General features: G+C 72.1%; 55 protein-coding genes (2 of these 55 running past the window's edge). 23 read left to right on the top strand and 32 right to left on the bottom strand.

Features of this window, described 5'->3' with window-relative positions; genetic code table 11:
* From ABZS69_RS14830 to ABZS69_RS14785, 10 genes are all read right to left on the bottom strand, one after another.
* Positions 1 to 100: the 5' end (the start) of a CMD domain protein gene (locus ABZS69_RS14830; protein WP_355371426.1), read on the bottom strand. 491 nt of this gene lie to the left of the window's left edge; the window shows 100 of its 591 coding nt (coding positions 1-100); the start codon lies at positions 98 to 100; its stop codon lies off the left edge, out of view.
* Entirely contained in the window at positions 97 to 1,089 is a 993-nt protein-coding gene (locus ABZS69_RS14825) for a putative FMN-dependent luciferase-like monooxygenase (protein ID WP_355371423.1), read from the bottom strand. The genes ABZS69_RS14830 and ABZS69_RS14825 overlap by 4 nt, the downstream gene beginning before the upstream one ends.
* Positions 1,086 to 2,624: an ABC transporter ATP-binding protein gene (locus ABZS69_RS14820; protein WP_355371420.1), complete on the bottom strand. Its 1,539-nt coding sequence runs from the start codon at positions 2,622 to 2,624 to the stop codon at positions 1,086 to 1,088. The genes ABZS69_RS14825 and ABZS69_RS14820 overlap by 4 nt, the downstream gene beginning before the upstream one ends.
* Positions 2,625 to 2,649: 25 nt before the next feature.
* Positions 2,650 to 3,441 (bottom strand): ABC transporter permease, encoded by a 792-nt coding sequence (locus tag ABZS69_RS14815; RefSeq protein ID WP_355371417.1) that lies wholly within the window; start codon positions 3,439 to 3,441, stop codon positions 2,650 to 2,652.
* Positions 3,438 to 4,370: an ABC transporter permease gene (locus ABZS69_RS14810; protein ID WP_355371414.1), complete on the bottom strand. Its 933-nt coding sequence runs from the start codon at positions 4,368 to 4,370 to the stop codon at positions 3,438 to 3,440. Before ABZS69_RS14810 ends, ABZS69_RS14815 begins: the two co-directional genes overlap by 4 nt.
* Positions 4,367 to 5,998 carry a TIGR04028 family ABC transporter substrate-binding protein gene (locus tag ABZS69_RS14805; RefSeq protein WP_355371411.1) on the bottom strand — a complete coding sequence of 544 codons (1,632 nt, stop codon included), beginning with the start codon at positions 5,996 to 5,998 and terminating at the stop codon, positions 4,367 to 4,369. The genes ABZS69_RS14810 and ABZS69_RS14805 overlap by 4 nt, the downstream gene beginning before the upstream one ends.
* Positions 5,999 to 6,108: 110 nt before the next feature.
* The gene (locus ABZS69_RS14800) at positions 6,109 to 6,495 is read right to left on the bottom strand and encodes an Rrf2 family transcriptional regulator (protein ID WP_355371408.1); all 387 of its coding nucleotides are present in this window, start codon (positions 6,493 to 6,495) and stop codon (positions 6,109 to 6,111) included.
* Between the two features lie 58 nt (positions 6,496 to 6,553).
* Complete coding sequence (locus tag ABZS69_RS14795; protein ID WP_355371405.1) at positions 6,554 to 7,495, bottom strand: sulfite exporter TauE/SafE family protein; 942 nt, start codon at positions 7,493 to 7,495, stop codon at positions 6,554 to 6,556.
* A 56-nt stretch (positions 7,496 to 7,551) separates the two neighbouring features.
* Positions 7,552 to 8,646 (bottom strand): HEAT repeat domain-containing protein, encoded by a 1,095-nt coding sequence (locus ABZS69_RS14790; RefSeq protein WP_355371402.1) that lies wholly within the window; start codon positions 8,644 to 8,646, stop codon positions 7,552 to 7,554.
* A 75-nt stretch (positions 8,647 to 8,721) separates the two neighbouring features.
* Entirely contained in the window at positions 8,722 to 9,282 is a 561-nt protein-coding gene (locus tag ABZS69_RS14785) for an NAD(P)H-dependent oxidoreductase (protein ID WP_355371399.1), read from the bottom strand.
* A 124-nt stretch (positions 9,283 to 9,406) separates the two neighbouring features.
* Here ABZS69_RS14785 and ABZS69_RS14780 point away from each other — a divergent pair, with 124 nt between their 5' ends.
* The 3 genes from ABZS69_RS14780 (at position 9,407) to ABZS69_RS14770 (ending at position 12,451) form a co-directional block, all read left to right on the top strand.
* Positions 9,407 to 10,354 (top strand): AraC family transcriptional regulator, encoded by a 948-nt coding sequence (locus ABZS69_RS14780; RefSeq protein ID WP_355371397.1) that lies wholly within the window; start codon positions 9,407 to 9,409, stop codon positions 10,352 to 10,354.
* Between the two features lie 616 nt (positions 10,355 to 10,970).
* The gene (locus ABZS69_RS14775; protein ID WP_355371394.1) at positions 10,971 to 11,684 is read left to right on the top strand and encodes a hypothetical protein; all 714 of its coding nucleotides are present in this window, start codon (positions 10,971 to 10,973) and stop codon (positions 11,682 to 11,684) included.
* A 182-nt stretch (positions 11,685 to 11,866) separates the two neighbouring features.
* On the top strand, positions 11,867 to 12,451 hold the full coding sequence (locus tag ABZS69_RS14770; protein ID WP_355371391.1) for a TetR/AcrR family transcriptional regulator: 585 nt from the start codon (positions 11,867 to 11,869) through the stop codon (positions 12,449 to 12,451).
* Positions 12,452 to 12,589: 138 nt separating this feature from the next.
* Here ABZS69_RS14770 and ABZS69_RS14765 read toward each other — a convergent pair whose 3' ends face one another.
* A complete protein-coding gene (locus tag ABZS69_RS14765) occupies positions 12,590 to 15,376 on the bottom strand; it encodes an AAA family ATPase (protein ID WP_355371388.1) in 2,787 nt (928 codons plus the stop codon).
* Positions 15,377 to 15,478: 102 nt separating this feature from the next.
* Here ABZS69_RS14765 and ABZS69_RS14760 point away from each other — a divergent pair, with 102 nt between their 5' ends.
* Positions 15,479 to 16,093, top strand: coding sequence for a LysE family translocator (locus tag ABZS69_RS14760; protein ID WP_355371385.1), 615 nt, complete (start codon positions 15,479 to 15,481; stop codon positions 16,091 to 16,093).
* Positions 16,094 to 16,097: 4 nt separating this feature from the next.
* Positions 16,098 to 16,646: a TetR/AcrR family transcriptional regulator gene (locus ABZS69_RS14755; RefSeq protein WP_355371382.1), complete on the top strand. Its 549-nt coding sequence runs from the start codon at positions 16,098 to 16,100 to the stop codon at positions 16,644 to 16,646.
* Here ABZS69_RS14755 and ABZS69_RS14750 read toward each other — a convergent pair.
* Genes ABZS69_RS14750 through ABZS69_RS14725 form a run of 6 tightly spaced genes read right to left on the bottom strand, consistent with a single transcriptional unit; the run spans position 16,632 to position 25,065 of the window.
* Positions 16,632 to 17,828 carry a hypothetical protein gene (locus ABZS69_RS14750; RefSeq protein WP_355371379.1) on the bottom strand — a complete coding sequence of 399 codons (1,197 nt, stop codon included), beginning with the start codon at positions 17,826 to 17,828 and terminating at the stop codon, positions 16,632 to 16,634. The two genes, ABZS69_RS14755 and ABZS69_RS14750, sit on opposite strands and share 15 nt — an antisense overlap.
* Positions 17,829 to 17,837: 9 nt before the next feature.
* The gene (locus ABZS69_RS14745; RefSeq protein ID WP_355371376.1) at positions 17,838 to 18,218 is read right to left on the bottom strand and encodes a Rid family detoxifying hydrolase; all 381 of its coding nucleotides are present in this window, start codon (positions 18,216 to 18,218) and stop codon (positions 17,838 to 17,840) included.
* A gap of 9 nt (positions 18,219 to 18,227) precedes the next feature.
* On the bottom strand, positions 18,228 to 19,295 hold the full coding sequence (locus ABZS69_RS14740; RefSeq protein WP_355371373.1) for an alanine racemase: 1,068 nt from the start codon (positions 19,293 to 19,295) through the stop codon (positions 18,228 to 18,230).
* A gap of 57 nt (positions 19,296 to 19,352) precedes the next feature.
* A complete protein-coding gene (locus ABZS69_RS14735) occupies positions 19,353 to 20,882 on the bottom strand; it encodes a D-aminoacylase (RefSeq protein ID WP_355371370.1) in 1,530 nt (509 codons plus the stop codon).
* Positions 20,883 to 20,890: 8 nt separating this feature from the next.
* Complete coding sequence (locus ABZS69_RS14730) at positions 20,891 to 24,409, bottom strand: DUF4153 domain-containing protein (protein WP_355371367.1); 3,519 nt, start codon at positions 24,407 to 24,409, stop codon at positions 20,891 to 20,893.
* On the bottom strand, positions 24,406 to 25,065 hold the full coding sequence (locus tag ABZS69_RS14725) for a response regulator transcription factor (RefSeq protein ID WP_355371639.1): 660 nt from the start codon (positions 25,063 to 25,065) through the stop codon (positions 24,406 to 24,408). The genes ABZS69_RS14730 and ABZS69_RS14725 overlap by 4 nt, the downstream gene beginning before the upstream one ends.
* A gap of 96 nt (positions 25,066 to 25,161) precedes the next feature.
* Between ABZS69_RS14725 and ABZS69_RS14720 the strand changes: the two genes are divergently transcribed.
* The 3 genes from ABZS69_RS14720 (at position 25,162) to ABZS69_RS14710 (ending at position 27,435) form a co-directional block, all read left to right on the top strand.
* A complete protein-coding gene (locus ABZS69_RS14720) occupies positions 25,162 to 26,016 on the top strand; it encodes an arylamine N-acetyltransferase (protein WP_355371364.1) in 855 nt (284 codons plus the stop codon).
* 27 nt (positions 26,017 to 26,043) lie between these two features.
* A complete protein-coding gene (locus ABZS69_RS14715) occupies positions 26,044 to 27,114 on the top strand; it encodes a protein kinase (RefSeq protein ID WP_355371361.1) in 1,071 nt (356 codons plus the stop codon).
* 126 nt (positions 27,115 to 27,240) lie between these two features.
* Positions 27,241 to 27,435, top strand: a complete 195-nt coding sequence (locus tag ABZS69_RS14710) for a hypothetical protein (RefSeq protein ID WP_355371359.1) — start codon at positions 27,241 to 27,243, stop codon at positions 27,433 to 27,435.
* A 42-nt stretch (positions 27,436 to 27,477) separates the two neighbouring features.
* Here ABZS69_RS14710 and ABZS69_RS14705 read toward each other — a convergent pair whose 3' ends face one another.
* Positions 27,478 to 27,792 (bottom strand): DUF3817 domain-containing protein, encoded by a 315-nt coding sequence (locus tag ABZS69_RS14705; RefSeq protein ID WP_355371357.1) that lies wholly within the window; start codon positions 27,790 to 27,792, stop codon positions 27,478 to 27,480.
* Between the two features lie 2 nt (positions 27,793 to 27,794).
* Positions 27,795 to 28,577, bottom strand: a complete 783-nt coding sequence (locus ABZS69_RS14700; RefSeq protein ID WP_355371355.1) for an SURF1 family protein — start codon at positions 28,575 to 28,577, stop codon at positions 27,795 to 27,797.
* Between the two features lie 104 nt (positions 28,578 to 28,681).
* Here ABZS69_RS14700 and ABZS69_RS14695 point away from each other — a divergent pair, with 104 nt between their 5' ends.
* Entirely contained in the window at positions 28,682 to 28,861 is a 180-nt protein-coding gene (locus tag ABZS69_RS14695) for a hypothetical protein (protein WP_355371352.1), read from the top strand.
* A gap of 375 nt (positions 28,862 to 29,236) precedes the next feature.
* Positions 29,237 to 30,685, top strand: coding sequence for an NAD(P)/FAD-dependent oxidoreductase (locus tag ABZS69_RS14690; RefSeq protein WP_355371349.1), 1,449 nt, complete (start codon positions 29,237 to 29,239; stop codon positions 30,683 to 30,685).
* Here ABZS69_RS14690 and ABZS69_RS14685 read toward each other — a convergent pair.
* The 4 genes from ABZS69_RS14685 to ABZS69_RS14670 form a co-directional block, all read right to left on the bottom strand.
* The gene (locus ABZS69_RS14685; RefSeq protein ID WP_355371346.1) at positions 30,679 to 31,056 is read right to left on the bottom strand and encodes a VOC family protein; all 378 of its coding nucleotides are present in this window, start codon (positions 31,054 to 31,056) and stop codon (positions 30,679 to 30,681) included. The genes ABZS69_RS14690 and ABZS69_RS14685 overlap by 7 nt on opposite strands.
* Positions 31,040 to 31,804 (bottom strand): class I SAM-dependent methyltransferase, encoded by a 765-nt coding sequence (locus ABZS69_RS14680; RefSeq protein ID WP_355371344.1) that lies wholly within the window; start codon positions 31,802 to 31,804, stop codon positions 31,040 to 31,042. The genes ABZS69_RS14685 and ABZS69_RS14680 overlap by 17 nt, the downstream gene beginning before the upstream one ends.
* Before the next feature lie 73 nt (positions 31,805 to 31,877).
* Positions 31,878 to 32,333, bottom strand: a complete 456-nt coding sequence (locus ABZS69_RS14675) for a Clp protease N-terminal domain-containing protein (RefSeq protein WP_355371341.1) — start codon at positions 32,331 to 32,333, stop codon at positions 31,878 to 31,880.
* A gap of 9 nt (positions 32,334 to 32,342) precedes the next feature.
* Entirely contained in the window at positions 32,343 to 32,546 is a 204-nt protein-coding gene (locus ABZS69_RS14670; protein WP_355371338.1) for a helix-turn-helix domain-containing protein, read from the bottom strand.
* Positions 32,547 to 32,597: 51 nt separating this feature from the next.
* Here ABZS69_RS14670 and ABZS69_RS14665 point away from each other — a divergent pair, with 51 nt between their 5' ends.
* The gene (locus tag ABZS69_RS14665) at positions 32,598 to 34,046 is read left to right on the top strand and encodes an FAD-dependent monooxygenase (protein WP_355371336.1); all 1,449 of its coding nucleotides are present in this window, start codon (positions 32,598 to 32,600) and stop codon (positions 34,044 to 34,046) included.
* Here the strand turns inward: ABZS69_RS14665 and ABZS69_RS14660 are convergent.
* Positions 34,027 to 34,674: a response regulator transcription factor gene (locus tag ABZS69_RS14660; protein WP_355371333.1), complete on the bottom strand. Its 648-nt coding sequence runs from the start codon at positions 34,672 to 34,674 to the stop codon at positions 34,027 to 34,029. The two genes, ABZS69_RS14665 and ABZS69_RS14660, sit on opposite strands and share 20 nt — an antisense overlap.
* Positions 34,671 to 35,777, bottom strand: a complete 1,107-nt coding sequence (locus ABZS69_RS14655; RefSeq protein ID WP_355371329.1) for a histidine kinase — start codon at positions 35,775 to 35,777, stop codon at positions 34,671 to 34,673. Before ABZS69_RS14655 ends, ABZS69_RS14660 begins: the two co-directional genes overlap by 4 nt.
* A gap of 94 nt (positions 35,778 to 35,871) precedes the next feature.
* Between ABZS69_RS14655 and ggt the strand changes: the two genes are divergently transcribed.
* A complete protein-coding gene (gene ggt / locus ABZS69_RS14650; protein ID WP_355371326.1) occupies positions 35,872 to 37,593 on the top strand; it encodes a gamma-glutamyltransferase in 1,722 nt (573 codons plus the stop codon).
* Here ggt and ABZS69_RS14645 read toward each other — a convergent pair.
* Complete coding sequence (locus ABZS69_RS14645; RefSeq protein ID WP_355371323.1) at positions 37,590 to 38,420, bottom strand: NAD(P)H-binding protein; 831 nt, start codon at positions 38,418 to 38,420, stop codon at positions 37,590 to 37,592. The genes ggt and ABZS69_RS14645 overlap by 4 nt on opposite strands.
* Before the next feature lie 86 nt (positions 38,421 to 38,506).
* Between ABZS69_RS14645 and ABZS69_RS14640 the strand changes: the two genes are divergently transcribed.
* The 5 genes from ABZS69_RS14640 to ABZS69_RS14620 all read left to right on the top strand — a co-directional run bounded on the left by ABZS69_RS14640 (position 38,507) and on the right by ABZS69_RS14620 (position 42,442).
* Positions 38,507 to 39,475, top strand: coding sequence for an Lrp/AsnC family transcriptional regulator (locus ABZS69_RS14640; protein WP_355371320.1), 969 nt, complete (start codon positions 38,507 to 38,509; stop codon positions 39,473 to 39,475).
* 94 nt (positions 39,476 to 39,569) lie between these two features.
* Positions 39,570 to 39,809 carry an SHOCT domain-containing protein gene (locus ABZS69_RS14635; RefSeq protein WP_355371317.1) on the top strand — a complete coding sequence of 80 codons (240 nt, stop codon included), beginning with the start codon at positions 39,570 to 39,572 and terminating at the stop codon, positions 39,807 to 39,809.
* A 91-nt stretch (positions 39,810 to 39,900) separates the two neighbouring features.
* Positions 39,901 to 40,101: a hypothetical protein gene (locus ABZS69_RS14630; protein WP_355371314.1), complete on the top strand. Its 201-nt coding sequence runs from the start codon at positions 39,901 to 39,903 to the stop codon at positions 40,099 to 40,101.
* 41 nt (positions 40,102 to 40,142) lie between these two features.
* Positions 40,143 to 41,000: a sulfite exporter TauE/SafE family protein gene (locus ABZS69_RS14625; protein WP_355371311.1), complete on the top strand. Its 858-nt coding sequence runs from the start codon at positions 40,143 to 40,145 to the stop codon at positions 40,998 to 41,000.
* A 56-nt stretch (positions 41,001 to 41,056) separates the two neighbouring features.
* The gene (locus ABZS69_RS14620) at positions 41,057 to 42,442 is read left to right on the top strand and encodes a tetratricopeptide repeat protein (protein WP_355371308.1); all 1,386 of its coding nucleotides are present in this window, start codon (positions 41,057 to 41,059) and stop codon (positions 42,440 to 42,442) included.
* Between the two features lie 29 nt (positions 42,443 to 42,471).
* Here ABZS69_RS14620 and ald read toward each other — a convergent pair whose 3' ends face one another.
* Together ald and ABZS69_RS14610 are read right to left on the bottom strand one after the other, a co-directional pair.
* Positions 42,472 to 43,581: an alanine dehydrogenase gene (ald, locus tag ABZS69_RS14615; RefSeq protein WP_355371305.1), complete on the bottom strand. Its 1,110-nt coding sequence runs from the start codon at positions 43,579 to 43,581 to the stop codon at positions 42,472 to 42,474.
* Between the two features lie 67 nt (positions 43,582 to 43,648).
* Positions 43,649 to 45,031, bottom strand: a complete 1,383-nt coding sequence (locus ABZS69_RS14610) for an aspartate aminotransferase family protein (protein WP_355371303.1) — start codon at positions 45,029 to 45,031, stop codon at positions 43,649 to 43,651.
* A 259-nt stretch (positions 45,032 to 45,290) separates the two neighbouring features.
* Between ABZS69_RS14610 and ABZS69_RS14605 the strand changes: the two genes are divergently transcribed.
* On the top strand, positions 45,291 to 46,646 hold the full coding sequence (locus tag ABZS69_RS14605; protein ID WP_355371300.1) for a dipeptidase: 1,356 nt from the start codon (positions 45,291 to 45,293) through the stop codon (positions 46,644 to 46,646).
* Between the two features lie 23 nt (positions 46,647 to 46,669).
* Here the strand turns inward: ABZS69_RS14605 and ABZS69_RS14600 are convergent, their stop codons facing one another.
* Positions 46,670 to 47,209, bottom strand: coding sequence for a helix-turn-helix domain-containing protein (locus ABZS69_RS14600; RefSeq protein ID WP_355371296.1), 540 nt, complete (start codon positions 47,207 to 47,209; stop codon positions 46,670 to 46,672).
* Between the two features lie 87 nt (positions 47,210 to 47,296).
* Between ABZS69_RS14600 and ABZS69_RS14595 the strand changes: the two genes are divergently transcribed.
* Positions 47,297 to 47,695, top strand: a complete 399-nt coding sequence (locus ABZS69_RS14595) for an ester cyclase (protein WP_355371294.1) — start codon at positions 47,297 to 47,299, stop codon at positions 47,693 to 47,695.
* On the opposite strand, the gene ABZS69_RS14590 is transcribed toward ABZS69_RS14595, so the two are convergent.
* Both ABZS69_RS14590 and ABZS69_RS14585 read right to left on the bottom strand, forming a co-directional pair.
* Complete coding sequence (locus ABZS69_RS14590; protein ID WP_355371290.1) at positions 47,689 to 47,874, bottom strand: hypothetical protein; 186 nt, start codon at positions 47,872 to 47,874, stop codon at positions 47,689 to 47,691. The genes ABZS69_RS14595 and ABZS69_RS14590 overlap by 7 nt on opposite strands.
* Before the next feature lie 14 nt (positions 47,875 to 47,888).
* On the bottom strand, positions 47,889 to 48,476 hold the full coding sequence (locus tag ABZS69_RS14585; protein WP_355371287.1) for a helix-turn-helix domain-containing protein: 588 nt from the start codon (positions 48,474 to 48,476) through the stop codon (positions 47,889 to 47,891).
* A gap of 76 nt (positions 48,477 to 48,552) precedes the next feature.
* Here ABZS69_RS14585 and ABZS69_RS14580 point away from each other — a divergent pair, with 76 nt between their 5' ends.
* The gene (locus ABZS69_RS14580; protein WP_355371284.1) at positions 48,553 to 49,203 is read left to right on the top strand and encodes an alpha/beta hydrolase; all 651 of its coding nucleotides are present in this window, start codon (positions 48,553 to 48,555) and stop codon (positions 49,201 to 49,203) included.
* On the opposite strand, the gene ABZS69_RS14575 is transcribed toward ABZS69_RS14580, so the two are convergent.
* Entirely contained in the window at positions 49,182 to 49,706 is a 525-nt protein-coding gene (locus ABZS69_RS14575) for a cysteine dioxygenase family protein (protein WP_355371281.1), read from the bottom strand. The genes ABZS69_RS14580 and ABZS69_RS14575 overlap by 22 nt on opposite strands.
* Positions 49,707 to 49,822: 116 nt before the next feature.
* On the opposite strand from ABZS69_RS14575, the gene ABZS69_RS14570 reads away from it, so the two are divergent.
* From ABZS69_RS14570 to ABZS69_RS14560, 3 genes are all read left to right on the top strand, one after another.
* A complete protein-coding gene (locus ABZS69_RS14570) occupies positions 49,823 to 50,695 on the top strand; it encodes a LysR family transcriptional regulator (RefSeq protein WP_355371279.1) in 873 nt (290 codons plus the stop codon).
* A gap of 54 nt (positions 50,696 to 50,749) precedes the next feature.
* Positions 50,750 to 51,343 carry a LysE family translocator gene (locus tag ABZS69_RS14565; protein ID WP_355371277.1) on the top strand — a complete coding sequence of 198 codons (594 nt, stop codon included), beginning with the start codon at positions 50,750 to 50,752 and terminating at the stop codon, positions 51,341 to 51,343.
* Between the two features lie 87 nt (positions 51,344 to 51,430).
* On the top strand, positions 51,431 to 55,057 hold the 5' portion of the coding sequence (locus tag ABZS69_RS14560) for a tetratricopeptide repeat protein (RefSeq protein WP_355371274.1). The gene runs 2,484 nt beyond the window's last position; 3,627 of the gene's 6,111 nt are visible here — the first part of the coding sequence; it begins with the start codon at positions 51,431 to 51,433; the stop codon falls past the right edge of the window.

Here is a 55,057-nt window from a genome sequence, read left to right as displayed (position 1 = left end):
GCTGGGCGTGCTCGCGGGCGGCGGGCCGGCGGGCGCGCAACCGGTCGAGCGGCGAGCCGGGCTGGATGCCCGCCAGGTGGTCGATGACGTCGGCGATCATGTGGAGCTCAATTCTGCGGAGGGAACCCAGCCGAGCGCGGGCGCGACCTCGGTCGCCAGCAGCTCGATCGAGCGGAGGATGAGGGGATGCGGCGGGTCCACCGAATGCACCTGGAGGACCAGGTCGGTGACCCGTTCGAGGGTCGGGTCGGCCTTGAGGCTCTCGATGACGTCCTGCGGCGTCCCCACGTGCACGTCGAACGCGGCGATGCGCCGGTCGAGGTCGCTGTCCGGCAGCTCGAACGGCAGCCGCCCGCGCCCGAGCCCGAGTTCGGCGTAGCGCAGCGCCTCGGCCCGGCTGTCGGCCACGAACGCGGTCCTGGAGGCCATGATCCGCGGGGCCGCGCCGGGCGGCAGGTGTTCGAGGTAGGCGTCCACGATGGGCCGCTGGATCTGGGCCAGCGTGGCCTGCGGGTCGTCGGCCGGGCGGGGCTGCGTGCGCGAGAGCATGAGCCCGTGGCCCGCCCGCCCGGCGCGTACGCCGCCGCCGACCGAGAACGTCGCCTGCCAGACCGCCTCCAGCAGCCTGGGCGCCGGCGGGTAGAGCCGGTTGCCGCCCCCGAGGTCACCCCCCGACCAGGCGTTGAGCAGCACGTCGAGGTTTCCCGCATAGACGGCCGAGCGCTCCGCGCTGTCGTGCCCGAACGGCGCGAACGACGAGGGCGTGCCGCCGCTGCCCACGCCGACCTCCAGCCGCCCGCCGGTGAGCAGGTCGAGCACGGCGGTGTCCTCGGCGACCCGCACCGGCTGCTCCAGCGGGAGCGTGATGATCCCGGTGCCGAGCCTGATGCGGCTGGTGCGGGCGGCCACGTGGGCGAGGAACACCAGCGGCGCGGGCAGGCCGCCCTCCGCGCCGTCGAAGTGGTGCTGGGCGACCCAGGCGGTGTCGAACCCGTACGCCTCGGCGTGCGCGATCTGCTCGGTGGCCAGCCGGTAGCGCTCGCCCGCGGGCACGTCGTCCAGCAGCCGCGTGAAGAAGCCGAGCCTCATATCGCCGGCTCCGGGATGGCGGCGAGCAGCTCGCGGGTGTATTCGTGCCGGGGGTCGGTGAAGACCCGCCGGGTCGTTCCTGATTCCACGATTCTTCCCTTGTTCATGACGGAGACGGTGTGCGAGATCTGCCGCACCACCGCCAGGTCGTGCGAGATGAAGAGGTAGGTCAGCCCCAGGTCGCGCTGGAGCTGTTCGAGCAGGTCGAGGATCTGCGCCTGCACGGTGACGTCGAGGGCGGAGACGGCCTCGTCGAGCACGACCACCTCGGGCCCGGCCGCCAGCGCGCGGGCGACGGCCACCCGCTGCCGCTGCCCGCCGGACAGCTCGCGCGGCCTGCGGGTGAGCACGTCCCGCGGCAGCGCGACCCGGTCCAGCAGGTCGAGCACGCGGGCCCGCCGCTCGGCCCGGTCCCCGAGCCGGAAGTTGCGCAACGGCTCCTCCACGATGTCGCCGACCGACTGCCGGGGGTCCAGCGAGCCGTACGGGTTCTGGTGGACGAGCTGCACGTGCCGGCGGAACCCGCGGCCCTCCCCCGCCCCGGCGATGGTGACCGTTCCCGAGGTGGGCTCGGCGAACCGCACCACCATCCGGGCCGTGGTCGTCTTGCCCGAGCCGGACTCGCCCACCAGCGCGTGCGTGGTGCCGCGGGCCACCTCGAACGAGACCCCGTCCACCGCCCGGAACCCCTTGAACTCCTTGACCAGGTCGCGCACCACGATCGCGGGCGCGCTCTCGGGAGGGGGGTCGCGGAAGGGGGACGCCGACAGCGACGGGGCGTCGTTCAGCAGGCGCTTGGTGTAGCCGGCGGCCGGGGACGCCAGCACCTCCGCCGTCCGGCCCTGCTCCTCGATCCGGCCGTCCTTCATGACGACCAGCCGGTCGGAGCGGGCGGCGGCCACGCCCAGGTCGTGGGTCACCAGCAGCAGCGCGGTGCCGGACTCCGCGCGCAGGTCGTCGATGAGGTCCAGGATGCGCCGCTGTACGGTGACGTCCAGGGCGCTGGTGGGCTCGTCGGCGATGATCAGGCGGGGTTCGAGCGCGATCGCGATGGCGATGAGCACGCGCTGGCGCATGCCGCCGGACAGCTCGTGCGGGTACTGGCGGGCCCGGGCCTCGGGGTCCGGCAGTCCCACGCGGGCCAGCAGGTCGATGACCCGGCTCCGGATCGCCCGGCGGTCGCCGCGCTTGTGGATGCGCAGCACCTCGGCGATCTGCGCGCCGACGGTCTTGACCGGGTCCAGCGAACTGGCCGGGTCCTGGGGGATCAGGCCGATCTGCGCGCCGCGTACCGACTCCATGCGCTTCGGCGACCACGACGCCAGGTCTGCGTCGCCCAGCAGGATCCGGCCCGCGTCCACGGCGCCGTTCGAGGGGAGCAGGCCGATGACGGCGTGCGCGGTGGTGGACTTGCCCGATCCCGACTCACCGACGACGGCGACGACCTCGCCGGGCTCCACGGTGAAGGAGACGCCCTCGACTGCGCGCCTGCCGTCGTAGGAGACGGCCAGGTCCCGGACCTCCAGCAGACTCATCCGTGCCTCCCTGCTGAACGCGGGCTCATCCGTGCCTCCCGATCGAGCGGCTGATGCGGCCGGCGGCGAGCACCACCACGACCACGACCGAGCCGGGCAGCGTGGTCAGCCACCACGACGTCGCCAGGTAGTTGCGCCCCTCCGAGATGAGCAGGCCCCACTCGGGCGTGGGCGGCTCGGCGCCGTACCCGAGGAAGCCGAGCGTCGAGATGGCCAGGATGGCCATCCCGAACTGCAGCGCCGCGAGCGCGATGACCGGGCCGAGCGAGTTGGGCAGCACGTGCCGCCACAGCACGGCCAGGAACCGGCCGCCGCTGCCGAACGCGGCCTCCACGTAGTCGGTGCGCCGCACCCGGACCACCTCCGAGCGCGACAGCCTGGCGAAGGACGCGACCGAGCCCACGCCCACCGCGATGGCCACGTTCACGGTGCCGGGGCCGAGCAGGATGATCACGGTCAGGGCCAGGAGCAGGCCGGGCACCGACAGCAGCACGTCCACGATCCGCATGACGGCCTCGTCCAGCACCCCGCCGATCGACCCCGCCAGCAGCCCGAGCAGCGTGCCCAGCACCAGGCCCACCGCCACGGCCACGAACGCGCCCGACAGCGAGTGCACGGACCCGTGCACCACCCGCGCGAACAGGTCGCGGCCCACCGCGTCGGTGCCGAACAGGTGGTACGAGCTCGGCCCCTGGAGCTTCTCGGCCGGGACGCCGGCGATCGGGTCGTACCCGGTGAACAGGCCGGGCACGACCGCCCAGAGCACGGCCAGGCCGATCACCGCCCACGCGAGCGCCGGCCCGCCCCGGCGCTTCACGCGGCCGCCTTGAGCCGCGGGTCGAGGACCGGGAACAGCACGTCCACCACCAGGTTGACCAGCACGAACACGGCCGCCGCGAGCACCACGACGGCCAGCATGACCGGCGTGTCCTGCGCGTTGACGGCCTGCTCGGTCAGCCGCCCGATGCCGCCGCGCCCGAAGACCGTCTCGGTCACGACCGACCCCGCGATCAGCTCGCCGAACGTCAGCCCCGCCACGGTCAGCGTCGGCAGCACGGCGTTGCGGGCCACGTGCCGCCACAGGATCCACCAGCGGGAGGCCCCCTTGGCCGCCACCACGGGCACGAACGCCTGCGTGGAGACCTGGTCCATGCTGCGCGCCAGCACCTGCGCGATCGGCGCGGAGATGGGCACGGCCAGCGTGAGCACCGGCAGCACGAGCTGCTGCACCGGCCCGCCACCGATGACGGGCACCAGCTTGAGCCGGAACGAGAACACCTGGATGAGCAGGATGCCCAGCCAGAACGCCGGGACCGACACGAACAGCGACGGCACCGACAGCAGCGCGTTCCTGAGCCAGGAGGTCCGGCTGTAACCGGCCGCGAACGCGATCAGCACGGCGATCAGCACGGCCAGCACGAACGCGGCCGAGGCCAGCTTCGCCGTCTCCGGCAGCGCCTCGCCCAGCCGCTCGACGACCGGCGTGCCGGTGTCGATGGAGTAGCCGAACGAGCCGCGCAGGAAGCCGAGCAGGGTGTTCAGGTAGTCGAGGAGCGGCGGGTCGCCGGCGCCGTAATAGGCCCGGATCTCGGCGATCTGCTGCGGCGACAGGCCCAGCTCGGGGTTCTGGAACTTGATCAGGATCGAGTCGCCGGGCAGCAGTTGCAGCAGCACGTAACTCGCCGTGAAGGCGATCCAGAGCACCAGCACCGCCTGCCCGACCCGGCCGAGCAGGTATCTGGTCACTGCTCCGACTTCCACACCGAGTAGAACCACGGCCTGGCGACCGCCTCGAAGGCCACCCCCTGGACGTACGGCGCCCCGCCGTAGACCTGCGGCTCCTCGAAGAGCGGGATCGCGTACCCCTGGTCGAGCACGTAGCGCTGGATCTCGGCGACCTTGGCGTTGCGCTTGGCGACGACGGGCTCAGCCGACTCCTCCTCCAGCAGCGTGTCCAGCTTGGTGTCGTCGGACAGGATCACGTCGCGGTTCTTGCTGTGGAAGTGGCTCTTGATCACGTCCTGGTCGGCGCGCCCGACCATGCCGTGCTGGATGGCGGTCTTCTCGGCGTCCTTGATGTCCACGGCCTGGGTGCCCGCGTCGGCGGGGCGGATCTCCAGCTTCACGCCGAGCTTGGCCCACTGCTGGCCGACGAGTTCGAGCGTCTGCTTCGACAGCGGCTGCGGGCCGGAGACGAACACGCCGAGCTGCAGGGGCACGCCGGCCTTCGCCCGGATGCCGTCGGCGCCCTTGGCCCAGCCCGCCTCGTCGAGGAGCCGGTTGGCCTTGGCGGGGTCGTAGGCGAGGTCCTTCGACAGGTCCACGTAGCCCTGCGCCAGATGGCTGAGCACCGAGGTGGCCTGCGGGTAACTGGTGGTGAAGAGGGTGTCCACGACCTCCTTGGCGTTCGTGCCGGCCTGGAGCGCCTTGCGGACCTTGACGTCCTTCAGGATGCTGTTGCGCGGCCGCAGGTAGAGGCCGTTGTTGACGCCTCGCGTGGGCTCGGCGTAGATCTGGAAGCCCGCGTCCTTGACGGTCTTCTCGTCGTACGCCTGGACGTACCTGACGAAGTCGGCCTGGCCGGAGGTGAGGGCGCCGACGCGCACGTTGTCCTCGGGCGTCACGATGATCTTGATTTCGTCCAGGTACGCGCGGCCCTGGTGCTTCGACGACGGCGGCGCCCAGTTGTAGTCCTTGCGCGCGGCCAGGTCCACTTCCTTGTCGACGACCTGGTTCTTCAGCGTGAAGGGGCCGGAGCCGACGATGTTCTTGAGCTGGCACTGCTGCTCGTACGGCAGCGAGATCGTCTTCTTGGACACCAGCCCGGCGCCGATGACCGAGGTGCCCTGGAGGAAGCCGGGCGACGGCTTGTCGAAGTGGAAGCGCACGGTCAGCGGGTCGACGACCTCGCTGCGCTCGTAGTTGTTGACGAACTCGGCGACGGGCAGCTTGAGCTTCTCGTCGCCCAGGCCGTACACGTCGAAGTTGGCCGCGACGGCGGAGGCGTCCAGCGGGCTGCCGTCGCTGAACGTCACACCGTCGCGCAGGTGGAACGTGTACTCCGTGGCGTCCTCGTTGATCTCCCACTTGGTGGCGATCCACGGCTCGATCTCGAGCGTCTTCGGGTTCTGCCAGGTGAGCTTGTCGGTGATCTGGTTGAGGATGCCGCCGTTGGGATAGAACCCGGCAGCCGGCAGGTAGAGGCAGGTCGGCGGCTGGTGCTCAAGGTAGGTGAGCGTGCCGCCGAAGACGGGCTGCCCGCCGCTCTTCGCCGTCTGGGCAGCTCCGCCACCGCCACAGGCGCCGAGAAGCCCCACGACGGCGAGCATCGCGGTGCTCGCCACGGCTGTGGTGCGCAGTCTGGAGGTTGGCATGAGGGATCTGCCCTTCGTTGTACGGGAGCCATCGGCGCAAACCACTATAACCTACCTATAAAGCAGGAAATAGTGAGATAGCGCACCAGGGCCCGCCCGCCCGGAGGGCGCTACGCGGGCCCGGAGGAGTCCACGACGTCGGCGAGGGTGATCTCCCCCAGCAGGGCGTCCTCATGGTTGCGCAGCTGGGCCCAGATCGCGGCCAGCGGCGCGGCGGCCTTCGGGAAGGGCCGGGTGGCCTGCTCCACGCCTTCGGTGACCCGGATGATGTCGGCCAGGGCGATCTCCTTGGCCGGGCGGGCGAGCCAGTAGCCCCCGTCGGGGCCGCGCTGGCTGTGGATGAGACCGGCCCTGCGGAGCTGGAGCAGGATGTTGTCGCAGAAGCGACGCGGGATCTCCTGGGTGGCGGCGATCCATTCCGCGTGCACCGGGCCGTCCGCCACGGCCAGGGCGAGCATGGCGCCGAGAGCGTACTGGGTACGGGCAGAGATTCTCATAGGCATCAATGCGTCGGGCTCGGCTCCCCCGCGGGAAGCCGAGCCGGCGCGCGTGGCCTCAGGCTGAGGCCGTCTCCTCCTCCGCCGTCGAACGGGCCTGCAGCTCGGACTCGACCGCCTCGACCGACTCGTTGGCCTTGTCGCGGCGGTACTCGCGGACCGACCAGGCGATGGCGGCCACCCAGATGAGTGCGATGACGATGTACGCGACCGTCTGGACCCCGCCGGAGGCCTTGATCCAGTCACTGCGCAGCAGGCTGCGCACGTTGGTCAGCACGATGACGCCGCCCACGGCCGAGCCGAGGATGCGCGGCGGGATGTGCCGGACCAGCCACGCGGCGATCGGCGCGGCGATGACGCCGCCGAGCAGCAGCACGGCCACCCAGGCGAAGTTGATGTTCTCGGAGCCGATGCCGACGAAGAAACCGATGCTGGCGGCGATGGCGACGAGGAACTCGCTCGCGTCGACCGAGCCGACCACCTTGCGCGGTGCCAGGCGGCCGCTGGCCAGGATGGCGGGGGTGCCGACGGGGCCCCAGCCACCACCGCCGGTGGCGTCGACGAAGCCGGCCACCAGGCCGAGCGGGGCGAGGAAGCGCCTGCGCAGCGGCTTGCCCAGGTTGCCGCGCGGCAGCCCGAAGGCGGTGAAGCGGATGAGGATGTAGACGCCGAGGGAGAGCAGGATGAGAGACATGACCGGGGCGGCGACCTCGGTCGAGAGGCTGGACAGGAACGTCGCGCCGGCGAAGGCGCCGACCGCTCCCGGGATGCCGATCTTGGCGACGACCTTCCAGTCGACGTTGCCGAAGCGCCAGTGGGAGATGCCCGAGGCGAGAGTGGTGCCGATCTCCGCGAGGTGGACGGTCGCCGAGGCGGCCGCCGCGTTGGTGCCGATGGCCAGCAGAAGCGTGGTCGACGTGACGCCGTAGGCCATGCCCAGGCTTCCGTCGACGAGCTGGGCCGCGAAACCGACCAGCCCGAGCAGGATGAGCGCTCGCACAACCGCCCCTTTCCTATCTTTCCTACTATACAAGTAGGATTAAGGATTTATTAGTTTCAAGATCGAGTCAAGTCATGGACCGCTCTTCGTGCATAAGCCCGTACGTCGGCGTCCGGATCGTCGAGGACCGCGCCCAACGCCTCCGAGACCTCGGGCGCCGTGGCCCAGGGGGTCAGCGCGAGGACGGCCGCCTTGCGCACGTCCTGGTTGGCGTCCGAGAGGGCGGTGACGAGCGGGCCGATCGCCGTCTCCGGGTCCGCGGCGGCCAGGCAGCGGGCCGCGCCCACGCGTACCTCCCAGTCGGGCTCTTCCAGGCCCTTGACGGCACGCGACTCCAGCGGGGCGCCCGCCGCGCCGGACGCCTCCAGCGCGGCGGCCCTGACCAGCGGGTCGGCGTCGTCGGCGAGCACCGCCAGCACGGCGTGCGGCCCCATGGCCCCGCCGATGAGGCCCAGGCGGTCGGGGTCGCCGATCCCCGCCGCGAACGCCTCCCGACCGCCGAGCCGCAGCGCGCGCAGCACGTCGAGCGCGGCGGCCCGGACGACGGCGTCCGCGCCGGTCAGGCACCCGGCCAGGGCCGCGCCCAGCGACGGGGTGGCGGGCAGCTCCTCGGCCAGCCGGTGCAGCTCCAGGATCCGGGGCGAACGCCCCACGGCCGCCCGTTCCCTCCGCACGAAGATGTCGTTGTGCTCGAGGTCGGCGTCGAACAGCGGCTCTCCGACGTCCCGCACCAGGTAGGTCAGGTCCAGCGAGAGCGGCAGGCCGTTGAGGCGGCGCAGCCGTTCGAGGTAGACGACCTGCTCACCGGCGGGCAGGTCGAGCCGGTGGCTGACCGCCTTGCGCGGCTCGATCAGGGTCATGGTCCTGACCTGGTTGGTGACCTCGCCGTGCTCGTGCAGGGTCTCCGCCAGGCCGAGCAGCCGGTGCAGGCCGTGCGGGTACTTCTCCCTGGCCACCGTGGTGCCGACACCTGGGCACCGGTCGACCAGTCCCTCCTCGCGCAACAGCCCGAGCGCCTCGCGCACGGTGCTGCGCGAGGCGCCGAACTCGCGTGCCAGCGCCGCCTCCAGCGGCAGCTGGCCACGCGGGAAATGGCCGTGGACGATCTGCAATCCGGTAGGGAAATAGGGATAACGGTCGGGTTGCGCCACCCGGGCGCTCCCGCAGGCGGCCCCCGATCAGCCGTTCTCCCTGGACGACGGCAAGATCTGCCACCCCTTACGAGGTCAGGCCGCCCTCAGCGGGCGCAGGGCGCCGCCCCAGGCGAGGACCTGGTCGAGCAGGGCGCCGAGCTTGTCCTCGTGCACGGCGGCGGGCTTGAAGTCGGTCATGTTCTCGAAGTCCGTGAAGAGCGAGAGCGTGACCTGCTGCTGCACGGTGGCCACGCCGACGTTGGAGAGGACGTCGCGCAGGTGCCCGACGGCCTGGACCGCGCCACCCACCCCGTAGCCGACGAAACCGGCCGCCTTGTTGGTCCACTCCGCGTACAGGAAGTCGACGGCGTTCTTCAGCGAGCCCGGGATCGAGTGGTTGTACTCGGGCGTCACGAAGACGAACGCGTCGAAGGAGGCGATCTTCGCCGCCCACTGCTTGGTGTGCTCGTGCTCGTAGTTCCCGGCGGCGGGGTGCTGCGGCTCGTCCAACTGGCGCAGGTCGTAGTCCTTCGCGTCCACCAGTTCGTACTCGGCGTCGCCGCGCTTGGCCGCCAGGTCGTGGACCCACCGCCCCACCGCTTCGCCGTTGCGGCCCGGACGGGTGCTGCCCACGATGATGCCAACCTTGATCATGTCAATCGGTCCCTTTCAGGGGGTCAGGAAAATGCCTGACCTACGGTATGGGCCCGAGCTGAGATATCCAATGCTTCAATGTCTAGCTTTTATACGCGAGCGTCTCAGTGGTTAGACTTGTCACATGGACGTGCTGAGCGATGTCGTCGCCCTCATGCGCACCGGACGCCCGACCTCCGTCCGCGTCTCCTGGCGGGGTCCCTGGGGCAAGGAGTTCCCGTCGGTGCCGGGATCGGCGGGTTTCCAGGTGGTGCTGCGCGGGTCGTGCTGGCTGATCCCGCGCGACGGTGACCCGGTCCCGCTGAGCGTGGGCGACGTGGTCTTCTTCCCGCACGGCGACGGCTACGGCCTGGCCGACGGTCCCGGCACACCGCTCGCCGCGCCGACCTGCAACCCGTACCGGGAGTTCGAGCTGTTCGCCTCGACGGTCGAGGGTGGCGACGGGGCCGAGACGGTCACCCTCTGCTGCGGCTACCAGCTCGACCCCACCAGGATCCACCCGATCCTGGGCGCGTTGCCCGACGTGATCCACCTGCCGGCGACGCTCGGCCACCACCCCGAGCTCAGGGCCGCCGTCGAGCTGCTCGCCGGCGAGATCGACAACCCCAGGCCGGGCGCGGACACCGTCGTCACGTCCCTGCTCGAAGTGCTCCAGCTCTATATCCTGCGGGCCTGGTTCGCGCAGGAGTCCGGGGCGTGCAGGGAGTCGGGATGGGCCGCCGCGCTGGCCGACCCGGCCATCGGCCGCGCGCTGGACGCCATCCACCGCGCCCCCGCCGACCGCTGGACGGTCGAGTCGCTCGGCGCCCACGCAGGGCTCTCGCGGGCCGGCTTCGCCCGCCGCTTCACGACCCTCGTCGGGCAGCCGCCGCTGGCGTACCTCACGTGGTGGCGCCTGGCCACGGCGGCCCGCATCCTGCGCGAGGCCCCCGACAACTCGGTGGCGGAGGTGGCACAGCAGGTCGGGTACGGGTCGGAGTTCGCGTTCGCGAACGCCTTCAAGCGGCAGTACGGGCTGCCGCCCGGCAAGTACCGCCGCCAGGCCTGCGAAGAGGTGCTTACGGCCTCCTGAGATTTGGGGGGTAGCTGGGGCATATGGTGACCAGCTACTACACAATGGAGCAATGGCATACCCTCCGCAGCCTCCCCCGCCCCAGCCCCAGCCGGACGGACCGTGGGGCGCGCAAGGAGCGCCGCAAGGGTACGGCCCACAGCCGAACCACGGGTCACAACCGAACCACGGCCCACAGCCGACTTACGGGTCACAACCGGGCTACGGCCCACCACCCGGGCAAGGCGGCCCCCCGCAACCCCAGCCCCCTCAGCCCGGCTACGGCCAACCCGGATACCCACCTCCTCCACCCGGGCAGGGCCCTCCGCCGCCCGGCTACGGTCCACCCCCTGCGCAGGGGCCCCCTGGGTCCGGCTACGGCGCCCCACCTGGGCAGGGAGCCCCTCCACCCGGATACGGTCCCTCTCAGGCTCCACCTGGGTACGGCCCGGCGGGCGGGCAAGGCGGCTACGGGCCCGGGCCGGGCCGGCCGCCGGGAGCGGGCGGGCCCCCGCCCGGCGCCCCGACCGGGCCGCAAGGGACGCTGCTGCTCCCGGCCCCGGGCCCCGTCCCAGGGCCGCACCCAGTCCCCGCCGCACCCCCGAAGAGCGGCAACGCCCTGGTCATCGGCCTGGTCGTGGGCCTGGTCTCGGTCCTCCTGATCGGCGGCGGGGTCATCGCGTTCCTCTACATGCGCGACTCCGCCCAGAAAACGGCCGTCGCCCTCCCGACCACGGACCCCTTCCCGACGACCACGACCGCGCCGCCGTCCGACCAGCCATCGGCCTCCCCGTCGGACCCGCCCGCCTCCGAGCCCGCCGAACCCACCCCGGCCCCCAGCGACACCAGGCCCACCACCTCGAAGCGGGTGGATCCCGACTCGCCGCTGACCGACGACGAGTTCGAGGACTGGGACTTCAAGCTGGGAGACGTGGAGCTCGAGGCCAAGAAGGTGGGCGGCTGGACGTACGACAGCTGCGACCCGGTGGACGGCCAGGGCGTGCTGGCCAAGAACGACTGCCAGCGCGCCGTGCAGCTCGCGTACTCCGCGTACGGCGGACACATCAAGGCGGTCCAGCTCCTGATGTCGTTCCCCAGTGAGGCGGCCGCCAAGACGACGGCCTCGCGCCTGGCGAAGCTCACCTCGGACGCGGTCAAGTGGCGTACGGACAAGACGCACAAGAGCTACGTCTACGGCAAGATGCGCTCGGGCGCGTCCAAGAAGTACGTGGTCGTGACGGTCCTCACCGCGGACAAGGCGGCCAAGCCCATGGCCACGTACTACCACCAGTACCTGCAGAGCGACATCGCGGGCTACTTCCTCTTCCGCGACCTCACCGTCACCAGCTGACGTGGCCCGGCCGGCGCCTCATGGTGTGCCCCTGCGCCACCATGAACACCTGGTCAAGCCTCGGCTGGTGCTGCATCCATCGCGAGTATGCACACCCCTCGGCCCGCCAGTCTGTGTCCTAGTGCACAATCCGCCCAAATGGGAGCAACGCTAGGACTCCTAGTCGTGCTAGCGTGCTGGGTATGTCGATAGCCGCCCGCCGAGCACGCGAACGCGCGCAACGCCACCAGCTGATCATCACCGCCGCCCGCGAGCTGGCCGAGTCCGAGGGCTGGGACGCCGTGACGACCCGGCGGCTGTCGGAGCGCGTCGAATACAGCCAGCCCGTGCTCTACAGCCACTTCAAGGGCAAGGACGCCATCGTGCGCGCGGTCGCGATCGAGGGGTTCGTTGAGCTGGCGAGCAAGCTCCGGGCGGCGCGCACCTCGGCGGCGGGCGGCGATCCCAAGGAGGTGCTGCGCCGGGTTTCGACGGCCTACCTCGACTTCGCCCGCACCCACCGCGCCCTGTACGAGGCCATGTTCGTCATGCCCGTGGCCATCCCCTTCGCCACCGAGGAGACGCCCGAGGAGCTGCGGGCGGCGTTCGGCGAGTTCGTGCTCGCGCTGGAGCCGGTGGCCGGCGAGCACCATCCCGGCATCTTCGCCGAGGTGGTGTGGGCCGCCCTGCACGGCCTCGCCACGCTGGCCCACGACCGGCGGATCCCGGCCGAGCACCAGGAGGTCAGGACCGACCTCCTCATCGACCACCTCACCCGCCCCGCATAACCGGACCACTCGACCGCAAAGGCCCCCCAGAGAGCGAACCGCTCGACCGCAAAGGTCCGACCCGGACCGAACGGGCCCCGCCGGCAACGACCGCGGAGGTCCCGCCCAGGTGAAGGGACCGCCGACACCAAGCCCCGGTTAAGCCAGCAACCCCCGCTGCCGTGCGGCCGCGGCCGCCTGGGTGCGGGTGGAGACCTCCAGCTTCCCCAGGATGTTGGACACGTGCACGCTGACCGTCTTCTGCGCGATGAACAGCCGCTCCGCGATCTCCCGGTTGGTCAGGCCCTCGGCGACCAGCCGCAGCACCTCCACCTCCCGCGCCGTAAGCCCACCATCACCGGACCCGCCACCCTGCCCGCCGGGCCGGATGCCGCCCTGCCCACCGGCCCGGCCGCCGCCGAACCGGGCCCGCCGCCCGAGCTCCAGCAGCGCGTTCGCCAGCGGCGTGGCCCGCAGCCGCTCCGCCGTCTCCAGCGCCAGGGCCCACTCCGCCTGCGCCCCCTCCCGATCGCCGGCCGCCAGCAGCGCCTCGGCCAGCCGCCAGCGGGACCGCGCCACCTCGTAGACGAACCCGAAGTCGAACGCGTCCACGACCTGGCGCCACAGGTCCACGTCGAGCCGCCCGTGCACGCGATGCCACTCGGCCTCCACCCGCAGCGCCCAGGCCAGCCCTTCGGGCCCCAGGTGGCCGGGCTCGCCGCTGGGCCCTGAGTCGACGGCGAGGCGGGCGCGGGCGCGCAGCTCGTCGGCGCCCTCGGTGGTGCCGAGTTCGGCCAGCGCCCAGAGCCCGACGGCGGCCAACCGCAGTGCCCTCGCGTCGACCTCGACCATCGACGCCGTGACCGCCCGCACATGGCCGAGCGCGGTCGCGGGGTCGCCGTGCCAGAGCGCGTGCTCGGCGGCCAGGCCACGGGACATGTACGTGGCCAGCTCGTCGTACCAGAACGGCCGCAGCCAGCTCAGCCGGGCCTCGACCGCGGGCAGGTCTCGCGCCACCTCGACGAACAGCGCGAACGACGACAGGGTCGCCTCCGGCAGCGTGCCCACCCGCGCCCCGAAACCGGCCGCGACGGCCTGGGCCTGGTCCCACTCGCCGGCCACGTAGTGGATCAGGAACCGCAGGAAGCGGAGGTCGGTGCCGTAGGTGCTCCACTTGAGCCCGGTCTCGAACGCCACGCGGATGCCGTCGTCGGCCACCTCGGCGGCCTTGACCAGCAGGCCCTGCTCGTAGTGGATGCGGGCGTGCTGGAAGCGGGCGCGCAGATCCATCGCCAGGTCGCCGGAGCTCTCGGCCGAAGCCGTCTCGATCAGCTCGTGGGCCCTGGCCACGTCGCCCTGGAGCTCCACGGAGACGGCCAGCGTGAGCAGGGCGCCCACCTCGGCGTCCCTGGCGCCGCAGGCGCGGGCGGTCTCCAGCGCCCGCGTGGACAGGGCCTCGACCTCGCGGTGGCGGGTGCTCCAGAGCAGGGTGCGGGCATGCGTGGCCAGGGCTCGGGCGAGCGCGGGCTGGTCTTCGGCGCTCGCCACGGCGCGCTCCGCCGACGCGATGGCGCCCGGCTGGTCGTCGGCTTCGTACAGGTAGTAGGCCATGCGTTCGCTGACCTCGGACGTCGGCGGCAGGGCCTTGAGCTGGTTGATCGCACGATGGTTGTCGCCGCTGTCGGCCGCCGACACGGCGCTGCGCATCGCCAGCGCGAACCGGCTCTCCCCGGCCAGCTCCGCCGCGCCCTCGACCCGGTCCCACAGGCCGAGCACCTGGTCGTAGTGGCTGTGCGCCTCGGCGGGCGCCCCGAGCCGCTCGGCCAGCCGCCCCGCCTCGGCGGAGGCCGCCAGCGCCCCGGCCAGGTCGTGACCGGCGAGGTGGTGGTGGGCCAGCTCGGCGGGCGAGGTCAGCAGCCGGGCGAAGGCGGCGTGCAGCCGCGTTCGCTCGCCGGGCAGCAGGTCGGTGTAGACCGCCTCCTGGAGCAGGGCGTGGCGGAAGGCGTATCCGTAGCCGTCGACCCTGAGCAGCCCGCGCGAGACGATCTCCCTGACCGCCTCCTCGAACTCCGCCAGCGGCAGCCCCGACACCTCCCGCAGCAGCTCGTCCTCCACCCTGCGGCCGGCCACGGCGGCGGCCCGCAGCACCCGCTGCCCGGCCTCCGACAGCAGCTCGACCCGGGACATCAGCAGGCTGGCCAGCCCGTCGGGCAGGCTGTCGCCCTCGGCCATGGCCGCGAACAGCTCCTCCGCGTAGAACGGGTTGCCGTCGGCGCGGGTCACGATGAGGCCCAGCGCCTGAGCGCCCACCTCCCCCATAGTGGCGACATAGTCGGACATGTCGCCGGAGCCGAGCGGCCCCAGCTCGACCCCCATCACCGTGGGCAGCCGCCGCAGCTCGGCCAGCACCGAGCGGAGCGGGTGGCGGCGGTGGAGGTCGTCGGTGCGATAGGTGCCGACCACGCAGACGCGCTCGCTCTGCACCATGCGGCTGAGGAAGACCAGCAGGTCACGGGTGGACCGGTCGGCCCAGTGCAGGTCCTCGATCACGAACAGCACCGGCTGCACGTCGGCCAGCAGCCCCAGCAGCGAGCCGAACAGCCGCTGCTGCGTGAGCCCCGCCGACGGGGCGCTCTCCATGCCCGGTAGCAGCTGGCCCAGCATGGGATGGGCGGCGGCGGCCTCGCGCACGGCCGGCTCCGCGCCGCGCAGCGCGTCGGCCAGCGGCAGATAGGGCAGCGCGTCGCCCAGCTCGGCGCACTGGCCGACCAGCACGTGGAAACCTTGCTTGCGGGCCTCGGCCACCAGCTCGGTGACCAGCCGGGTCTTGCCGATGCCGGCGTCGCCGCCGACGAGCGCCACTCCGGCGGTGCCCTCGGCCGCCGACCGCAGCACCCGCACGAGCCCGGACAGCTCGGCAGAGCGCCCGACAAGAAGACCGTTCACGCCAGAAACTATGCCACGCCCCACTGACATCCCATTGGTCCAGGAAATCGGACCGAGATTGGCCCTCATCGACATACCAAAGGCATTTTACGCTGCTGTTTCGTGATTCCACCAACGACTTTTGCCCTCTTCATCACGGCCTCGCTCGCCCTCGTGCTCATCCCCGGCCCGAACCACTTCTACATCACCGCCAGGGGCCTGGCCCAAGGCAGGGCGGCGGGCCTGGCCAGCGCGTTCGGCGTGGAGGCGGGCACGCTCGTACACATCGCGGCCGCCGCCGCGGGCCTGTCGTACGTGATCTCGCAGTCGGCGACCCTGTTCGCGGTCGTCAAGTGGGCGGGCGTGGCGTACCTCGTCTATCTCGGCATCCGCGCGTTCACCGGCAAGGAGACCGAAGGCGTGACGCCGCCGCCCCAGCCACTGCGGAAGGTCTTCCTCGAAGGCGTGCTGGTCAACGTGCTGAACCCCAAGGTAGCGCTGTTCTTCCTGGCGTTCCTGCCGCAGTTCGTGCGCCCGGAGGCGGGCTCGCCCGCGCTCCAGGTGGTGCTGTTCGGCCTGACGCTGCTGCTCCTGGGGCTGATCTCCGACATCGCGTACGCGTTCACCGCGGGCGCACTCGGCACCCGGCTCGCCGCCCGGGCCAAGACCCTCCGGTACGTCAGCGGCTTCGTCTACCTCGGACTGGGAGTGGCCACGGCGTTCGCCGGGAGAAAATGACCTCATGGCCCCGAGGAAACAGCAGGAGATCTTCGATGCGACGTTGCGGCTGGTGGCCGAGAAGGGCTACGACGGGCTGACCGTCGAGGGGGTCGCCGAGCATTCGGGCGTCAACAAGACGACGATCTACCGCTGGTGGCCGTCCAAGGCCGCGCTGCTGGGGGCGGCGCTGGTGGAGGCGGACGTGCTGGGCTTCAAGGCGCCGGACACGGGAAGCCTGCGCGGTGACCTGACCGCGCTGGTCGAGGGGGTGAAGCGGCTGCTCACCGAGCCGCCGACCAGCGACATCGCCGTCGCCGCGCTGGCCGCCGCCGTCCGCCACCCCGAGCTGGACGCCCGCCGCTTCTTCGCCGACCGGTTCGCGCGGGAGCGGGAGATCTTCGGGCGCGCGGTGCGGCGGGGCGAGCTGAAGGAGTCGGCGGACCCGATGCTGATCGTCGACCTGCTGGCCGGGGCCGTGTGGATGCGCGCCGTCTTCCGGGGCCTGCACGTCGCCGACGACTTCCCGGCCGCGGCGGTCTCGGCCGTCCTCGACGGGCTACAGGGCTTCTGAAAGAGCGGCCGGAATCCGGTCCAGGACCGGGTGGGGCACCAGCCCGTACGCGTAGAAGTCCACGGCGAGGGCGCCCGCCGCCTTCGCGCCCCGGGCCTTGGCCACCAGCCGGTCCACCGAGTCGCTGTCCGGGTATCCGGGCCGCAGCACCGCCCGCACCTCCCGATCCTTCCCCACGGACCGCAGGTAGGCGCCCACGTCGTCGGCCACCCGGGCCGCGTCCCGCGCGTACGCCAGTACCCCGAAGGCCGGGACGAGGTCCCCCAGCGCCACCAGATCGACTCCGAGCTGCCAGGCGTCGTGCGCCGCGAGCCCGGGCGTGGGCAGCCCGTCCGTGTAGCCCTTGACCGCGCCGGTCGAGTCGATGAACACCAGCTTGGAGCCCTCGTCGGCCACCGCCGAGGCCACCTCGGACACCAGCGTGGTGACGGTCTCGGACCGGGCCCGCGCGTAGGCCACGACGTCGGGCCCCGCGTACGCGGTGAGCGCCGCCCGGGTCACCTCCCCCTGCGCGGGGGGGTCGCCGTCGAACACGCCGCCCACGATCCTGGCGCACTCGTCGCGCGCCACCTCGGCGTTCACGCCCAGGTCGGTGGCGCGGCGCATGCAGTAGTCGCAGAAGCAGAGCCCGAACAGGTACGCGTCCATCGGCCCCAGCGGCACGAACGAGCGCTGCGGCTTGAGCGGCCTGAAGTGCAGCGACTCCGCCACGACGCTGTCGACCCCGAGCCTGGCCACCGCCCTGGCCAGCGCGACCGCGTATTCGCGCACGTCAGGGTGGGCGGGGCACAGGTCGGTGAGCGAGCCGCGGTCGCCGAAGCAGTCGCGTACGGTCACGTCCGGATGCTTGGTGCCGAGCGTGGCGTTGCGCAGGAAGACCGTCCATCCGTGGAGCTTCATGGACCGTTTCGCACAAGCCTCGCGAAGCCCGTCGAGGCCGTTCAGATAGCCGGGCACCGGAGAAAGGCGGAGCCCGGCGAACAGATCGGACGGCGGGGTGAAGTGCGCCCCGTCGTGGCGGATGGTCAGGCGGGACAGTCCGTGCGGGGTGACGTCGCGGGAGGCGTGGTGCACGGCGCCGACGGTGACGCCGCGCACGCCGTACGCGCTGATCCTGTCGAGCACCCGCTCGACGCCCTCGCCGCGCAGGTCCTCGACGAAGACGTACACCGAACTGTCCACAACCAGACCTTAAGCGCTCTTGTGAGCGACGAAGTCGATCTCCACCAGGATGTTCATCAGCTCGGAGCCCACGGTGGTGCGCACCGGGTACGGCTGGCTGAAGTACGACTTGTAGACCTCGTTGTAGGCGGCGAAGTCGCGGTGGACGTGCTGCAGGTGGACCGTGGACTTGATCACGTCGTCGAAGCCGAGGCCGTGGGCGGCCAGGATGGCGCCGAGGTTGCGCATGACCTGGTGCGTCTGGGTGGCCACGTCGTCACCGACGATCTCACCGGTCTGCGGGTCGAGCGGGCCCATGCCGGAGGTGTAGACGAAGTCCCCCACCACGAGACCCTGCGAGTAGGCGCCGATCGGGGCGGCGCCGTCAGTGGTCCTGAGCTCCTTTTTCACCGTGTCTCCCTAGAAATCGGTGGTTATCTGGCCGACGACACGGTAATCCTGATCCACCAGGGGCAGCACGCGCCACTTGTCGAAGGCGGTGCAGGGGTGGGAGATGCCGAAGGCCAGCAGGTCGCCGGGCTTGAGCCCGTCCGCGCGCACGACCGTGTGCTGGTCCTGCATCTTCACGATCGTGACGCCGTCGCGCCGCGGGATGGGCAGCCCCTCGTCGTAGGGCGCGTCCCGCTTGCCCATGCCCACGATCGCCAGGCCGGGCTCGGGCGTGGACAGCACGTGCGCCCAGACCTCCAGCGCCGGGCGCAGCTCTCCCTCGATGCGGTTGAACGGGGTGCGCTCGCGGTAGTAGCCGTCGTCGTGGGTGACGTACGCGCCGCTGCGCAGCAGGATGCGGGCCTGGGTGGCGACGAGCTCGCGCCCGATCACGTCGAACCACTGGCTGCCGCCCACGGTCAGGATCGGGCTCTTGAGGCGGACGTACTCGACGGCCTCCTGCAGCGAATACAGATATTTCCGGACGTCGTCGGCGGTCTTCAGCGCGCCCTCGTAACCGGCGACCCCGGCCAGCTCGACGTTCGGGACCCCCTGCACGTACGACACCAGGCCCAGCAACTGGTCCAGGGACCGGCACCCGGCTCGTCCGCCTTCGTGCCCCAGCTCCACGAGCACCCGGAACGGCCGGGACGAGGCATGGCGAGCGAGAATGTCCACCCCGGCCTCGGAGTCCACGAAGCTCAGGAACTCGAACGCCGGATCCCGCGTCAGCTCGCCCGCGGCCCAGTCGAGCCCCGCCGGGTCCACGATCTGGTTGGCCACCATGATCCGGCCCACCCCGAACCCGCGGACCGCCCGTGCCTGGCGCGGCGTCGCGACGGTGAGCCCCCAGGCGCCCGCTTCGAGCTGAAGCGCGGCGATCTCAGCGGACATGTGCGTCTTGGCGTGCGGCGCCAGCTCCATCCCGTGGTCGCGGACGAAGGCCGCCATCGTCTGGACGTTGTGCTCCAGCGCGTCCTGGTGCACCACCATGAGGGGGAGTTCGAGCCCACCTGCGAAGATCTGCTGCCCGAACACGACGCCCCTTTCATCCGCGTCTGACCTTATCCCAGCCATCTCAGACCTCTGCCCAGATCACGGATGAAGCGCACGCCCCGGAGTGGCGCCGGTGAGCTCTCCCCCGGCCAGCACGCGTACCCCCGACACGAGCACGTCGTCGACCCCGGCCGCGAGCGTACGCGGATCCTCGTAGGTCGCCCGGTCACCCACCACCGCCGGGTCGAACACCACCACGTCGGCCGCGAACCCACCGCGCACCAGCCCCCGATCCGTCAGCCCGAAGCGCCTGGCCGGATGGGAGGCCAGGTGCACGATGGCCTGCTCCCAGGTCCAGTCGGCCAGCTCCCGCACGTGCCGGCCGAGGAACCTGGCGAACGCCCCGAAACCCCGCGGATGCGGATGGCCGCCCACATAGATGCCGTCGGAGCCGCCGGTGTGCGAGGGGTGCCGCAGCATCCGGCGTACGGACTCCTCTCCCTCCGGGCCCTCGTCGGGGCGGGCGGACACGACGCCCGCCTCCAGCCGCGTCTCCGTCAGGAGGCGGCGGCAGAACTCGGCGGGCGGCGACCCGTCCCGCTCGGCCGCCGCCACGATGGTCAGGCCCTCGGCCCACTCCATCCCGGGGGCGTGCGAGACGGTCAGCCGCGGCCAGACGGCGTCGAGCGTCGGCCACCAGGCGTCCAGCTCGTCGGACGCGATCATCTCCAGCGCCCGGTCGGTCTCGGCGCCCGGCACGGAGTCGGGCAGCACTACCATGGCCAGGATCGTGTTGCCGCGCAGGTAGGGGTAGGTGTCGAAGGTGAGGTCCACGCCCTTGCCGAGCGCCTCCTCGACCAGCGGGAGCAGCACGTCCGCCGGTCCGTGCAGGTGGGAGACGTGCACGGCGGCGCCGGAGCGCTCGGCGATGTCCATGACCTCGGTCATGCCCACGCCCGCCCGCTGGCCGTACGCGCGCATGTGGGTGACGTACGGCAGGCCGCCGAGCGGGGCGCACAAGGCGGCCAGCTCCTCGGCGGTGGCATAGCGGCCGGGGAGGTATTCGAGGCCGGTCGACAGGCCCACCGCCCCGTCCTCCAGGCCCCTCTCGACGTGCCGCAGCATGGCTGTCAGGTCGTCGGGGGAGGCCGGATCGGGCGACGGCCCCATGACGTCGTAGCGGATGGTGCCGTGTGGGAGAAGGTAGGCGGTGTTCAGCGCCACGGCGCGGTCGTAGCCGCCGAGCAGCTCGCCGACGGTCAGGGGCCCGTCGAGGGCGAGCGGGCCGTTGACCGCGGCGAAGTAGCGGGAGGCGTAGGCGACGGCGGCCGCCGAGCCGGGGGCGAAGGACAGGCCGTCCTGCCCCAGCACGAACGTGGTCACCCCCTGCCGGAGCGCCGCCCGCTGAACCACCGGGTCGAACACGGCCGCGTCCCCGTGCGCGTGACAGTCGACGAAACCGGGCGCGATGAACCGCCCCGTCGCGTCGATCACGGTCTCCGCCTCGGCGCCGCCCAGCCTCCCGATCGCCGCGATCTTGCCGCCCGCGACCGCGACGTCCGCCCGGTACGGCGGGGCGCCCGTCCCGTCGAGCACCCGGCCGCCGTTGATGACTACGTCGAACCTCACACCAAGATTCAATCAGAGCCGCGCGAATACGCCGGAGGGCATTCCGCGGACTTGACGATCGGCCGGGCGGCCAACACGGCGCGAGCCCGGGCCCGGTCGAGGTTCCAGCCGTTCCAGGGGTCGGGGCGGGACAGGCCGTTGGCCGCGACCACGTCGGCCAGCACGCAGCTGCGCTGCGGCTCCGGCAGCCTGTCCAGGGCCGGTACGGCTTCCGCGCCGAGGTCGCCCAGGTAGTCGGAGTCCAGCTTGGTCACGCCGCGCACCTCGACCTGCGTGTGGGCGACCTGGAGATCGGGGTTCACGATGGCGAACGCGCCCAGGCCCAGCCCGGTGACCAGCACGACCGTACGCGGCAGCCAGCCGGAGCCGCGGCCCAGGAGCCGGGCCGCCCCCGCCAGCAGCACCAGCGCGAACAGCGTCCCCAGCCACCACACCGTGGCCTGCACGGACAGGCGCAGCCTGGACAGGCCGTACGCCTCGGTGTAGAGGTTCATGCGGTGCAGGGCGGAGGCCAGCACCACCATGGTCAGCCCGCACAGCACGCCGAGCAGCACGGCCAGCAGCCAGCGTTCGCGCCGCTCGACCTTGAGCATCCCGCTGGCGACCGCCACGATGCCCAGCACGAACACGCTGACCACCACGAGCTGGAAGAACCCCTGCCTGGCGTACTCGGCGTAGGTGAGCCCGGCCGTCTTCAGCACCCAGGTGTTGCCACCGAACAGCGCCGTGATCTGCACCGCCACGAACGAGGCGAACAGCAGGTTCACCGCCGTGAGCGGCACGATCCAGACACTCCTGCTCACCGTGAACTTCGGCTCCGGCCCCACGGGGTCGACCACCGGCCTGAGCGCGACCAACACCACGGCGGCCAGCAGCACGGCGAACAGCCCGAACAGGAAGATCCGCACCGGCGCCGACTCCGCCCAGTCCGGCGCGGTCGTCAGCCGTTCCAGGAAGGAGGCGAACACCGCGTCCGCCGAGGCGAACAGCAGCCCGAACACCAGGAGCAGCACCGCCGTGATGCCCAGGGCGGCCAGCATCGGCATGACACGCCGCCTGGCGGTCAGCTTCTTCAGCGGCTGGGCCAGGAACCACGGCACCGGGCCGAGCGCCAGCACCACGGACACGCCGCCCCTGATCACGCCGAGCCAGCCGGCCCCGGCCCCCGACACGGCCAGCGCGCCCAGTCCGGCCCCCGCCACGAGCAGGATCGCGACCAGCCAGTCGGCGTCGCGCACGGCCGCCATCGAGATCAGGAAGTACGCCGTCAGCCCGAACGCCACCGTCCACGGCGTCATCCGCCGCAGCACGGCCGGCAGCGCCGCCGCGCCCAGAACCACGGCGACCAGCACGATCCCCAGCCCGACCTGCGCCTCGGGCAGCGCCACCGCCGCGAACACCCCGGCCCCCGCGGCCGCGGGCAGCAGCCAGCGGGGCGAGTCGGGCAGCTCGGGCCTGGGGAAGAGGGGCGGCGGCACGTAGGGCGGCAGCCCTCCTGAGTTCCGGTACGGCGCCGGCCCCTGCGGCATCCCCCCGTTCGGGACACCCGCCTGACCCGCGGCCGGACCGCCCGCCGCGTGGGCCGAAGGCGCATGGGCCGCGGGCGGACCGCCTGCTGTGTGGATCGAGGACGGGCTGCCCGCCTGCTGTGTCATGGGTGGGTTTCCTGTCGCCTGGGTCGTGAGCGGTTCCCCCGCGCCCTGAGCCGCCGCTGGGTGGCCCGCCGCTGGGTGACCCGCCGCCGCTCGGGCCGCCGACTGGTACGCCGCGACCTGCGCCGACTGGTAGGCCGCCGCGGCGGCCCGGCGCCCGGACCCGGCCCCCATCCCCGCGCCGACCGCGCCCATGAGCGCGGTGCACATGACGAGCGTGGTGAGGGCCAGCGCGTCGCTGACGGCCAGGCTGACGAGCACGGCGGCGAACAGGCCCGTCACGAACCCGACCAGCACACCGGCGATCGCGCCCCCGATCATCCTGGCGAAGGGACTCCCCACCGACGAACCCGCCGGCACCCCACCACCAGCCCCACCGGACACGCCCACTCCCACCGGCACCGCCCTCGCCCCGCCACCGGCGGACGCGCCCACTCCCGCCGCGACACCGGTGTCCGCGGTGGCCGTCTTCTCGCTCTCGGCGGCGCCGAGGCCGGGTGAGCTGACCGTGGCCAGGGCCGCGAGCTTGGCGAGCCCGGCAGCGGTGTCCAGGGCCTCGTCACCTGCCGTCGCACCACCCTCCACCACGGCCCCGGCCGCCACGACGGTGCGCTCGGCCGCCGCGACCCCGACGAGGTCGGCGGCATCGCCGTCGGACGCGCCGCGTGCCGCCGCAGCCGCAAGCCCGGCGGCGGCATCGCCGTCCGGCACTCCGGCATCGCTCCCGGTCGCGGCGACAACCACCAGCTCCCCCTCGGCGGCGCGATCGCGGGCCTCGGGGCCCGCCGTCACCGAAGCGGCCATGTCCAGCGCGGAACGCGGAGCCTCCGGCAGGTGCTCGGTCCCCGAGCCCCGCTCTCCGCCCTCCAGCGGCACCTCCGCCATCGTCGTCCTCCCTGGTAAGTCGACGACCATGCGGCACCCCGCGCAGTCGTCGATGCGAATGGAACCCCCGTGCAGCTCGACGATCTCCTTCACGATGGCCAGCCCCAGCCCGGCGCCCCCGGAGTCGGCCGCCCGCCCGGCGTCGAGCCGGGAGAAGCGCTCGAACACGCGCGCCCTGGCCGAGACCGGGATCCCCGGCCCCTGGTCGGCGACCGAGATCCGCACCCCGGCCCGCTCCGCCGCGACGGTCACGGTCACCACCCCGTCGGAGGGGCTGTGCCGTACCGCGTTGTCCAGGAGGTTCGCCAGGACCTGCGCGAGCAGGTCGGGGTCGGCGCGCACCGCCAGGCCGGCGGGGACCGACGCCTGGATCGCGACGTCCTCCCGGGCCAGCTCCCCCTCGCGGACCGCCTGCTCGACCAGCGGTGCCAGCTCGATGGCCTCGGGCTCGATCAGGCGCGCCCCGGAGTCCAGCCGCGACAGGTCGAGGAGCTGGGCCACGAGGCGGCCGAGTCGCTCGGTCTGGGCGAGCGCGGTACGCATGGTGACGGGGTCGGGGGCGGAGACGCCGTCCACGACGTTCTCCAGGACCGCGCGCAGGCCGGTGATGGGGGTGCGGAGCTCGTGGCTGACGTTCGCGATGAGCTCGCGCCGCTGCCGGTCCACCTCGCCGAGGTCGGCCGCCATCGCGTTGAACGCCCTGGCCAGCTCCCCGACCTCGTCGCGGGACGTGGCCGTCACGCGCAGCCCGTACAGGCCCTTGGCGATCGTCTGGGCGGCGCTGGCCATCTGGCGCAGCGGCTTGGTCATCCCCATGGCGAGGAGCTGCACCATGATCAACGCCAGGATCACGGCGACCGCGATGCGTAGCTCTCGGGAGAGGCCGGAGTTGATGCCGACCTCGTTCACCACGAACGCGGTCCCCACGGCCAGCACGATCACGATGCCGAGCTTGACCTTGATGCGGCCGAGGAAGTCGAGCGGTCTCATCGTCGCACCAGGGCGTAGCCGACGCCGTGCACCGTACGCACCACGTCGGAGCCCAGCTTGCGGCGCAGCGCCCGGACGTGGCTGTCGACGGTCCTGGTCGCCGCCGCCTCCGAGAAGCCCCACACGTCCGACAGCAGCCGGTCCCGCTCGAACACCTGCCCGGGCCGCTCCGCCAACCGGCGTAACAGGTCGAACTCCGTCCTGGTGAGCTGCGCCTCCACGCCCCCGACGAACACCCGGCGGGCCGCGGTGTCGATCTCCACCTCGCCGACCCTGATCACCGTGTCCTCGGCCGCGAGCTGGGCGGCCCGCTCGACCCTGCGCAGCAGCGCGTGGATCCTGGCCACGAGTTCGCGCATGCTGAACGGCTTGGCCAGGTAGTCGTCCGCCCCGACGCCGAGCCCGACCAGCACGTCGGTCTCCTCGCCGAGCGCGGTCAGCATGAGCACGGGCACCGGTCTGGCCGCCTGCATCCGGCGGCACACCTCCAGCCCGTCGAGCCCCGGCAGCAGCCGGTCGAGGATCACCAGGTCCGGCTCCGCCTTGCCGTACTGGATCAGGGCATCCTGCCCGTCGCCGGCCACCCTGACGTCGAAGCCCTCGGCGGCCAGCCTGTTCCGTACGGCCAGCGCGATCGTCTGATCATCCTCGACCACGAGGATGCGTCGCTGCTCTGCCACGTACGAAAGCCTAGAAGCGGCCTGTGCAGACGACACTCCTAAATTTGTGCACATACAGTGCAGACTTGGCTGGTGAACACTGCCGGATACCTCCGCCGCATCGGCCTGCCCAGCCTCCTTGACGCCCCCACCAGCGCAGAGAATCTGCGGGCGCTCCACGTCGCGCATCTCGAGAAGGTGCCGTACGAAGCCCTGGAGATCTGGCTCGACCGCCCCACCACCGTGGATCCCGTCGAGTCCGCCGAGCGCATCATCGGCGGGCGCGGCGGCTACTGCTACCACCTCAACGGCGCGTTCTCCGAGCTGATCAGGTCGCTGGGGTACGACGTGACCAGGCACGTCGGCGGGGTCCAGAACCGCGGTGAGGAGCCCGGCATCACCGCCAACCACCTGGTGCTCACCGTGCGCGGCCTGCCGTCGGAGGACAATCCGGGCGGCGAGTGGCTGGCCGACCTGGGGCTCGGGGACGGGTTCCACGAGCCGCTGCCGCTGGTCGAGGGCACGTACAAGCAGGGGCCGTTCGAGTACGCCCTGCGCCCGTCGGAGGTCGCGCCGGGCGGCTGGCGGCTCGAACACGATCCCAGTGGATCGTTCGAAGGCATGGACTACGACCCGGCCCCGACCGGCATGTCGGCGTTCGTTGATATGCACCGGCATTTGACGACGTCGCCGACGTCCGGGTTCGTGCGCATCGCGACCGTCCAGCGGCGGGACGCGTACGGCGTGGACAGCCTGCGCGGGCTCGTGCTGAAGCGCGTCGGCGGCCGGACGCTCTCGGTCACCCTGGACGACTCCCGCGACTATTACGCGGCGCTGGCGGACATCTTCCTGCTCCCGCTCACCGACGTGAGCGGCCCGGAGAAGGAGAAGTTGTGGCGCAGACTGTACGAGGCGCACGAGGCCTGGCTGGCCAGTGACGCGACGTGACAGCCTTGCGCTATCGTGCACCTCGACATGGGTGAGACGCGGAAGCTGGCCGGTCGCTACCGGCTGCTGAACCCCCTGGCCGCGGGCTCTGTCCGGCTGGCCTTCGACGAGTCGGAGCACCGTGACGTCACGGTCAGGGAGCTGCGGGTTCCGGCCGAGCTGCGCGATGCCGCGCTGCAGGAGGCCCGCAGGGCATCCGAGCTCCGGCACGCCTCGATCGTGCGGGTGCTCGACGTGGTGATCGAGGACGATACGCCGTGGCTGGTCATGGAGTTCGTGTCGGGGGCGTCGCTGGAGCAGACCATCCGCGCCCGCCGCCCGCTCCCGGCCGCGCAGGCGGCCAGGGTCGGCGTCTGCATCCTGTCGGCCCTGACGGTGGCGCACGAGGCCGGGATCGTGCACGGGCGCGTGGAGCCCGGCAACGTCCTGCTCACGCCGACGGGCCGGGCGGTGCTCACCGGCTTCGGCTTCCCCAGCCTCAGCATGCTGCCCTCCGCCGACCTGTGGTCCCTGGCCGCCCTGCTGCACTTCGCGGTGGAGGGCCGCCCGCCCGGCCAGGTGCCCGCGGAGGGCGCGGACCCGCTCAGGACGCTGATCAGAGCCATGCTCCACCCGGCGGGGCCGCCGGCGATGGAGGTGATCCGCGAGACCCTCGACCTCCTGGCCGTGAGCCGCCCGCTCGACGTGATCATCGGGCTGTTCGGGCCGCTGCCGATCCCCGTGGTGGCCGCGATGGGGCTCGCCCTGATCGAGCAGCTCCAGGCCGGGGAGGCGTTCCACGGCGGGATCCAGCCCGGCAACGTCCTCATCGACGCCCGGGGCCGGGCCCGGCTGATCCCGCTGCTGAGGTCAGGAACGCTCCCGGCCTACACGGCCCCGGAGGCCGCCCCCACCCTGGCCGCCGACCTGTGGTCACTGGGCGCCACGCTCTTCACCGCCGTCGAGGGCGTCCCGCCCTCGCCCGGCGCGCCGCTGACCAGAGCGGGCACGCTGGCTCACGTACTGTTCCGGCTTTTGTCCGGCAATCCATTGGAACGTCCCACTCCGGATGAGCTGCGCCGCGATCTGGAGTCGGTACGGCAGACGCGCACCATTTGAGATACATCTTGAGATACATCGCGAATGGAACCAAGCGATGGGCTCACTCGTTGGACAGGAGACGCAGAATAAGGGAGAGGCGGGGCACGCGCTCCGTGTTCGGAAGCAGCTCGGAGGAAGTTGAGTATGTCGCCAATCCAGAAGTACGCCATTGGCGCAGGTGCCGCAGTCCTGCTCTCGCTGATCATCTTCGGGACCGGCTGGATCACCCTGCTGGTCATCCTCGGTGTGGTCGCCGCCCCCGTGGTCGGTTACCTGATGCTCGACCCGTCGCAGCGCGAACGGCTCAAGAGGGCCCGCAGGCGCGGCATCGGCCACTGAACTCCATGCGGCGGGGGCCGGGACACGGCCTCCGCCGCGGGCTCAGGCCTCCGCCGCTGCCGCCTGCTCCGTCTGGACGCGCTGGGTCACCCGGCGCTCGATGTAGAACGACAGGAACGGCACCGTGCCCCCGACCATGACGCCGAGCATGTACGGCCAGGCCCAGCGCGCCTTCATGCCCAGGTTCATGACCGCGACCAGGTAGAGCATGTAGAGCCCGCCGTGAATGGGCGCGATGACCTTCGACAGCGTCGGGTCGCCGAAGCCGTAACGCACCACCATGGCCACGCAGAGCACGAGCAGCATGCAGCCGACCACGTACGCGAGCACCCGGAAGGGCTTCAGAGCCGATTCCACGATTAACCTTCCAGAGCCATCTCAGGGGACTTGGCATGGTCCCGATCGCTTCGTACGGCGTCGCGTACGAAGTGGAACCACATGAATACGGCGAATCCAGCAAAGATCCACCAGTTCGCGGCATATGCCAGGTTACGCCAGGTCAGCGTGCCACCCACCACCGGCGGCTGGACCTTGATCTGCGCCAGCGAGCCGGACGGCGGCTGTGCCACGACGAAGCCGGTGCGTACCTTCTGGCCGGTCCACAGGTTGACCAGCTCGCCCGTGGACACCGTCTGCACCTGACCGGCGGGCAGGCCCTCCGCGCGCCGCTGCACGCTGTCGGTGCCCTGCTGCGGCCGCAGCCGCCCGGACACCGCGACCCGGCCCTGCGGCACCGCGGAGACCGCCGGGTCGTCGGCCTTCGCCGTCCAGCCCCGCACCACCGGCATCAACGTGCCGTCGTCGAGCCGGAGCGGCGTGAGCACCCAGTAGCCGCGGTCGCGCGAGACGTTGCCGCCGGGGGCGTCGACGTCGGCCCGCCGGTCGGCGACCAGGAGCTGGCGGCCGGCCTCGTAGACGCCCTCCGCCGTGACCTTGCGGCCCACGACCTCACCGCTCATTTGCGGGCCCACCTGGGCGAGCGTGCCGACCGCGACAGGCCCGGGATCGGTGGAGGCGTGCGGCTTTCCCGAATCTTGGAAAACTCCGAGCTGCCAGCGCCCCAGCAGGATGAACGCGACGAGGACCCCGATCGTGAGCAGGTGCAACCCCATGATGCGGGGGGAGAGCAGGGTCCTCAGCATGCTTCAAAGCTATCCGCCGGGTGGGGTGGTCCCCTAATCAGCCCATGCTTAGAGATACAGCAAACAGTGCAAACGGCACAGGCGCTCACGCTAGGCTGCTGGCCATGTCTGACCAGCATATCGACCCGGCGGGCAACACCCAGCAGTTCAAGGCTTTCGCGCAGCGCCGCGAACAGGAAGCCGCCGCCACGCCCAAGAAGTCCTCCGTCGTACCGATCGTCTCGGTTGTCGTCGTCGTCGCGATCGTGATCGTCGGCGTCGCCGCCTTCCTCCTCCTGAAGTAGCCCCAGATCTGATCCACCCGCTGCGGGGGCCGTGGCGGGTTCTCGGCGTTCGCACACCCATCCCTGGCCCGCCCAACGACGCGCGGGCCCGCGACCCCTCCGCTCGGGTCGACGAGGCGGACGCCCTCCCCCAAGAACCTCAGCCGAAGCGCACAGACCCGCCTTCGGACCACTGGCGGCTGCCGTCACATCGTGCGCCCGCCCCGCACTGAGGCGGGTCGCGGCAGGGACAAGGGCGAACGGGGCCAGATCACAGCGCGGGGGCATAAGGGGCGAAGTAGACGCAAAGGCGTGACGGGGGTCACTCTGGACCTCGACGGGGCTACGTCATTACATTGGATACTGCGTCCAATAAGCGTCGCCCCGGGAGGTCACATGCCAGGGTTAGCGATCATCGGGTCCGGGTTCGCCGGGATCGGCATGGCCATCAAGCTCAAAGAGGCGGGGTACCACGACTTCGTCATCCTGGAGAAGGCCGCCGACCTGGGCGGCACCTGGCGGGACAACACCTACCCCGGGTGCGCGTGCGACGTGCCCTCGCACATGTACTCCTACTCGTACGAGCTGAACCCGGGCTGGTCCCGCATGTTCTCCCCACAGGAGGAGATCTGGGACTACATGCGCTCGTGCGCCGACAAGTACGGCGTGACCCCTCACCTCCGGTACGGCAAGCGCGTCGTCGCCCTCGAATACGACGACGACAGGCGTGACTGGTCGGTCACCACGGACGACGGCGCGACATTGCGGGTGAACGCCGTGGTCTCGGCCATCGGCGCCCTCCATATACCGAAATTTCCCGAAATTTCGGGGCGCGAGGACTTCGCCGGCCCCGCCTTCCACTCCGCCGAATGGGACCACTCGATCGACGTGACCGGCAAGCGCGTGGCCGTCGTCGGCACCGGCGCCTCCGCCATCCAGTTCGTCCCCCAGATCGCGCCTGCCGCGCGCCGGCTGACGATCTTCCAGCGCACTCCCCCGTGGATCCACCCCAAGCCGGACTTCCCCATCGGCCCCGGCGCGCGCCGCGTCCTGGGCCTTCCCGGCCTGGCCAGGACCATGCGCAACGCCGTCTACTGGCTCCTGGAGTCGCGGGCGCTCGGCTTCGCCGTCGACCCGCGCCTGATGAAGGCCCACGAGAAGCTCGCCCTCAGGCACCTCGAAGCCCAGGTCCCCGACCCGGACCTGCGCCGCCGGCTCACCCCCGACTACCTGATCGGCTGCAAGCGCATCCTCATCTCCAGCGACTACTATCCCGCCCTCACCAGGGACAACGTCGAGCTCGTGACGGACGGGATCACCGAGATCAGGCCGCGCTCGATCGTGGACTCCTCAGGCGCCGAGCACGAGGCCGACGTGATCGTCTACGGCACCGGCTTCAAGGTCGTGGACGCGCTGCAGGACCAGAACATCGTCGGCAAGGGCGGCCGCAAGCTCCAGGACGCCTGGCAGGACGGCATCGAGAGCTACTACGGCATCACCACGGCCGGCTTCCCGAACCTGTTCTTCCTGCTCGGCCCCAACACCGGCCTCGGGCACAACTCGGTCGTGTTCATGATCGAGTCGCAGGTCCGCTACGTCATCGACTGCCTCCGCCTGCTGTCGAGGACGCAGGCCAGGGCCGTGGACGTCAGGCCGGGCGCGCAGCGGGCCTTCGCCCGCCGCCTGCGCGAGCGGATCGACCCCCTCGTCTGGAACGCGGGCGGCTGCGACTCCTGGTATCTGGACGAGAACGGAGTGAACCGGACGATCTGGCCGGGCTTCAGCTTCGAATACTGGGCCCGCACCAGGAAGGTCGACCCAGGCGCGTACGAGCTCATCTACTGAGGGAACAGGCAGAACTCGTTGCCCTCGGGATCCGCCAGCGTCACCCAGTCGTCGTACGTGGTCAGCACCGTGGCGCCCAGCGCCACCAGCCGGACGATCTCGGCGTCGAGGTCGTCGGCGCGCAGGTCGAGGTGGAGCCGGTTCTTGACGACCTTGCGCTCGGGCACGTGCTGGAACCACAGCCGCGGCGGCCCGCCCTCGACCAGCACCGTGGGGTCGTCCTCGGGGTCCTCGACGCCCTCGCCGCGCAGCCGGGTCAGCTCGGCCTCGTCGTACGGCGCCACGGCATAGCCGTCGAGCGCCGCGGCCCAGAACCTGGCCAGCGACGCCGGATGGCGGCAGTCGACCACCACGTCACGCAGCCGGGCCACCGGGCCGCCTCGCCTCGATGAGGAATCTGGAGGAATGAGCCACGAACGGACCCTCCGCCTCGATCCGGTCGTGCAGCTCACGCAGCCGGTCCGCGTACCGCTCGACCGAGAAGCCCGGCACGATCCAGATCACCTTCCGCAGGAAGTAGATCACCGCCCCCACGTCGCCGAACTCCATCCGCAGCCGCTCGGACCGCAGGTCCACGACCTCGAGCCCGGCCGACTCCGCAGCCGCCCCGGCCGTGCCGGGGTCGCGGGACGAGCCGTCGTGGGGGCCCATGAAGAAGTGCGTCAGCTCCGCGACGCTCCACGGCCCGACCTGCTGCGAGAAGTAGACGCCGCCGGGGCGCAGCACGCGGGCGATCTCCTCCCACCAGGTGGTCACCGGATGGCGGCTGGTGACCAGGTCGAAGGCGCCGTCCCGGAACGGCAGGCGCGGCTCCTCGTCGTCGGCCACCACCCACGCCCCGCGCGGGCGCAGCCGCGCGGCGGCGAGCTTGAGGTTGGGCGGCCACGACTCGGTGGCCACGGTCACCGCCGGCAGCCTGGGCACGCCGGCCAGGGTCTCGCCGCCGCCGGTCTGGAGGTCGAGCGCGGCCCCGGCCCCGGCCATCCGCTCGCCGAGCAGCCTGGCGTACCCCCAGGAGGGCCGCTCCTCGCTGGCCCGCCCGTCGAGCCAGGAGAAGTCCCAGCCGTCCACGGAGGCCGCGGCCGCCTCCTGGACGAGGTCGTCGTATGTGTGGCTCATCTTTCGACCTTGTCAGCGGCCCCGCCGGACGTTCAACCAAATTTCGCCATACGGCGTGCAACGCCGGGCCGCGCTACGCGCAGCGTCCGCGTACCGCCACGCGGTCGATGCCGAGGTGGTCGATCAGCCCCGCGACCGGGTCGGGCCGCCCCTGCGCCAGCAGGGCGAACACCAGTTGCCGGGGCGCCTCGGCCGCCCTGGTCTTCAGGGTCGTGGCCTTGATGGCCTGGTTGATGGTGGCGCGGGCGCTCGAGGTGAGCGCGGTGCCGGGCACCTGCGGGTGCTTGCGCGGCGACCGCGGCAGGTCCCCGACCTCCAGGCCGAGCATGCGCAGCGCCGCCCGGTCGAGCTCGTCGAGCGCGGCCCGCGCGCCCGCCACGTCCACGCCGACGGCGCGGGCGAGGTCCGCGTCGTGCAGGACGCCGAGCAGCAGGTGCTCGGTGCCCAGCCGCCGGTCGCCCCGCTGCCTGGCCTCGTCGAACGCGGCCTTGACGATCACGCCGAACCGGCTCTTCTCAAAGCCGAACATCGCGAACCCTCACTTTCCGTATTTGGCGTGCACCGACTGCCGTGACATGCCGAGCGCGTCGCCGATCTGCTCCCAGGTCCAGCCCTGCTCCCTGGCCAGCGCCACCGACATCGCCTCGACCTGCTCGGCCAGCCGGTGGAGCGCGCCCACCGCCCGCAGGCCCAGGGCCGGGTCGTTCGACCTGATCCGTTCGGAGAGCTCTGTTACGTCCACCCTGTCAGGCTAGATTGACAACCGCCGATTTGTCAATCTAGCCTGACGGCCATGGAAGATGTGCTGATCGTGGGGGCGGGGCCCGTGGGGCTCATGCTCGCGTGCGAGCTGGCCCTGGCCGGGGCCCGCCCGATCGTGCTGGAGAAGAGACCGGAGCCGAGCGAGCTGCCCAGGGCCAACGGCCTGGGCGGGCAGATCGTCGACCTGCTCGACCACCGCGGCCTGCTGGAGCGCTTCAGCGCGGGCAGCCCGTTCTCGGGGCGCCCGCCCGGGTTCCCGTTCGGCTCGGTGCCGCTGCGGTTCGCGGGGCTGACCGACCTGCCGTTACGCCTGCTGATGATCCAGCAGCCACGGCTGGAGCGACTGCTCACCGAGCGCGCCGAGGAGCTCGGAGCCGAGGTCAGGCGGGGCCGCGAGGTGCGCTCGTTCGCCCAGGACGAGGAAGGGGTGACGCTGGAGCTGGCGGACGGTCACGGCGCCCGGACGCGGATGCGGGCCCGCTACGTGGTGGGCTGCGACGGCGGGCGCAGCGGCGTGCGCGGGGAGGCCGGGATCGGCTTCCCCGGCACGACCGACGACGAGGTGCTGCGGCTCGGGCACTTCGCGACCGGCGCGGACACCGGCGTCTTCGAGGCGCTGGAGATGGACGGCCTGGCACCGGGCTGGAACCGGACCCCGAACGGCCGCCTGCTGCTCACTTCACTCCAGGACGGCGTGCTGATCGCCGGCGTGCGGGAGAAGGGGGCTCCCGGCGACGGTCCCGTGACGCCGGAGGACTTCCGGGCGGCGGTGCGCCGCGTGCTGGGCCGCGACCTGCCGTTGGGCGCGCCGATCTGGCTGTCCGGCACGGTCGCGCAGGCGAGGCTGGCCGAGCGGTACCGGGCGGGGAGGGTGTTCCTGGCCGGGGACGCCGCGCATCTGTTCCCCGCGGGCGGCTCGGCGCTCAACGTCGGCATGACGGACGCGGCCAACCTCGGCTGGAAGCTGGCCGCCGTGCTCCGGGGGCGGGCCGGCGAGGGGCTCCTGGACACGTACGAGTCCGAGAGACGGCCCGTCGCCGAGCGCGCCCTCATGCAGACGCGGGCGCAGGCGGCGCTCGACCGGCTGGAGGGCGAGGACGGGGCGGCGCTGCGGGAGCTGCTCACCGAGGTGCTCGCCTTCGAGGAGCCGCTGCGTCACGTGGCCGGGCTGATGCACGACTCCGGCGTCCGGTACGGCTCCGGAGGGCATCCGCTGGTGGGGCGGTTCGTCCCGGACCTGGCACTGGCCGGCGGGCGGCGGGTGGCCGAGCTGATGCGCGCGGGCAGGCCCGTGCTGCTCGACCTCGGCGGCGGCGCGACGCTCGACGACGGCTGGATCGACGTGGTCAGGGCCCGCGCCGACGACCCGCCCGCCGACGCCCTGCTGATCCGCCCCGACGGCTACGTCGCCTGGGCGGGCACCGACGGGCTCGCAGAAGCGGCCCGGCAGTTGTCCGGAATTACAGCCAACCCGGTTTGACCAGGCCGGATTCGTAGGCGATCACCACGAGCTGGGCGCGGTCGCGGGCGTGCAGCTTCATCATGGCCCGGCTCACGTGCGTCTTGGCCGTCGCCGGTGACATGAACAGCTTGGCCGCGATCTCGTCGTTCGTCATGCCGGTCCCGACCAGGGCGAGCACCTCGCGTTCGCGCTCGGTGAGCTGGTCGAGCCCGTCGGCGGCGATCGGCTCCTTGGCCCGGGAGGCGTACTCGGCGATCAGGCGGCGCGTCACGCTCGGCGACAGCAGCGCCTCCCCCGCCGCCACCACCCGGACGGCCTGGATCAGCTCCGCCGGCTCGGTGTCCTTGACCAGGAAGCCGCTGGCCCCGCCGCGCAGCGCCTCGAAGACGTACTCGTCGAGCTCGAACGTCGTCAGGATGATGATGTGCGGCCCCTGCGGCATCTGCCGGGTCGCGGTCAGGCCGTCGGTGCCGGGCATGCGGATGTCCATCAGCACCACGTCCGGCTGGTGCTCGCCCGCCAGCCGGACCGCCTCGGCGCCGTCGGCGGCCTCGGCCACCACGGTCATGTCCGGCTGGGCGTCGAGCAGCGCTTTGAAGCCGGCCCGGACCAGGGCCTGGTCGTCGGCCAGCAGCACCTTGATCATGAGGTCTCCTCGGGTATTGGCAGCCGGGCCTCGACCTGGAACCCCGTGCCGGACGGCCCGGCGACCAGCGTGCCGCCCAGCGCGGAGGCCCGCTCGCGCATGCCGGGGATGCCGTTGCCGCTGCCCGCCTCGGACAGCACGGGGGCGGTCGTCGCGCCGGTGTCCGCGACGTGGATGGCCAGCTCGTGCTCGCCGTACTCCAGGCGCACGCTCACCGACGAGCCGGGCGCGTGCCTGGCAGCGTTGGTGAGCGACTCCTGCACGATCCGGTACGCGGCCCGCTCCACCTGCGGCGGCAACGGCCGCGAGCCGACGCGCTTGAGCGTCACGTCCATGCCCGAGCGTTCGACCAGGTCGTCGAGGCGGTCGAGCCCGGCCGTGGGGGAACGGGGCGCCCCTTCGCGCAGGACGTTCAGGACCGAGCGCATCTCGCCCAGAACCTCCTTGGACGCCGTCTTGATGGTGGCCAGAGCGGTCTTGGCGTGGTCGGGGTTGTCGTCGATGAGGTGCAGCGCGGTGGACGCCTGCACGTGGATGAGCGAGATGTTGTGCGCGAGCACGTCGTGCAGCTCCTGCGCCATGGTCAGCCGCTCCTCGCTGGCCTGCCGCCTGGCCTCCTCCTCGGCGACGCGCTCCCGCTCGGCCCGGCGCTCCCTGACGATCCTGACCAGCTCGGCCACGACCATGAGCAGCATGATGGACGTCAGGATCCACACGCTGTGGAAGAGGTCGCGGTTGCCGATCAGCCAGGCGTAGGTGATGAACGACAGCACCGTCATCCCCGCCATGAACCAGGCCATCGCCCTCTTGCCCCGCGTGACCAGCAGGACCAGCAGCACCGCCGGGCTGATGAAGCTGGGCCCGTAGGCGTAGCCGCCGGCCAGGAAGAGGTCGCACGCGCCGAGCGCGGCGGCGGTCGTGAGCAGCGGGAAGCGGCGGTGCAGCAGGATCGCCAGCGGCCCGACCAGCAGCAGCCCGTACGCGTACGGATCGAGCGCCTGCCTGAACGCCTGCTGCCCCCAGGAGGCGCCCTTGGCGATGACGAACTGGGCAGCCGCCACGATGAGGGCGAGATAGGGGTCGAATCCGAACTTCCGGCGCACACCCCTACGCTAGATCAGTGCTCTGACCTGCGCATCATCCCAGCGTGTGAGGGGGCCCTACCGCGACGGGCGTACGTGGGCCATCGTAAGGACCATGCGCCGAGTGATCGTCCCCGCAGCAGCAGTCCTCATCACGCTCGCGTCAGCGCCTCCCGCGCTGGCCGGGCCACAGCAGAAAGTCCCGGTCGCGGAGGGGTACGGCGGCGCCGTCGCCACCGTCGACCTCGACGCCAGCAAGGCCGCCATCGCCGTGCTCAGGAGAGGAGGCAACGCCGTCGACGCCGCCGTCGCCGCGGGCGCGGTGCTGGGCGTCACGGAGCCGTACTCCGCGGGCCTGGCCGGCGGCGGCTTCATGGTGTATTACGACGCCAGGCAGCGCAAGGTCTTCAGCATCGACGGCCGTGAGACCGCCCCGCAGACCATGACCTCGACCTCGTTAGAGGGCATCCCGTTCGAGGAGGGCGTCACCAGCGGCCTGTCGGCGGGCATTCCCGGCACGGTCGCGAACTGGGACCTGGCTCTCCGCAAATTCGGCACGATCTCCCTCAAAGAGGCCCTCCAGCCCGCCATCGACGTGGCCTCCAAGGGCTTCGTCGTCGACCAGACCTTCTACCAGCAGACCGCCGACAACGCGGCCCGGTTCAAGGACATCACCTCCACGGCCAAGCTCTACCTCCCGAACGGCGCCCCGCCGCCCGTCGGCTCGGTGTTCAGGAACCCCGAGCTGGCGGCCACGTACCGCGAGCTCGGCAGGCGCGGCCCCGGCTGGCTGTACGGCGGGCAACTCGGCAAGGAGGTCGTGGCCACCGTCAAGCAGCCGCCGGTCACCCCCGGCAGCACCCGCAACGTCCGGCCGGGCCTGATGGAGCTGTCCGACCTGCGGGCCTACCGCGCGCTCCTCCGCGAGCCCACCAAGATCTCCTACAAGGGCAAGGACGTGTACGGCATGGCGCCCCCGTCCTCCGGCGGCTCGACGGTCGGCGAGGCGCTCAACATCCTTGAGTCCCTGCCGCAGGTGGGCCTGCACGAATACCTGGAGGCGTCGAGGCTGGCCTTCGCCGACCGCGGCAAGTACGTCGGCGACATTCCCGGCGTGCCGCTCAAGGAGCTGCTGTCCGACGGCTTCGCCAAGGAGCGGGCCTGCCTGATCGGCGACCGGGCGACGGCCCACCCGGCGGCGCCCGGCAACCCGGACGGCTCGTACGAGCCCTGCGCCCAGCCCACCGGCACCGCCACCCCGATCGCGGACGAAGGCCCCGAGACCACCCATCTCGTCATCGCCGACCGCTGGGGCAACGTGATCGCCTACAACCTGACCATCGAGTCCACCGGCGGCAACGGCATCGTGGTCCCGGGACGCGGCGTGCTGCTCAACAACGAGCTGACCGACTTCACGTTCGGCCCGGCGCCCGGTGACCCGAACCTGCCCGGCCCCGGCAAGCGTCCCCGCTCGTCGATGTCGCCGACGCTGGTGTTCGAGCACGGTAAGCCGGTGCTGGCGGTCGGATCGCCGGGCGGCTCGACCATCATCACGACCGTGCTGCAGATCCTGGTCAACCGGTACGAGTTCGGGATGAGCCTGCCCGACGCGGTCGCCGCGCCGCGCGCCACGCAGCGCAACACCGCGCAGACGCAGGCCGAGCAGGCGTTCCTGGACAAGTACCGGACCGAGCTGGAGGCCAAGGGGCACAGCTTCGCGCTCAACCCGGAGATCGGGGCGGCGACGGCGCTGGAGTTCGTCGGCAGGGGCCGAGTCCAGGCCGTCGCCGAGCCCGCGCGCCGCGGCGGCGGCAGCGCGCTGGTGGTGGCGCCCTAGAAGTCGCCCGCGTGGTCCTTCGCCCACTCGGCGAAGGACCGCGCGGGCCGGCCCGTCACCTCCTCGACCGTGTTCGTCAGGACAGGTGGCGGGCCGTCGAGCAGCTGGGCGTAGCCGTCGAGCAGCGCGTCCACGAACGAGTCGGGGAAGGAGTCGTCGGCCAGCAGCCGCCGCCGCTCCTCGTCCCTGGAGAGCTCCTGCCAGCGCAGCGGGCGCCCGAGCGCGTCGCCGAGGATCCGCACCTGCTCGACCTGGGTCAGCGCCCGCGGCCCGGTCAGCGCGTGGCGGGCCCCGTCGTGGCCGTCCGAGGTCAGCGCCCGTACGGCCACGGCGGCGATGTCGCGCTCGTGCAGCATCGCCATCCGCAGCGCGCCGAACGCGCCGCGCACCACGTCCCCCGAGCGGATCTGGTCGCGCCACCAGAGCGCGTTCGCGGCGAACGTGCTGGGCCAGAGCATGGTCCAGGCCAGGCCCGACTGCTCGACCCGCTGTTCGAGCTCGTTGTGCGAGCGGCCGACGGCGGAATCGGGCTGGTCGCGTACCGCCCCTGAGGAGAGCAGGACGACGCGGCGGGCGTGCCGCCTGATCGCGCCGACCACGGCGGGGGCGAGGTCCGCGGTGTGGAAGGGCCAGACGAGGAAGACCGACTCGACGCCGTCCAGGCACCGGTCGATGGTTTCGTGGTCGCCCTTGATCACCTCGACGGCCTCCGGCAGGGCCGCCCAGGTGGGGTCACGGGTCATGGCGCGCACGGGGTGGCCCGCCTCGACGAGCTGGTGGACGACCTGGCGGCCGACGTTTCCGGTGGCTCCTGTCACGAGAATCATGGGTCCAAGGCTGGCCCGCGACCCGAAGCAGCCCCAATTTCCCGCGATATATCGGCGGTTTTCCTCCACCTAACTACGCTGATCAGATGGAATCCGCCGAACTCCACGGTGTGGACCGCGGTCTGGTGCACGCGCTCCAGCTCGACGGCCGCGCCCCCTTCGCCAGGATCGCCGACGTGCTCGGGGTCTCCGAGCAGACTGTCGCCCGCCGCTACCGCAGGCTCACGGCGGCGGGCGTGATCAGGGTGGTGGGCGGCCTCGACGGCGCGTTCCTCGGCTGCACACCCTGGACGATCCGCGTACGCTGCACGCCCGACGCGGGCACCGCCATCGCCGAGGCCCTGGCCAGGCGGCCCGACACGTACTGGGTGCACCTGCTGTCCGGCGGCACCGAGATCTCGTGCTTCACCCAGTCGCCCGACGCCGTCCTGCTGGAGAAGCTGCCCAGGACCAGCCGCGTCCTGGGCATGACCGCGCATTCGCTCCTGCACGGCTTCACCCTGCCCGACGGCTGGCAGAGGCTGGCCTGGCTGACCGGGGAGCAGGCCGATCGGCTGCGCCCCGAGCCGCCCACCGGGCCGGACGGCATCGTCCTGCAGGAGGAGGACCACCGCCTCGTCGACGTGCTGGCCAGGGACGGCCGGGCCGGGTACACGGAGCTGGCCAGGGCCACCGGCTGGTCGGAGGCCACGGCCAAGCGCCGGCTCCACCGGCTGCGGGAGTCCGGCGCGCTCATCATCCAGCTCGACTACTCCCCCAGGCTGCTCGGCTACCGCGCCGAGGCCAGGCTGTGGATGACCGTACGCCCCTCCGAACTGGTCCACGTGGCCACGACCCTCGTGGGCCACCCCGAGATCTCCTTCGCCGCCGTCACCACCGGCCCGACCAACCTCCTCGCCACCGCCGTCTGCCGCGACAACGCCGACCTGTACCGCTACCTCACCGAACGCGTGAGCGCCCTGGACGCCGTCCAGACGCTGGAGACCGCCCCCGTCCTCCGGACGATGAAACGCACCGGCGCGCTACCCCCACAGGCGTACGGGCGACCCGCGTGAACACTCCCCCGGGCTGACCCGGAACAGGGCCTGACGTGCGATTCGGCGCGCCCCGCCGACCGGCACGCTGGAGGCACGTCATCAAGGAGGAGACATGCACAGCTTCTGGCCGATCTTCCCGTTCTTCTGGGGCCTGTTCTGGGTCGCCCTCGTCGCGATGGCCATCACGGCCCGGCGCAAGGGCTGGTGGGGGCCGCGCCACGCGCCCGTCGCCGCCGCCGCGTCGCCCACCGACGCCGCGGAGCGGATCCTCGCCGAGCGGTACGCCCGCGGAGAAATGAGCGAGGACGAATACTTCGAAAAGGTGTCCGTTCTCAAGGGCTGGGCGTCCTAAACCTCACTAAGGGTGCAACAACTGTCACTGGCCGCATTCAGGGACCGGCGTTACGTTTCGTATACCGGATACATAGAGAGCGGGGACAGGTATGCGATCCGTCGCCAAGTTCTGCGGCCAGTGTGACTGCGGCTGCCCCGAGCTGTTCGTGGACGAGACGGCGCCCGTCGAGCGCCAGGTGGTCATCACCGACGACTTCGGGCAGCGCGTGGAGATGAGCCTCGACCAGTTCGGCTCGATCGTCCAGGCCGCCAAGAGCGGGGCCCTGGACAGTCTGGCGCTCGTCCACTGAGCGCCGCCACCCTGTTCGCCGGCGGAGTCGCCGCCGGGCTGGTGGCGGGAACGGCTTCGTGCACCGCGGCGCAGGGCGGGCTGCTCATGGGTCTGGTCGATCACTGCCACGGGCGCGATCCCGCGCTGGTCGGCTGGTTCCTGGCGGGGCGGCTGGCCTCGTACACCGCGGCCGGAGCGCTGCTCGGGCTGCTCGGCGCGGCCGTCAGCCTCCCGCCCGCGGCACGCGCGGTGCTGCTCGTCACGGCCGGCCTCACGGTGATCGTCTTCGCGGTCCGGCTCATGCGGCGCGGCCACTGCGCGGCGGAGCCCGCGGCCGAGGCCCCTTCGCGGTACAAGGCGCCGCTGCTGGGCGCGGCCACCATCCTGGTGCCCTGCGGCGTGACCCTCGGCATGGAGATGATCGCGATCTCCGGCGGCTCCCCGATGGAGGGGGCGGCGGTGATGGCGGGGTTCGTGCTCGGCACCGCTCCGGCGTTCGCGCTGCTCGGGTACGTGCTGCGGCGCGTCTCCCGCACCCGGCTGGCCCGGCTGGCCGGAGTCGTGGCCGTCGTCGCCGGGTTATGGACCGTCGGCGCCGGGCTCAACCTGGGCGGCTGGATCGGCGGCACCCCGCCCGCCGCGTCCACGCCCCCGCCTGCCGCACCGGCCGCCGGCGAGCAGACCGTGACCGTCTGGGCGACCCGCGAGGGCTACCGGCCGGCCGTCGTGGCGGCACGCGCGGGCGCGCCGGTCGAGGTGGTGTTCAAGCTGGTCGACCGGGGGTGCACCGGCACGGTCACGATCGGCGGGCGCGACGTCGCGCTGCCGGCCACCGTACGCCTGCCGCCGCAGCCGAAGGGCCCGCTGCGGTACGTGTGCGGGATGGGCATGTACACGGGCTTCATCGACTTCCTGTAGCGCCATGTCGGCGATTACCGTTCGCGATCGCGCGATCACATGTCACCCTGGTCGCCATGGCCTGGCAAGGAGAGGTCGCGGCGCCGTCCGTACCGGCGCCGCGCGTGGGAGACGAGCTCGAGCTGCTGGCCGCCGCGCGGGCGGGCGACGCGCAGGCCGCGCACCGGCTCGGCAAGCTCTACGCCCAGCACGGCGACCGCGCGGCCGCCAAGCACTGGTGGGAGCAGGCGGCCACCGCCGGCAACCTGGACAGCGCGTACAACCTGGGCATCTGGCACGAGAAACACGGCAGCCTGGTGGACGCCGTCACCTGGTACGAGCTCGCGGCCGGCGCCGGCGACGCCGAGGCCGCCAGCAACCTGGCGACGCTCCTGCTGGAGCAGCGCGGAGACCCCGAGCGGGCCAGGCGCTGGTTCGAGGTGGCGGCCCACCGCGGCTCCAGCGGGGCGGCCCGCAAGCTGGCGCTGATGTGCGAGGACGCGGGCGAGCTGGCGGCGGCGCGCGACTGGCACCGCTCGGCTGCGGCCGACGGCGACATGGCCTCGGCGCACGACCTGGGCTTCCTGGCCTATGCGACGGGCGACGACGAGGAGACCGTGCGCTGGTGGGAGTACGCGGCCAGGGGCGGCCACCCGGACTCGGCGTACTGCATGGGCCTCTACCTGCACGCCAGCCGCGACCCGGAGGGCGCGGAGGCGTACTACCGGCTGGCCGCCAAGTGCGAGCACCCTGGCGCGGCCTCCCAGCTCGGCGAGATCGCGCTGTCCAGGGGCGACCTGCGGACCGCCCGCGGCTGGTTCGAGCAGGCCGCCGGCGCCGGGCGCGGGTACGACCAGCGGATGGCCGGGTTCGTCTGCGTGGAGCTGAGAGACTGCGCGGCGGCCAGCCACTGGTTCGGCCGGGCGGCGGCCGGCGGGGACGCCGAGGCGGCCTTCAACTACGGCCTGCTGCTGATCGCCGAGTTCGGCGACCTGGCGGGCGGGCAGCACTGGTTCCGGCAGGCGGCGCGGGCCGGGCACCGCGGGGCCGCCGTCGAGCTGGGCGGGCTGCTGTCGGTGGCCGGGGAACTGAACGAGGCCCAGGAGTGGCTGTCCGATCCGCCGCCGGCCACGTGGGTGCGGCACGCCGAGCCGGAGCTGGCCGCCAGGGCCGAGCTGGCCGCGGCCGCCACCGAGCGCAGGGGCGAAGCCGCGCTGGACGTGGGCGACCTCACCGAGGTGCTCGGCACGTGGGATCTGGTGACCCGGCCGCTGCACGACCACTCCGACGTGATCGGGTGGCTGGTGGCCCGGAGCGGGCTGCACCCGAGCGCGGTCGAGCACCTGGCGTCGGTGCGCGGCACGCTGCTGCGCCCCGGCACCGCGCCGTGGCCGAGCCCCGGCGAGATCGAGTATGTCCTGGCCACGGCCCGCGACCTGCGAAAGCGCCTGGGCGTACGCTGATCAGCGCGTGCCCAGGCGCTTCACCGTCGTCACACCAGTTCCGCCACCGGGGTGAACGGCAGGCCGAGCGCCTCGGCCACCGGCCCGTTGGTGAGCAGGCCCTCGTGCGTGTTGAGGCCGCCCGCGAGCCCGGCGTCGGTCCTGAGCGCCTCGCGCCAGCCGAGGTTGGCCAGCTTGACCGCGTACGGGAGGGTCGCGTTCGTCAGGGCGTACGTGGAGGTGTTGGCCACGGAGCCCGGCATGTTGGCCACGCAGTAGAAGACCGACTCGTGCACCTTGTACGTCGGCTCGGCGTGCGTGGTCGGGCGCGAGTCCTCGAAGCAGCCGCCCTGGTCGATGGCGATGTCGACGAGCACGGAGCCCGGCTTCATGCGCGAGACCAGGTCGTTGGAGACCAGCGTCGGGGCCTTGGCGCCGGGGATCAGCACCGCGCCGATGACCAGGTCGGCCTGCAGGACCTCCTGCTCGATCGCGTACGACGTCGAGACCAGCGTCTTGAGCCGGCCCTGGTAGATGGCGTCGATGAAGCGCAGGCGGTCGATGTTCGTGTCGAGCACGGTGACGTCGGCGCCCATGCCCACGGCGATCTGCGCGGCGTTGAGGCCGGAGACCCCGCCGCCGATCACGACCACCCTGGCCGGGGCCACGCCGGGCACGCCGCCCGGCAGGACACCGCGCCCGCCGTTGAAGCGCATCAGGTTGTAGGCGCCAACCTGCGGCGCGAGGCGGCCCGCGACCTCGGACATCGGGGCGAGCAGCGGCAGCGCGTTGCCGACCTGGACGGTCTCGTACGCGATGCCGGTCGTCTTCGCGCCCAGCAGCGCGTCCGTGCAGGCACGCGAGGCGGCCAGGTGCAGGTAGGTGAAGAGCACGAGGCCCTCACGCAGCCGGTGGTACTCCTCGGCGATGGGCTCCTTGACCTTGAGCACCATCTCCGACTCGCTCCACACGGCGTCGGCGCCGTCGAGGATCTTCGCCCCCGCCGAGAGGTATTCCTCGTCCGGGATGTGCGAGCCGAGGCCCGCGCCCCGCTGGACCAGGACGTCGTGCCCGTGGCGCACCAGCTCGTGGACTCCGGCAGGCGTGGCGGCGACGCGATATTCGTGGTTCTTGACCTCGGCAGGTACGCCGATCTTCATGGGTTGATCCTTTCGCGAACCCGGCACGCCGTCGTACCGGACTGTGAGGTGGTTCTGTTGGGCCGTCCTACAGACGCGTCCACGCTTCGGTGAGCACGCCCCGGAGTATCGACCCGATCTCGGCGAACTCCTCTGGCCCCGCGATCAGCGGGGGCGCCAGTTGGATGACGGGGTCGCCGCGGTCGTCGGCGCGGCAGTACAGGCCCGCGTCGAACAACGCCTTGGACAGGAAACCGCGCAGCAGCCGCTCGGACTCGTCTGCGGTGAAGGTCTCCTTGGTTGTTTTGTCCTTGACCAGCTCTATGCCCCAGAAGTAGCCCGAGCCTCGCACGTCGCCGACGATCGGCAGGTCGCGCAGGCCGTCAAGGGTCTCCTTGAACAGCGGCTCGTTCCTGGTGACGTGGCCGAGCAGGTCCTCGCGCTCGAAGATGTCGAGGTTGGCCAGCGCTACGGCAGAGGATACGGGATGGCCGCCGAAGGTGTAACCGTGCGCGAACATGGCGTCGCCGCCCTTGAACGGCTCGAACAGCCGCTCGTGCGCGATCATGGCGCCGATGGGCGAGTAGCCGCTGGTCATGCCCTTGGCGCAGGTGATGATGTCGGGCACGTAGTCGAACTTCTGGCCGCCGAACATCGTGCCGAGCCGGCCGAAGGCGCAGATGACCTCGTCGGAGACGAGCAGCACGTCGTACTCGTCGCAGATCTCGCGCAGGCGCTGCCAGTAGCCGGGAGGGGGCGGGAAGCAGCCGCCGGCGTTCTGCACGGGCTCGGCGAAGACGGCGGCGACCGTGTCGGGGCCCTCCATCTCGATGGCGCGGGCCACACGCTCGGCCGCCCAGATGCCGTACTCCTCGGGCGACATGCCCTTGACGCCGGTGATCTCGTCGGCGCGGTAGTGGTTGGTGTTGGGGACCCGGACCGAGCCCGGCACCAGCGGCTCGAACATCTGCTTGAACGCGGGGATCCCGGTGATCGACAGCGCGCCCTGCGGGGTGCCGTGGTAGGCGATCTGGCGGCTGATGACCTTGTGCTTGAGCGGCTTGCCGATCAGCTTGTAGTACTGCTTGGCCAGCTTCCAGGCGGTCTCGACCGCCTCGCCGCCGCCGGTGGTGAAGAAGACCCGGTTGAGCTCGCCGGGCGTGTACGAGGCCAGGCGGGCGGCCAGTTCGGCGGCCTTCGGGTGGGCGTAGGACCACAGTGGGAAGAACGCCAGCTCCTGAGCCTGCTTGGCGGCGGCCTCGGCCAGCTCCTGGCGCCCGTGGCCGACCTGGACCACGAAGAGTCCGGCCAGGCCGTCGAGGTAGCGCTTGCCGTGGATGTCGTAGACGTAGGACCCCTCACCGCGCACGATGGTCGGGATCTCGGACTGCTGATAGGCACTGTGCCTGGTGAAGTGCAACCACAGGTTGTCCTGCGCGGCCTTCAGGACGTCGTTTTCCGGCTGCGTCATGGTTATCTTCCCTCGTGTCAACTTCCCACAGTCTGCATGCTCACCTGGGGATTTGCCAAGCGAATCGGTCGCAGCACTATGCAAGAAAATCGGTATCCGCAGATCGCTTATGTAACGGCGACGAAATCCGCATGTAGATTGGCGCGCGGGTCTCGTGCGGGACTTTGCGTTCTCGCACGTGGAACGTTGTGTGATCCAATGAGACCGACATGTTGAGACCTGCCCGAACCTTCTGATAACGACCCCCGGGGGACCTTCCGTGACTCCTGAACAGATTGAGAGCGCCGTCGCCACCGCGATGCCCCAAGCCGTCGAGGAGCTCAGGCGGCTGGCCGCCATACCCTCCGTGGCCTTCCCGGGGCATCCGGAGGAGCCGGTTTTCGCCGCCGCCGCGATGACGGAGGAGCTGCTGCGCTCCGTGGGCCTGCCGCGCGTCCAGCAGGTACCGGTCGAGGGCAGCTTCCCGGCCGTCTTCGGCGAGGCCCCGGCGCCGCCCGGCGCGCCCACGGTCCTGCTCTACGCGCACTACGACGTGCAGCCGGCGGGCGACCCGGCCTCGTGGCGCACCCCGCCGTTCGAGCCGACCCTGATCGACGGCAAGCTCTACGGGCGGGGCTGCGCGGACGACAAGTCCGGCATCATCTCCCACATCACCGCCCTGCGCGCCTTCCAGGGCCGCTTCCCCGTGGGCATCAAGGTCATCATCGAGGGCCAGGAGGAGTACGCGGGCGAGCGCCTGGAGGCGTTCGTCGAGCGCAACCCCGACCTGCTGCGGGCCGACGCCATCGTGGTGGCCGACACCGGCAACCCGCGGGTCGGCGACCCGGCGGTCACGACCTCGCTGCGCGGCATGGCGGCGTTCACCATCGAGGCGCGCACGCTGCGGGAGCCGGTGCACAGCGGCTCCTTCGGCGGCGCGGCCCCCGACGCGCTGGCCGCCCTCATGCGCATGCTGACCGCGCTGCACGACGACAACGGCGACATCCGCGTGCCCGGCCTGCCCCGCGGCACCTTCCTGGGGCAGGGGCCGTCGGAGGAGGAGTTCAGGAAGACCGCCGGCGTCCTCGACGGGGCCTCGCTGGTGGGCTCGGGCTCGCTGGCCGACCGGCTGTGGGCGTCGTACGCGATCACGGTGACGGGCCTGGACGTGCCGACCGTCTCGGGCGCGGTGAACGCGGTCCAGCCCGTGGCGCGGGCCCGCGTGACCGTCCGCGTCCCCCCGGCGGGAGACCCGAAGGCGACGGTGAACGCGGTGGTCGAGTTCCTGCGCAAGGTGGCGCCGTGGGGCGTCGAGGTGTCGTTCGCCGACCTGACGGTGGGCTCGGGGTTCCAGGCGGACTCGGGCGGCAAGGCCCGCGCCGCCCTGAACCGGGCCATGGAGCGCGCCTTCGGCCGCCGCCCCAGGGACGTGGGCGCCGGAGGCTCGATCCCCCTGGTCAACACGCTGCTCAAGCAGTTCCCCGCGGCGGAGATCCTGCTCTTCGGGGCGGAGGACGAGGACGCGGCCATCCACGCGCCGAACGAGCGGCTGGACCTTGAGGAGCTACGGCGGGTGGCGACGACGGAGGCCCTGTTCCTCCACGAGCTCAGCCTCCCCTCCGCGCTCGGGGTCTGAGCGAACGGGCCGCCTTCAGCGGGTCACCGTGACCAGTCGATCAGCGCCAGGAGGCGGTCGGCCTGGTTGCGGTCCGCGGCGGCCAGCGCGATGCCTCTGACCAGGGTCAGCAGGTCGCGTACGTCGAGGTCGGCCCGCACGGCCCCGGCCCGCTTGGCCGCGTCCAGCAGGGCCGAGGCCGTGGTGAGCATGGACGCGTGCCACTCGGCCACCAGCGCGGTGGCGCTGCCGTCGTCGGTGACCGCCAGGGCCAGGTCGCGCTTGGAGGTGATGTGGTCCATGAAGAGCCGCAGCCACTCGTGGAGCGCCTCCGCCGGAGACCCGGCGGCCAGCAGGGCCTGGCCGCCGGCGCACAGCTGGGCGACCTCGTCCGCGTAGACGGCGACCAGCAGGTCCGTACGGGTGGGGAAATGCCGGTACATGGTGGCGTTGCCGACCCCGGCCCGGCGGGCCACGTCGTCGAGTGGCGCGTCGGTGCCGCGTTCGGCGAAGACCCGCGCGGCCGCGGCCAGCAGCAGGTCGTAGTTGCGCTGCGCATCCGCCCGCCGAGGACGCGATCCCATCCTTCTCCTTGCTAAGTGGGGAACTCCCCATCTAGTCTAGTCACGCCGATTAAACGGGGAGCTCCCCACTTAGCTCAGGAGGCAGGCATGGCAGCTACGGCCGGCGAAGTGCACCGGCGCATCGTCGAGCTCTACGGGGCCGGGCGGATCGAGGACGGGCTGGCACTCATCGACCCCGACGTGATCGACCACCGGGGCGGCACGCACGGCGACCACCACGGCCTGGCGGCGTGGCGGGAGAAGTGGGAGCAGGCCCTGTCCGGCGGGACGGGTTTTCACGACATGTCCGTCACAGTGGAGCAGAACCTCTCCACGGACGACCTGTCCACCAACGTCTACCTCAGCCGCGGCACGCACACCGCCTCGGGGCGCCGCTACGAGGTGCGCGGCATGGACCTGATCCGCGTCAGGGACGGCAGGATCGTCGAACACTGGGCCATCAGGGACTCCGTGGCCATGGGCCATCAGCTCCGCCTGGATCAGTGATACCGGTGCACCAGCCGGAGGCCCGTCTCCACCAGCACCCAGCCCAGGCGCGTCTCCAGGGCGCGGACCCGCACTTCCACACCGCCGCGGGCTCGGCGCGCGCGGGCTTGCCGTCGCGCTTCGGCTCGCAGCTCGCGGGCTCGCGCCCGCTCCACGTACAGGTACAACTCCGGATACATCGCGCTCTCCTCGGTCATGTCCGGAACGGGAAGCCGTACGTGTGCACGGCCACGTTCTCGCGGCCTTCGACGTCGCCCGACTCGCGGGCGGCCTGCCCGCGCGCCCGCCACATCCCGATGACCTCGTTGAGCTCGTCACCCAACCGGCGCAGCTCCTCGGGGGTCAGCGAAAGCATGAACTCGGAGCTGAAGGCCACGTTGCGCCAGTCGCCGGGCCAGGCCGACTGGGTGTCGAGATAGCTCTCGTACATCTCGCCCTGCTGGCGGGCATGCATGCGCGACACCGCGGCGTGGACGGCGGCGCGCTCCGGCGCGTCACGGAAGTCCTCGTCCCGGGTGCTGATCATGGCGTCGGCCGGCCGCCACCAGCGCTCGCGCGCGTCGCCGCCGCCCGTCGCCGCCTCCTCGATGAGGCCGTGCGCGGCCAGCTTGCGCAGGTGGTAGCTGACCAGCGAGACGGCCTCGTCGACCTGGTCGGCGAGCTGGGAGGCGGTCGCCGTGCCCGTCACCTTGAGAGCGCGATAGAGCTTCATGCGCAGCGGATGCCCCAAGGCCTTGAGCGTGTCGAGGTCCTTGATGCGACGACTCTTCCCGGTGGCCATGGGACCACCATAGAAGCGAAAGAAAAATTGCGCAAATAAATTTGTACAACTCAGGCGGACCGCTATGGTGAGCGGCATGGCGACGTTCGCATTGATCCATGGGGGCGGCGGGTCCGCGTGGGACTGGCACCTGCTTGAGCCCGAGCTGCGCGACCGGGGGCACGACGTGGTCGCGGTGAGCCTGCCGATCGAGGACGAGTCCGCCGGCCTGCTCGACCTCGCCGACGCGGTGGTGGAGGCGGTCGCGGGCCGGGGCGACCTCGTCGTCGTGGCGCACTCGTGGGGCGGCTTCGTCGGGCCGCTCGTCTGCGCCCGCACGCCCGTCGACCTCCTGGTGCTGGTCACGGCCATGATCCCGGCCCCCGGCGAGCCGCCGTCCAACTGGTGGGCCAACACGGGGTTCGACTCGAAGGACATGTCCGACCCGATCGACCTCTTCCTGCACGACGTGCCGAAGGACGTGGCCGAGGAGCTGCTGACCCGGGGGCGGGATCACACGGACAAGGCCATGGCGGAGCCGTGGCCGCTGGACGCGTGGCCCGACGTGCCGACGAGGTTCCTGCTGTGCCGGGACGACCGATTCTTCACGCCCGGCTTCATGCGCCAGGTCGTCCGCGACCGGCTCGGCGTCACGCCCGACGAGATCGACGGCGGCCACGCCCCCATGCTGGCCCGGCCGAAGGAGCTGGCCGACCTCCTGGAGGGCTACCTCACCGGCAGGTCGTAGAGGCGGCGCACGCTGCTGCCGAGCCGGGCCACGTCCGCCCCGTACACGTGGATCGAGACCCCCACCTCGTCGCTGGTGTTGCGGACCTTGTGGATGTCCCCGGGCGGCGCGAACCCGCTCACCTCGCCGGGCCTGTTGTCGGCGCGCCCGATCTCCACCAGGTGGTCGCCCATGTCGCGATAAAGCGTCTCGTGCTCGATCCCGCTGATGATGCCGAACGTGCACCACGACACGTGGTCGTGGATCAGCGTCTCCTGGCCGGGGCGCCACACCACGCTCACGATGGAGAAGCCCTCCTCGCTGTGGAGCGGCTGGGACACGTAGCCGTCGGGCGAGCCCTCGCGTTCGCGCGGCGTGAGGATGTCGAGCCCGGGGAGCCGGCTACGTAGCAGGTCCGCGACGGCGTACGCGGTCCTGCCGCGCTCGAGGCGCCGCGCCACGATCTCGGAGATGCCGGTCACGAGCGGGCCGAGCCCGGGTCTCACGGCGGCGGAAGCGGCCATATTCATAGCGTCCCCCTAGGGAAAGCAGGCAATTATCCTTCCCCTTCCACGGTGCTACACCTCAACCGATAGGTCCAACAGAAGTTCTATGGCCCACCTATAGATACGATTGATGAATGCTGGATGTCGTGCGCCTTCGCGTTCTCGTCGCGGTCGCCCGTAAGGGCTCGCTGACCGCCGCCGCCAAGGAGCTCCACTACTCGCAGCCCTCGGTCAGCCACCACCTGGCCCGCCTGGAGGCGGAGACCGGGGCACGGCTGGTGCAGCGGGTCGGGCGCGGCATCAGGCTCACGGAGGCGGGCCGGCTGCTCGCCGAGCGGGCCGCGGAGATCATCAGCCGCCTCGACGCCACCGCCGAGGAGCTCGCCGCACACGTGGGGCTGCGTTCGGGGCGCGTACGGCTGGCGGCGTTCCCCTCCGCGCTGGGCACGTTCGTCCCGAAGGCGGCGGGGCTGCTGTCCGCCGCGCACCCCGGGCTGCGCCTGCAGCTCACCGAGATCGAGCCGCCGGAGGCGCTCAGGCTGCTGCGGTCGGGGCGGGTGGACGTGGCCGTGATCTTCCGGTACGACGGCACCGCGCCCGAGGACGACGACATCCGCATGATCCATCTCCTCGACGACCCCAGTTACCTGGTGGCCGACGGCCCGGTGGGCGAGCTGGCCGACCACGCGGACTCGGCCTGGATCGCGGGATGCGACCGGTGCAGGAGCCATTTGCTGGACATCTGTGAGAAGGCGGGGTTCGCGCCGCGGATCTCGTTCACCAGCGACGACATCGTGGCCGTGCAGGCCCTGGTGGCGGCCGGGCTGGGCCTGACCCTGCTGCCGGGGCTGGCGCTGCGGGCCCACCGCAATCCGGACGTGCAGGTGGCCGAGGTGCCCGGCTCGACCCGGCACGTGTACGCCGCCGTCCACGGCGAGCCGCCCCATCCGCCGGCCACGGAGGCGCTGCTGGCCGCACTGCGGGCGGCGCTGCGGGAAAGCCTTTGACGCCGCCTCTACGATGACCCTATGCCGGATATTTCGTCACTTGCCCTCTTCTGTGTGGCCACTCTCGGGCTGCTCGTGGTCCCCGGACCGGCGGTCCTCTACATCGTCACCCGGAGCGTCTCCCAGGGCCGTGGCGCGGGCGTGATCTCGGTGCTCGGCGTGCACGCGGGCTCGCTCGTCCACATCGCGGCGGCGGCGCTGGGCATCAGCGCGCTGCTGGCGGCCTCGGCCACGGCGTTCACGATCGTGAAGTACGTGGGTGTGGCCTACCTGGTCTGGCTCGGCGTCCGCAAGCTGATGCAGCGCGGCGAGGGCGAGCAGGTGGTGGAGTTGCGGGTGCAGTCGAGGCGGCGGCTGTTCTGGGAGGGCTTCGTGGTGAACGTGCTCAACCCCAAGACGGCCATCTTCTTCCTGGCGTTCCTGCCCCAGTTCACCCACCCGGAACTGGGGCCCGTCGGCCCGCAGATCCTGGTGTTCGGGGCGCTGTGGCTGGTGCTGGGGATCGTGTCCGACGGCACGTACGCGATGCTCTCGTCGGCGCTGGCCGGCCGGATGCGCGGGTCCGCCCGTGCGCACCGCCGTCTGAACGTGGGCAGCGGGCTGGTCTACCTGGGTCTGGCGGCCTGGCTCACAACCGAGAAGGCCTGACAAGCCAGGAAATTTCTGGCTCATAGTGCGATAGTGAGATCAGATCAGGGGGACGGCACGTCGGGACGTAGCTAAGAGGCGGACCTCATGGACACGCCACCGCACCGCCTCGGGCTCGAACGGGTCGTCGAGGTCTACTCGGGTCACGACGACCTCGTCGGCGTGACCGGCTCCGGCTATGCGATCGGCGCCGATCTGGTGCTGACCTCTGGGCCCGTGGTGGCCCCCGGCCTGCCGTGCCAGGTACGCACGCCGGATTCTGGCCGGTGGGCCGAGGCCGAGCAGGTGTGGCGCGGACGCGGCGGGGCGGGCCCGGTGCTCCTGCGGGTCGCCGGAGCGCCGTGGGCCGGCGTCCCCGGCATCGAACACGTCCGCTGGGCCAGGGTCGCCGCCTCCTCCGGTGGACCGGGCTTCAGGGTGCGCTGCGTGGCCAGAGGCTTCGCGCGGCTGGGGCGGCGGGCCGGGGTCCGGGACGCGGAGACGGTGACCGGTCTGGTCGACGCCCCCACCGGCACGGTGTCGAGGACCCTGGCGGTCAGCGTGCTGAGCCCCGAGCCCGCGTCGCCGCCGCTCACGCGGGGCCTGTCGGGCGCCGTACTGCTCGCCGAGCCGGCCGGGCAGATCATCGGCGTGATCGTCGGCGGCTCCACCGGGAGCGCGCACCTGGACGCGGTGCCCGCGACCGCGCTGCTGGGCGACGAACGGTTCCGCGAGCTGGCGGGCGTCGCGCCCGGCCGGCTGGAGACCGTGGCGGAGGACGACCCCGCGGTGATCCTCTCCGACCTCCTGACCCCCGCCCGCGAGCGGCTGCCCCAGGACTGCTCGGACTGGACGCTGCTGATGGCTCGGCACGCGGTGGTGCCGTTCCTGGGGAGGGACGAGGAGCTGGCGGACCTGCGAGCGTGGGCCGCCGAACCGGCCGCCCTGTCGATCGCGGTGCTGACCGGCCGGAGCGGCACGGGCAAGACGAGGCTGGCGGGCGAGCTCTGCGTGGAGCTGGCCGAGGCCGGGTGGGACACCGGATTCCTGCCGCTGGACTCCGCCGGCGGCCCGCTGGCCGGCCGGACCCTGGAGGCGTTACGCCCGACCCTGCTCGTGGTGGATCATCCAGATCCGTCCCCTCCCCTGGTGGGCGAGCTGGTACGCCGCCTGGCCAGGCACGGGCGCAACCCTCGCGTACGGCTCCTGCTGCTGGCCCGCGAGCTCGGCGAGGCGGGCTGGTGGCGGCGGCTCGACACGGCGGCCGGCGGCTGGCTGCGGCGGCTCACCTCTACAACGGTCCAGCTCAACACCCACCCGCTCACGCTGGCGGAGCGCACCGACCACGCGCTCGCGGCCATGAAGGCGTTCGCCCCCAGCCGGGCCGCCCTGCCCGCCCCGCCACGCCTCGACGACCCGGAGCACGGCCTCCCCCTCCACGTCCACCTGGCGGCCCTGCTGCGGCTGTCCGACGACGAGCTGCCGGTGCCCTCGCCCGACGGCGAACCGCCCGCGCACGCGCGCGACGCCGACCCGCGCACGCAACCGATGCGGCTGCACGGCGGCGGGCTGCTCCGGCGGTTCCTGGCACGGGAGAGCGACCAGTGGGCGCGGGTCTGGCCCGCCGAACACGAGAGCGTGGACGACGTGACGGCACGCCAGGCCGTGGCGGTGCCGACGCTCACCGCGCCGGCGCCCGCCGAGCTGCCGGGCCTGCTGACGGCCGTGCCCGGACTGCGGGGCGGCACCATGGGCGCGGCCCGCTGGCTGGGCATCGTCTTCCCTAGTGGCGAGCTGGGCCCCGACCTGGTGGCCGAGGAGCTCCTGGCCGAGACGGAGGGCCTGGACGAGCTCGTGCTCGCCCTCCACGATCACGAGGGCCGCACGGTCCAGCACCTCGTTCACCTGCTCCACGTGCTGCGCCTGTCCGCCGACCGGGCGCGGGTCGGGTCGGCGCTGCGGTCCCTGGTCGGGGCCAGGATCGGCGCGATGGTCGCCGAGGCCGCGGCCAACCCCGCCACCCGGCTCGGGGACCTGCTCAACGCCGCGCTCACGCTGTTCCCCGCCGACCGGGAGCTCGCCGAGTCCGCCTCCGCCCTGCTGGGCGACGAGCGGGGCGCGGGGCTGGGGTTGCGGGCGTTGCACGTCACCCTCGGCGAGCTGGCCGTACGGCACCGCCGGGCCGTCGGCGAGCCGATCGCGCTGGCCGGGGCGCTGTCCTGGCTGTCCGGGCGGTTGGTGGCCGTGGGGCGGGTCGGCGAGGCGGTCGTGGCGGCGGCGGAGGCCGTCGAGCTCCACGCGGCCGCTCCCCCGTACGAGGCGGCTACCGGGCGGGCGGAGGCGCTGTTCAGCCTGGGGGCGTGCCTGCTGCTCGCGGGCGAGGCCGGTTCCGCGCTCAAGCCCGCGCAGGAGGCGGCGGCCCGGTTCCGCATCCTGGCCGAGGAGGACTCGGGGTATGTCGGAGAGGCGGCTCGGGCGCATCACAACGTGGCGTGCGCGCTGCTGGAGCTCGGGCGGCTGGACGAGGCGGTGGCGGCGTTCGAGGCGGCGGGCGGCGACGCCGGCACCGCGGGGCACCTGGCGGCGCTCGTCTCCGCCTCCCCTCACCCACCCGCCACCCCACGACCGGGAGCACCCGCCACCGCGTGGCCAGGCCCCGAGCCGACCACGCAACCGGGCCTGCGCCCCAGGCCGCCGCAGCCGGGGGTGCGCGCCCAGCCGGCCTTCCCGCCGCCACCGGGGGTCGGATTCCAGCCGGGCGACACGCCGCCGATGGGGTTGCTCTCCGCGCCGACCGTCGCGCCGCCCCACGGAGGGCCTCACTCCCCGGCCATGGTGCCGCGACGGGAGGCGGACGGGCCGGTGCCGGTGGCCGCCGGGCCCGCGCCCGGGCCGCTGGTGCCGTTCGAGGAGACGGACGGCGGCGCGCTGCCCGAGCTGGCCGCCTGCCTCGCCGTCGCCGCCACCGCGGCCGTCAAGGGCGTGGCCCCCACGAACCGGGACCTGGCCCTCCACCTCCACCTCCTGGCCGCCTGGCTCGACGAACAGGGCAGGCCGGCCGACGCCGTCGTCCCCGCCTCGGAGGCCGTCGTACGGCTGCGCGGCCTCGCCGCCCAGGAGCCCGGCCTGCGATCCATGCTCGCCGACTCCGCCGGGCTGCTGTCCGGGCTCCATGCCCGGACGGACGACCTGGACGCCGCCGTGCGGTCCGCCGCCGAAGCCGTACGCAACCTGCGCGCCCTGGTCGCCCTGGAGCCCGACGAGCACCGACGCGGCCTGACCGGGCAGCTGCTGGAGCTGGGCGAGCTGCTGCTGGTCGACGACCGGCCCGAGGCGGCGCTGGGGCCGTTGCAGGAGGCAATGAGCGTGGCGTTCGAAGGGCACCCGGCCACGCGGGCGAAGGCCAGGCGGCTGCTCGGCCTGTGCCTGGACGAGCTCGGACGACCCGCCGACGGCCGGGCCCAGCTGGAGCTCGCCGCCGACCTGTACGACGAGCTGAGCGCCGCGGACGGCTCCTCCGCGCGTGCTGACGACGGGCCCCTCCCGCGTACGGAGAGCGGGTCCTTCCCGAGGGCGGAGGGCGGGTCCTTCGCGCGGCACGCGTCCGAGACGCGGGCGCGGGCGGGGCGGCTGGAGCCGGAGGCCGGCCATACGGGCGGCCGGCCGTGGCTGCTGGAGCTGGTCACCTCGCGGCCGGAGGAGGCCGTGCTCGGTGCGGAGCGGCGGCTGGTGGAG

It is taken from the genome of Nonomuraea sp. NPDC005650 (assembly GCF_040605375.1).
Taxonomy (GTDB): domain Bacteria; phylum Actinomycetota; class Actinomycetes; order Streptosporangiales; family Streptosporangiaceae; genus Nonomuraea.
Note: the sequence above shows the minus strand (reverse complement) of the source record. Positions and strands in the feature narration are given on the sequence as shown.

Excerpts from the sequence above, each read along its gene's own strand:
- ABZS69_RS14825 (WP_355371423.1), bottom strand. The coding sequence starts at position 1,089 with ATGAGGCTCGGCTTCTTCACGCGGCTGCTGGACGACGTGCCCGCGGGC.
- ABZS69_RS14820 (WP_355371420.1), bottom strand. The coding sequence starts at position 2,624 with ATGAGTCTGCTGGAGGTCCGGGACCTGGCCGTCTCCTACGACGGCAGG.
- ABZS69_RS14805 (WP_355371411.1), bottom strand. The coding sequence starts at position 5,998 with ATGCCAACCTCCAGACTGCGCACCACAGCCGTGGCGAGCACCGCGATG.
- ABZS69_RS14800 (WP_355371408.1), bottom strand. The coding sequence starts at position 6,495 with ATGAGAATCTCTGCCCGTACCCAGTACGCTCTCGGCGCCATGCTCGCC.
- ABZS69_RS14785 (WP_355371399.1), bottom strand. The coding sequence starts at position 9,282 with ATGATCAAGGTTGGCATCATCGTGGGCAGCACCCGTCCGGGCCGCAAC.
- ABZS69_RS14780 (WP_355371397.1), top strand. The coding sequence starts at position 9,407 with ATGGACGTGCTGAGCGATGTCGTCGCCCTCATGCGCACCGGACGCCCG.
- ABZS69_RS14770 (WP_355371391.1), top strand. The coding sequence starts at position 11,867 with ATGTCGATAGCCGCCCGCCGAGCACGCGAACGCGCGCAACGCCACCAG.
- ABZS69_RS14755 (WP_355371382.1), top strand. The coding sequence starts at position 16,098 with ATGGCCCCGAGGAAACAGCAGGAGATCTTCGATGCGACGTTGCGGCTG.
- ABZS69_RS14730 (WP_355371367.1), bottom strand. The coding sequence starts at position 24,409 with ATGAGACCGCTCGACTTCCTCGGCCGCATCAAGGTCAAGCTCGGCATC.
- ABZS69_RS14715 (WP_355371361.1), top strand. The coding sequence starts at position 26,044 with ATGGGTGAGACGCGGAAGCTGGCCGGTCGCTACCGGCTGCTGAACCCC.
- ABZS69_RS14710 (WP_355371359.1), top strand. The coding sequence starts at position 27,241 with ATGTCGCCAATCCAGAAGTACGCCATTGGCGCAGGTGCCGCAGTCCTG.
- ABZS69_RS14700 (WP_355371355.1), bottom strand. The coding sequence starts at position 28,577 with ATGCTGAGGACCCTGCTCTCCCCCCGCATCATGGGGTTGCACCTGCTC.
- ABZS69_RS14695 (WP_355371352.1), top strand. The coding sequence starts at position 28,682 with ATGTCTGACCAGCATATCGACCCGGCGGGCAACACCCAGCAGTTCAAG.
- ABZS69_RS14690 (WP_355371349.1), top strand. The coding sequence starts at position 29,237 with ATGCCAGGGTTAGCGATCATCGGGTCCGGGTTCGCCGGGATCGGCATG.
- ABZS69_RS14680 (WP_355371344.1), bottom strand. The coding sequence starts at position 31,804 with ATGAGCCACACATACGACGACCTCGTCCAGGAGGCGGCCGCGGCCTCC.
- ABZS69_RS14675 (WP_355371341.1), bottom strand. The coding sequence starts at position 32,333 with ATGTTCGGCTTTGAGAAGAGCCGGTTCGGCGTGATCGTCAAGGCCGCG.
- ABZS69_RS14665 (WP_355371336.1), top strand. The coding sequence starts at position 32,598 with ATGGAAGATGTGCTGATCGTGGGGGCGGGGCCCGTGGGGCTCATGCTC.
- ABZS69_RS14660 (WP_355371333.1), bottom strand. The coding sequence starts at position 34,674 with ATGATCAAGGTGCTGCTGGCCGACGACCAGGCCCTGGTCCGGGCCGGC.
- ggt (WP_355371326.1), top strand. The coding sequence starts at position 35,872 with ATGCGCCGAGTGATCGTCCCCGCAGCAGCAGTCCTCATCACGCTCGCG.
- ABZS69_RS14645 (WP_355371323.1), bottom strand. The coding sequence starts at position 38,420 with ATGATTCTCGTGACAGGAGCCACCGGAAACGTCGGCCGCCAGGTCGTC.
- ABZS69_RS14640 (WP_355371320.1), top strand. The coding sequence starts at position 38,507 with ATGGAATCCGCCGAACTCCACGGTGTGGACCGCGGTCTGGTGCACGCG.
- ABZS69_RS14635 (WP_355371317.1), top strand. The coding sequence starts at position 39,570 with ATGCACAGCTTCTGGCCGATCTTCCCGTTCTTCTGGGGCCTGTTCTGG.
- ABZS69_RS14630 (WP_355371314.1), top strand. The coding sequence starts at position 39,901 with ATGCGATCCGTCGCCAAGTTCTGCGGCCAGTGTGACTGCGGCTGCCCC.
- ABZS69_RS14620 (WP_355371308.1), top strand. The coding sequence starts at position 41,057 with ATGGCCTGGCAAGGAGAGGTCGCGGCGCCGTCCGTACCGGCGCCGCGC.
- ald (WP_355371305.1), bottom strand. The coding sequence starts at position 43,581 with ATGAAGATCGGCGTACCTGCCGAGGTCAAGAACCACGAATATCGCGTC.
- ABZS69_RS14610 (WP_355371303.1), bottom strand. The coding sequence starts at position 45,031 with ATGACGCAGCCGGAAAACGACGTCCTGAAGGCCGCGCAGGACAACCTG.
- ABZS69_RS14600 (WP_355371296.1), bottom strand. The coding sequence starts at position 47,209 with ATGGGATCGCGTCCTCGGCGGGCGGATGCGCAGCGCAACTACGACCTG.
- ABZS69_RS14595 (WP_355371294.1), top strand. The coding sequence starts at position 47,297 with ATGGCAGCTACGGCCGGCGAAGTGCACCGGCGCATCGTCGAGCTCTAC.
- ABZS69_RS14590 (WP_355371290.1), bottom strand. The coding sequence starts at position 47,874 with ATGTATCCGGAGTTGTACCTGTACGTGGAGCGGGCGCGAGCCCGCGAG.
- ABZS69_RS14585 (WP_355371287.1), bottom strand. The coding sequence starts at position 48,476 with ATGGCCACCGGGAAGAGTCGTCGCATCAAGGACCTCGACACGCTCAAG.
- ABZS69_RS14580 (WP_355371284.1), top strand. The coding sequence starts at position 48,553 with ATGGCGACGTTCGCATTGATCCATGGGGGCGGCGGGTCCGCGTGGGAC.
- ABZS69_RS14575 (WP_355371281.1), bottom strand. The coding sequence starts at position 49,706 with ATGGCCGCTTCCGCCGCCGTGAGACCCGGGCTCGGCCCGCTCGTGACC.
- ABZS69_RS14570 (WP_355371279.1), top strand. The coding sequence starts at position 49,823 with ATGCTGGATGTCGTGCGCCTTCGCGTTCTCGTCGCGGTCGCCCGTAAG.